This window comes from Pseudomonas taiwanensis DSM 21245 (assembly GCF_000425785.1).
GTDB lineage: Bacteria > Pseudomonadota > Gammaproteobacteria > Pseudomonadales > Pseudomonadaceae > Aquipseudomonas > Aquipseudomonas taiwanensis.
This window is the reverse complement of record NZ_AUEC01000005.1, coordinates 283,082-332,583: the sequence shown is the minus strand read 5'-3', so window position 1 is coordinate 332,583 and position 49,502 is coordinate 283,082. Positions and strand designations below refer to the sequence as shown.

The 49,502-nt window shown below is 63.0% G+C and carries 39 protein-coding genes, 1 tRNA gene and 1 pseudogene (1 of these 41 cut by a window edge); 24 read left to right on the top strand and 17 right to left on the bottom strand.

Features of this window, described 5'->3' with window-relative positions; translation table 11 throughout:
* From H620_RS0101505 to norR, 10 genes and pseudogenes are all read right to left on the bottom strand, one after another.
* Window positions 1-220, bottom strand: a pseudogene (locus H620_RS0101505) (type VI secretion system tip protein VgrG); the annotation flags it as partial.
* 81 nt (window positions 221-301) lie between these two features.
* Window positions 302-820 (bottom strand): Hcp family type VI secretion system effector, encoded by a 519-nt coding sequence (locus H620_RS0101500; protein WP_027906618.1) that lies wholly within the window; start codon window positions 818-820, stop codon window positions 302-304.
* A 479-nt stretch (window positions 821-1,299) separates the two neighbouring features.
* Window positions 1,300-2,034: a YkgJ family cysteine cluster protein gene (locus H620_RS0101495; RefSeq protein ID WP_027906617.1), complete on the bottom strand. Its 735-nt coding sequence runs from the start codon at window positions 2,032-2,034 to the stop codon at window positions 1,300-1,302.
* A complete protein-coding gene (locus H620_RS0101490; protein ID WP_023382268.1) occupies window positions 2,031-2,342 on the bottom strand; it encodes a hypothetical protein in 312 nt (103 codons plus the stop codon). The genes H620_RS0101495 and H620_RS0101490 overlap by 4 nt, the downstream gene beginning before the upstream one ends.
* An 87-nt stretch (window positions 2,343-2,429) precedes the next feature.
* Window positions 2,430-3,329: a chemotaxis protein gene (locus H620_RS0101485; RefSeq protein ID WP_023382267.1), complete on the bottom strand. Its 900-nt coding sequence runs from the start codon at window positions 3,327-3,329 to the stop codon at window positions 2,430-2,432.
* 163 nt (window positions 3,330-3,492) lie between these two features.
* Window positions 3,493-4,677 carry an HlyD family type I secretion periplasmic adaptor subunit gene (locus tag H620_RS0101480; protein WP_023382266.1) on the bottom strand — a complete coding sequence of 395 codons (1,185 nt, stop codon included), beginning with the start codon at window positions 4,675-4,677 and terminating at the stop codon, window positions 3,493-3,495.
* Window positions 4,674-6,830: a type I secretion system permease/ATPase gene (locus tag H620_RS0101475; protein ID WP_023382265.1), complete on the bottom strand. Its 2,157-nt coding sequence runs from the start codon at window positions 6,828-6,830 to the stop codon at window positions 4,674-4,676. Before H620_RS0101475 ends, H620_RS0101480 begins: the two co-directional genes overlap by 4 nt.
* The gene (locus H620_RS0101470) at window positions 6,827-8,260 is read right to left on the bottom strand and encodes a TolC family outer membrane protein (protein ID WP_023382264.1); all 1,434 of its coding nucleotides are present in this window, start codon (window positions 8,258-8,260) and stop codon (window positions 6,827-6,829) included. The genes H620_RS0101475 and H620_RS0101470 overlap by 4 nt, the downstream gene beginning before the upstream one ends.
* A 62-nt stretch (window positions 8,261-8,322) precedes the next feature.
* Complete coding sequence (locus H620_RS0101465; protein WP_027906616.1) at window positions 8,323-19,053, bottom strand: BapA/Bap/LapF family large adhesin; 10,731 nt, start codon at window positions 19,051-19,053, stop codon at window positions 8,323-8,325.
* A 183-nt stretch (window positions 19,054-19,236) separates the two neighbouring features.
* The gene (gene norR, locus H620_RS0101460; protein WP_023382263.1) at window positions 19,237-20,787 is read right to left on the bottom strand and encodes a nitric oxide reductase transcriptional regulator NorR; all 1,551 of its coding nucleotides are present in this window, start codon (window positions 20,785-20,787) and stop codon (window positions 19,237-19,239) included.
* Window positions 20,788-20,941: 154 nt separating this feature from the next.
* On the opposite strand from norR, the gene hmpA reads away from it, so the two are divergent.
* The 12 genes from hmpA (at window position 20,942) to H620_RS0101400 (ending at window position 32,557) form a co-directional block, all read left to right on the top strand.
* Window positions 20,942-22,120 (top strand): NO-inducible flavohemoprotein, encoded by a 1,179-nt coding sequence (gene hmpA, locus H620_RS0101455; protein ID WP_023382262.1) that lies wholly within the window; start codon window positions 20,942-20,944, stop codon window positions 22,118-22,120.
* Between the two features lie 381 nt (window positions 22,121-22,501).
* Complete coding sequence (locus tag H620_RS0101450) at window positions 22,502-23,008, top strand: disulfide bond formation protein B (protein WP_023382261.1); 507 nt, start codon at window positions 22,502-22,504, stop codon at window positions 23,006-23,008.
* Between the two features lie 560 nt (window positions 23,009-23,568).
* Window positions 23,569-24,513, top strand: a complete 945-nt coding sequence (cyoA, locus tag H620_RS0101445; RefSeq protein WP_023382260.1) for a ubiquinol oxidase subunit II — start codon at window positions 23,569-23,571, stop codon at window positions 24,511-24,513.
* A gap of 3 nt (window positions 24,514-24,516) precedes the next feature.
* The gene (gene cyoB, locus H620_RS0101440) at window positions 24,517-26,535 is read left to right on the top strand and encodes a cytochrome o ubiquinol oxidase subunit I (protein ID WP_023382259.1); all 2,019 of its coding nucleotides are present in this window, start codon (window positions 24,517-24,519) and stop codon (window positions 26,533-26,535) included.
* A gap of 3 nt (window positions 26,536-26,538) precedes the next feature.
* Window positions 26,539-27,162 (top strand): cytochrome o ubiquinol oxidase subunit III, encoded by a 624-nt coding sequence (gene cyoC, locus H620_RS0101435; protein WP_027906615.1) that lies wholly within the window; start codon window positions 26,539-26,541, stop codon window positions 27,160-27,162.
* Window positions 27,162-27,494, top strand: coding sequence for a cytochrome o ubiquinol oxidase subunit IV (gene cyoD / locus H620_RS0101430; protein ID WP_023382257.1), 333 nt, complete (start codon window positions 27,162-27,164; stop codon window positions 27,492-27,494). The genes cyoC and cyoD overlap by 1 nt, the downstream gene beginning before the upstream one ends.
* Window positions 27,495-27,505: 11 nt before the next feature.
* Window positions 27,506-28,393 (top strand): heme o synthase, encoded by an 888-nt coding sequence (gene cyoE, locus H620_RS0101425; RefSeq protein ID WP_023382256.1) that lies wholly within the window; start codon window positions 27,506-27,508, stop codon window positions 28,391-28,393.
* 313 nt (window positions 28,394-28,706) lie between these two features.
* Window positions 28,707-29,915 carry an alanine transaminase gene (alaC, locus tag H620_RS0101420; RefSeq protein WP_023382255.1) on the top strand — a complete coding sequence of 403 codons (1,209 nt, stop codon included), beginning with the start codon at window positions 28,707-28,709 and terminating at the stop codon, window positions 29,913-29,915.
* Window positions 29,916-30,065: 150 nt separating this feature from the next.
* Window positions 30,066-30,449 carry a YkgJ family cysteine cluster protein gene (locus tag H620_RS0101415; RefSeq protein WP_023382254.1) on the top strand — a complete coding sequence of 128 codons (384 nt, stop codon included), beginning with the start codon at window positions 30,066-30,068 and terminating at the stop codon, window positions 30,447-30,449.
* A gap of 543 nt (window positions 30,450-30,992) precedes the next feature.
* A complete protein-coding gene (locus H620_RS0101410; RefSeq protein ID WP_027906614.1) occupies window positions 30,993-31,556 on the top strand; it encodes a GNAT family N-acetyltransferase in 564 nt (187 codons plus the stop codon).
* Between the two features lie 53 nt (window positions 31,557-31,609).
* Complete coding sequence (locus H620_RS0101405; protein ID WP_023382252.1) at window positions 31,610-32,149, top strand: hypothetical protein; 540 nt, start codon at window positions 31,610-31,612, stop codon at window positions 32,147-32,149.
* Between the two features lie 21 nt (window positions 32,150-32,170).
* Window positions 32,171-32,557 (top strand): lysozyme inhibitor LprI family protein, encoded by a 387-nt coding sequence (locus H620_RS0101400; RefSeq protein ID WP_023382251.1) that lies wholly within the window; start codon window positions 32,171-32,173, stop codon window positions 32,555-32,557.
* Window positions 32,558-32,662: 105 nt separating this feature from the next.
* Here the strand turns inward: H620_RS0101400 and mnmH are convergent, their stop codons facing one another.
* A complete protein-coding gene (gene mnmH / locus H620_RS0101395) occupies window positions 32,663-33,760 on the bottom strand; it encodes a tRNA 2-selenouridine(34) synthase MnmH (protein WP_027906613.1) in 1,098 nt (365 codons plus the stop codon).
* Complete coding sequence (selD, locus tag H620_RS0101390) at window positions 33,760-34,794, bottom strand: selenide, water dikinase SelD (protein ID WP_023382249.1); 1,035 nt, start codon at window positions 34,792-34,794, stop codon at window positions 33,760-33,762. The genes mnmH and selD overlap by 1 nt, the downstream gene beginning before the upstream one ends.
* 128 nt (window positions 34,795-34,922) lie before the next feature.
* Here selD and H620_RS0101385 point away from each other — a divergent pair, with 128 nt between their 5' ends.
* The 4 genes from H620_RS0101385 to phnE are packed head-to-tail and all read left to right on the top strand — an operon-like array spanning window position 34,923 to window position 38,153.
* Window positions 34,923-35,777, top strand: coding sequence for a putative selenate ABC transporter substrate-binding protein (locus H620_RS0101385; RefSeq protein ID WP_027906612.1), 855 nt, complete (start codon window positions 34,923-34,925; stop codon window positions 35,775-35,777).
* Window positions 35,774-36,568, top strand: coding sequence for a phosphonate ABC transporter ATP-binding protein (locus tag H620_RS0101380; protein WP_023382247.1), 795 nt, complete (start codon window positions 35,774-35,776; stop codon window positions 36,566-36,568). Before H620_RS0101385 ends, H620_RS0101380 begins: the two co-directional genes overlap by 4 nt.
* On the top strand, window positions 36,562-37,389 hold the full coding sequence (locus tag H620_RS0101375) for a PhnE/PtxC family ABC transporter permease (RefSeq protein ID WP_027906611.1): 828 nt from the start codon (window positions 36,562-36,564) through the stop codon (window positions 37,387-37,389). The genes H620_RS0101380 and H620_RS0101375 overlap by 7 nt, the downstream gene beginning before the upstream one ends.
* Window positions 37,386-38,153: a phosphonate ABC transporter, permease protein PhnE gene (gene phnE / locus H620_RS0101370; protein WP_023382245.1), complete on the top strand. Its 768-nt coding sequence runs from the start codon at window positions 37,386-37,388 to the stop codon at window positions 38,151-38,153. The genes H620_RS0101375 and phnE overlap by 4 nt, the downstream gene beginning before the upstream one ends.
* A gap of 46 nt (window positions 38,154-38,199) precedes the next feature.
* On the opposite strand, the gene H620_RS0101365 is transcribed toward phnE, so the two are convergent.
* From H620_RS0101365 to H620_RS0101350, 4 genes are all read right to left on the bottom strand, one after another.
* Entirely contained in the window at window positions 38,200-39,087 is an 888-nt protein-coding gene (locus H620_RS0101365; RefSeq protein WP_027906610.1) for a bestrophin family protein, read from the bottom strand.
* Window positions 39,088-39,270: 183 nt separating this feature from the next.
* Entirely contained in the window at window positions 39,271-39,750 is a 480-nt protein-coding gene (locus tag H620_RS0101360; RefSeq protein WP_023382242.1) for a GNAT family N-acetyltransferase, read from the bottom strand.
* An 84-nt stretch (window positions 39,751-39,834) separates the two neighbouring features.
* Window positions 39,835-40,488, bottom strand: a complete 654-nt coding sequence (locus tag H620_RS0101355; protein WP_027906609.1) for a trypsin-like peptidase domain-containing protein — start codon at window positions 40,486-40,488, stop codon at window positions 39,835-39,837.
* 306 nt (window positions 40,489-40,794) lie between these two features.
* Window positions 40,795-40,879: transfer RNA gene (locus H620_RS0101350), tRNA-Leu, on the bottom strand.
* A gap of 107 nt (window positions 40,880-40,986) precedes the next feature.
* Between H620_RS0101350 and queA the strand changes: the two genes are divergently transcribed.
* From queA to H620_RS0101320, 6 genes are all read left to right on the top strand, one after another.
* The gene (gene queA, locus H620_RS0101345; protein WP_023382224.1) at window positions 40,987-42,036 is read left to right on the top strand and encodes a tRNA preQ1(34) S-adenosylmethionine ribosyltransferase-isomerase QueA; all 1,050 of its coding nucleotides are present in this window, start codon (window positions 40,987-40,989) and stop codon (window positions 42,034-42,036) included.
* Between the two features lie 14 nt (window positions 42,037-42,050).
* Window positions 42,051-43,166 (top strand): tRNA guanosine(34) transglycosylase Tgt, encoded by a 1,116-nt coding sequence (gene tgt / locus H620_RS0101340; RefSeq protein ID WP_162144435.1) that lies wholly within the window; start codon window positions 42,051-42,053, stop codon window positions 43,164-43,166.
* Window positions 43,167-43,208: 42 nt separating this feature from the next.
* A complete protein-coding gene (gene yajC, locus H620_RS0101335) occupies window positions 43,209-43,544 on the top strand; it encodes a preprotein translocase subunit YajC (RefSeq protein ID WP_023382222.1) in 336 nt (111 codons plus the stop codon).
* A gap of 63 nt (window positions 43,545-43,607) precedes the next feature.
* Complete coding sequence (gene secD, locus H620_RS0101330; RefSeq protein ID WP_027906608.1) at window positions 43,608-45,470, top strand: protein translocase subunit SecD; 1,863 nt, start codon at window positions 43,608-43,610, stop codon at window positions 45,468-45,470.
* Window positions 45,471-45,480: 10 nt separating this feature from the next.
* Window positions 45,481-46,389, top strand: a complete 909-nt coding sequence (secF, locus tag H620_RS0101325) for a protein translocase subunit SecF (RefSeq protein WP_023382220.1) — start codon at window positions 45,481-45,483, stop codon at window positions 46,387-46,389.
* A 119-nt stretch (window positions 46,390-46,508) separates the two neighbouring features.
* Window positions 46,509-47,051, top strand: a complete 543-nt coding sequence (locus H620_RS0101320) for a glycine zipper 2TM domain-containing protein (RefSeq protein WP_023382219.1) — start codon at window positions 46,509-46,511, stop codon at window positions 47,049-47,051.
* A gap of 98 nt (window positions 47,052-47,149) precedes the next feature.
* Here H620_RS0101320 and suhB read toward each other — a convergent pair whose 3' ends face one another.
* Window positions 47,150-47,968, bottom strand: a complete 819-nt coding sequence (gene suhB, locus H620_RS0101315; protein ID WP_023382218.1) for a type III secretion system regulator SuhB — start codon at window positions 47,966-47,968, stop codon at window positions 47,150-47,152.
* 151 nt (window positions 47,969-48,119) lie between these two features.
* Here suhB and trmJ point away from each other — a divergent pair, with 151 nt between their 5' ends.
* Both trmJ and cysE read left to right on the top strand, forming a co-directional pair.
* Complete coding sequence (trmJ, locus tag H620_RS0101310; protein ID WP_023382217.1) at window positions 48,120-48,890, top strand: tRNA (cytosine(32)/uridine(32)-2'-O)-methyltransferase TrmJ; 771 nt, start codon at window positions 48,120-48,122, stop codon at window positions 48,888-48,890.
* Between the two features lie 3 nt (window positions 48,891-48,893).
* Window positions 48,894-49,502, top strand: partial view of a serine O-acetyltransferase gene (cysE, locus tag H620_RS0101305; RefSeq protein WP_023382216.1) — the 5' portion only. It continues 177 nt past the right edge of the window; 609 of the gene's 786 nt are visible here — the first part of the coding sequence; the start codon lies at window positions 48,894-48,896; its stop codon lies beyond the right edge, outside the window.

The window sequence follows — 49,502 nt, the reverse complement described above, 5'->3', positions numbered from 1 at the left end:
TCAGGCCGTGCAGGCCACGGCCGGCATCGCCGAGCTGGAGGAAGGCGGGTTTGTGCAGCAGGCGTTCCAGGTCCAGCGAAGGGCGTTCGCTGACCAGCTCGAGGTCAATGGCATAGGCGTGGCTGATGGCTTCCGTGCCGTTGAAGGCGAGGACCTGGAAATCGTGCTCCAGGCCGTCGATGTGCAAGCTGAAATGGGTCTGGTTCGCGGCGGCAAACATCCCTGTCCTCCTTTAGGAAAACGTAGTGAAAACGACCGCAGCCCGCCGCGCGAACGCGGCAGGCAGCGGTGTGATCCAGGTTTAGCCTGTGACCGGGGCGCGCCAGTCGTCGGAGCCAGAAGTTCCGGAGATCAGGTGGGTCCAGCTGATCTTGCGGTAGGTAAAGGACACGTCTTCCAGGTGGGTGAAGTGGGCGTTGGCCGGGTCCTGGCAGTTGTGCATGTAGTCCTTCATGTCGACGATGATCGCGTCTTCCAGGACGGTGGTGTAGTAATGCTCCTGGGTACCGGCCGCCGAGGTGCGGTACCACTTGATCTCGACCTTGGTCATGCGCTCGCCGGAGGCCAGGGCCGCCAGCAGCTGCGGCGAAGTCTTGTCGAAGACCTTGGTGATCTTCACCGGTTTGTGCACGCGCTGGCCGGTCGGTTGGCCGGACTGCGGGTCACGGGGGATGATCACCTGGTGGTCGAAGGCCTGGACCATCACCTCGTCCTCGTGGCCTTCCTGGTAGGTGTTGCCCACCGACTCGACGGTGAACGCGCGCTCGGTGATCAGGCCTTGTTTTTCGCCGGTGACGGACATGTACGCGGGTGTTGCCATGGTGCTGCTCTCCTTGCTGTGGATAAGTCGATATCGACTGGGAAATTTCCGCTTTCCCATGTCTGGTTAATACAGAAAACGTGCCAATTCCAGGCGAGTCCTTATATATCGCGGGCTCTAAAGGTTAAGTCGTTTCAATGAGGGGCTTTTGTGCAACGAAATACCAGCAAAGTGCGCAACTTCTTGCGCAGTGGTGTGCAAAAAGTTGCGCAGTTGCCTGTACGCCATATTTCTTAAGGCCTACAGGAATGTATGCACAGGTTTATTCACATTTGAGTGCGCAACTTCTTGCGCAGTTGACTGCTAAGTCGAGTTGGCCGTGTCGGGCGCAATATCTGAAGCCGTTGTGATGGATTAAAACGTTACGGGAAAACGCTTCCTGGGTATGTAGGACGCAGGGCGACACGAGGTGTAGGAAGGGGATGACATCGGGCGGGGTGGGTAAACGGATTGTTTACCCATGCAGGGCAAGCGCTGAATCAGAATCCGATGTAGGCGTAATAGTCCGATGTTTCAGCGGTGGTTTGCAGACCCAGGTCGCCTAGGGCGACCGCCAGTTCGGCATCAGGTACATGGAGGGTCCAGGCGGTCTGCACAGCAGGAAATTCCTGTCGAAGGGCTGTGGCGAAGGCGTCCATGTTCGGCAAGTAAGCCGTGAAACCACGGCCCTTGAGTGCACTGGTGGTGATGCCCAGCGCCTGGCACAGGGCAACCTTGGCGGCGATGTCGTCGCGGTCGGCCTGGCGTGAAGCCTCCACCAGTGCCACCAGTTGCGGGTCGACCGGTAGCGTGCCATGAATCAGCGTGGGCCCCTGTTCCCATGCTTCGGGCGGACAGTCCTTGCTTTCGGGGCGCAGGGGGATGTGCGGGTTGATCTCCACCGGGTAAATGCGGCACACCAGCGGGCGTGACTCATAAATGGTACACAGGTCGTTATCGTCCAGATTCCGGCAACGGCCTGGGTTGAACGCCGCGAAGGTCACCGATACCCGTGCCTCGCCGCTGCCGCAGGGCACCGCCAGGGAGCGGCGCATTACGTGCTCGCGCTGCTCGATGGGCATGCCAGGGCCGTCGGCCACGAAGCCTTCGATCAAGATGATGACCTGGCCGCCGGACGCTGCCCACTGGCGGGTTTCATCCAGTGTCAGGGGGACATGGTGGCCGGTGCAGCACTTGCCACAGCCAGTACAGGCAAAACGTAGACGGTCGTTCACTGAGCTCCCGGGCTCCATTCGCTGACGAAGGCTCGTTGATGCTGGCGGTCGTACAGGCACAACTCGGTGCCTGTGCGTTGCTGCATGTGTTTCTGCGGATAGACACCTTCGATCAGCAGGGCGCTGAAACCGACCTGATCATCGAACTCCGCAGGCTTGCCGCGGGCGTGGGCATCCTTGAACTGGCTGGCGGCCAGACAAGCCTTGAGCATCTGCTGGCGCTGTTCGTTCCAGGCCTGGCTGCTGGAGGCCTGGGCTGCACCGCTGAACAGGGTGCAGGAGATAAGGAGCGAGCTGAAAAACTTCATACGCAATACCGGCAAGAAACATCCGAGGGGCGTGATTATGCCTTACACGTCCCCGGCGGCAAGCCGGGGAGATTGTCGCTGAATATATCAGTGCTCGGTGTGCGCCACCGCCCGCGCCGCCACCACCAGACAATCGGTAAGCTCTGGCGAGGAGAACTTGGTGAGGATGGCATTGGCTCCGGCCAGCCTGGCCTTTTCACTGCTCATGGCACTGTCCAGCGAGGTGTGCAGGAGGATGTACAGGTGCTGGAAGTCCGGGGTTTCGCGCAGGGTCCGGGTAAAGGCGTAGCCGTCCATCTCGGACATCTCGATGTCGGAGACGATGATGTTGATTTCCTGGGCGGTGCCTTGCAGTTCCAGCAGGACATTGATGGCGTCCTTGGCGCTGCGGGCCGTGTGGCACTCGATGCCGAGGTTGCGCAGGGTATGCACCGATTGCTGCAGCGCTACCTGGCTGTCGTCCACCACTAGGATATTGGCCGCGGCCAGCAGACTGGCATCTTGCTCGCTCACCTCGCCCGGGTGTGCCTCAGGTTCGGGCGGGGCGATGCCGTGGATGACTTTCTCGATGTCCAACACCTGTACCAACGTGTTGTCGACCCGGGTCACGCCGGTGATGAACGAGCGATTGCCCGAGCCATAGGGCGGCGGCTTGATATCGGTGCTCAGGCAATGAACGATGCGGCTGACCGCCTGTACATGAAGGCCCTGGCGCGAGCGGCTGATCTCGGTGACGATCAGGCAGCCGCCGTCCGGGTCGGCCAACGGCCGCTCGCCGATGGCACGGGACAGGTCGATCACCGACAGCGAGTTGCCGCGCAGGGTGGCCACACCTTTGACGTGGGGGTGCGATTCAGGCAACCGAGTCAGGGGCGGGCAGGGGATGATTTCGCTGACCTTGAGCAGGTTGATTGCCATCAGCTTGCCGCTGCGCAGGGTGAACAGCAGCAGGGACAACGCGTCCGCGCGGGCGTTTTGCGTGGCCATGGTGACCTTCGTTCAGAGAGGGGATGCCGGGTTATCGGCGTGTTATCGCCTGGCTTTAGGTTGGGGGAGGGTGGGGGTGTACGATTCTGGATTTTCTGCGGTGAATCGAGCGCGGATCGCGCGGCGCTCGATCTCACACCTTCCAAAAAAACATCGACAGACCTTAACGCTCCCGCAACGCCTCACGCGCCCTGTTCAGTGGCTTGATCAGGTAATCGAGGATGGTCTTCTCGCCCGTACGGATATCCACCGTGGCGATCATCCCCGGTACGATCGCGAAGCGCTTGCCGGCCTTGTTCTGCAGGCTGTCCTGTTCGGTGCGGATGAACACTCGGTAGTAGTAGATCTCCGGTTTCACTTCATCCTGCAAGGTGTCGGGCGAAATCCCCACCACCTTGCCGTCCAGGCCGCCATACACCGAGTAATCGTAGGCACTGATCTTGACCTTGGCGGCCTGCTCGGGGTGGATGAATGCGATGTCCCTGGGGGCGATGCGGGTTTCGATCAGCAGCCGCTCGTCCATCGGCACGATCTTCATCACTTGGCCGCCCGGCTGTACCACGCCACCCAAGGTGTTGACTTCGATGTCCTTGACGATGCCCCGCACTGGGGAACGCAGGGTCAGGCGCGTCAGCGAGTCGCTGCGCCCACGGATCACCTCGGCCAGGCTGTCGGCCTCGGCGCTGGCCTTGGCCAGCTCCTCACGGGCGCGTACCAGGTAGTCGGAGCGTGCTTCGTTGGCCTTGAGTTCCAGTTCCGAGCGTTGACGGTTCAGGCGGATCACTTCGACCCGGCTCGAAGCACCCATCTTCGCCAGGTTCTCGGTGATCTGCAGTTCGCTGCGTACCAGCCGCAAAGAGTCCTCGATGCCGGCCAGGGTCTGCTCCAGGCCCTGGCGGCGGGTTTGGTACAGCGCGGTCTCGGCGTCGATCAGGTCGGGGGACGCTCGCAGGCTGTCGGGAAAGGCTAGCGGCTTGCCGGTCACCTCGGCTCGCAACCGGGCGACGCTGGCGGTGGCCGCGCGGTACTTGGCCTCGCTTTCGCCCACGCTGGAGGCGGTCTTGGTCGGGTCCAACTGGGCAAGCACCTGGCCGCGCTCGACCAGGTCGCCCTCGGCCACATTCATGGTGGTGACGATGCCCCCTTCGAAGGACTGGATCACCTGCTCCCGTGAGCTGGGAATCACCTTGCCAGTGCCGGTGGACACTTCCACCACCTCGAACCACGCCGCCCACCCCAGAAAGCCCGCCAGCATCAGCGCGCACAGGGTGATCAGGCGACCGGCGCGCAGCACGGCGCGGTCGTCCTCGCCATCCAGGTAGGACGAGGGAAGTTCATGGCTGCTCATGCCTGGCCTCCTTTGAGCTTGGCCAGGGCGGCGTCGCGTTTGTCGTCGATGACGATGCGACCGCCGTCGAGCACGATGATCCGATCGACCCGCTGCAGCACGTTCAGGCGGTGGGTGGCGATCACCAGGGTACGGCCCTGGCAGAAGCGGTCGAGGCTATCGAGCAGGTGGCGTTCGCTGATGTCGTCCAGCGAGGCGGTGGGTTCGTCGAGCAGCAGCACCTGTGGCTGGCGTACCAGCAGACGAGACAGCACCAGGGCCTGGCGCTGGCCACCGGACAGCCCTTGGCCGCCCTCAAGGATCAAATGGTCCATGCCCTTGGGCAGTCGGCGGACGAAGTCCAGCGCGCCGGTGGCGGACAGCGCGGCCACCAGTTCCTGGTCACTGGCTTGTCCCGCGCCCAGGGTGAGGTTTTCCCGCAGGGTGCCATGAAATAGCCGCGAGTACTGGGGCAGCAAGCCTACGTCGCGGCGCAGGTCGGCTGGGTCCAGGTGGGCCAGAGCAATACCGTCGAGGTTGAGCTCGCCTTGCATCAGGTCCATGGCGCCGCCCAAGGCCTGGAGCAAGGTGGATTTCCCTGAACCGTTGCGCCCCAGCAGGGCGATGCGTTCGCCGGGCTGGATGTCCAGCTGGCCGATGGTCAGCGCCGGTGCCGCCTCGGGGCTGTAGCGGAAGATCGCCTGGCGCACCCGGTATTCCCCACGCAGGGCCGGCAGGTGGACGCGCGCCTCGCCTTCGGCATGGTCCACCGGCGACTGCATGAGATTGTCCAGGCCCTTGAGGGCCACCTTGGCCTGCTGCCAGCGGGTCAATACATGGGTCAACTGGGCCAGTGGCGCCATCATGCGCGATGACAGCATCGAAGCCGCCACCAGGCTACCAGTAGTAAGGTCGCCCGCGATCACCATGGGGGCGCCGATGACGATGACCACGGCGAACACTGCACCCTGGACATTCTGGGTCCAGGTCACCAGGCCGTTGGTCAAGGTGCGCAGGCGCAGGTTGCTGTGGGCACAAGCGGTGTTGTACTGGTTCCACTGGCGTTCGAAGCGCGCCTCTGCCTGCAGGGCCTTGATCTCGTCCAGGCCCTGGATGCTTTCCACCAGCATGGCGTTGCGCAGCGCCGACTCGCGCATCGAGGCATTGGCCAATGCGGCCAGGCGCCGCTGCGCCAGCAGGCCAGGCAGCAGCATGGCCAGCAGCGCGACGAGGGGAATCAGCACCAGGACCCCGCCGATCAGCCAGAACACCAACAGGAACAGCAGGAAGAAGGGCAGGTCGGCCAGCACCGAGGCGGTGCTGGAGGTGATCAGGTCGCGAATCTGCTCAAGCTCGCGCAACTGCGAGATGAACGAGCCGGTGGACTTGGGCCGCGCCGAGTTGCGCAGGCGCAGGGCATGGCCATAAACCAGGTCGCTGACCCGCAGGTCGGCGCGCTTGCCCAGCAGGTCGGTCACCTTGAGCCTGAGCAAGCGCATGCTCAGGTCGAACACCAGCGCCAGCACCACCCCCGCGAACAGCACGTACAGCGTCGGCAATGACTCGGCAGGGATCACCCGGTCGTACACCTGCATGGAAAACAATACGCCAGCCAAGGCCAGCACGTTGGCTACCAATGAGGCGACCATGACCTGGCCATAGGGGCGCAGGTCGCGCAGCACGATGCGGGCGAACCAGTGGCGGTCGTAAGGCGCGGTGTAGTCGTCGGTGCGAACGTCGCGCAGGGGGCGAGCGGGGCGGAGCAATGCGACACGGGATATCCGCCCGTCCAGCGTGCCCTGCGATACCCGCGAGGCCAGGCCCTGGTCGCCGGCGAAGACCACCGCCAGTTCGTCGTCCTGGGTCACCGACTCGACCACGGCCAGCTGGCCGTCGTCCAGCTCCAGCACCAAGGGCGTGCGCCATTGCCGTAGGCCTTTGCCATCGAAATGGGTGAAGCGCAGGGTAAGCCCCGCCTGGCGGGCCATGTGACGTAGGATTTCGTCCAGCGGCCGGGCATCTTCCACAGCGGCCAGGTGTATGCGCTGGGGTGAGACATCAAGACGGTAGTGGTGCGCCACCTGCAGCATGGCTTCGAGCCACGGCCCCAGGTCCGGATGCCCGGTCTGGACGGTGGCCTGCGCGGGCTGGGCAAGGTTGATGGTTTCATTCATGGCTCGATCTGCACCCCTTGCAGGTTGCGCCCTTCCAGCCCGAAGGCTGTGCGCAGGGCGCCACTGTTGTACAGGCAATCAACATCCAGGCGCAGCAGGTCGGCGCGTGTGCCAGCGAGGTCGAAGCGTGACTGGTAGATCTCCTGCTCGGCATTGAGCAGGTCGAGCAAGGGCCGTGTACCCAGGTCCAGGTACTGGCGACCGTACAGCTCGCGGGCTTCCTGAATGCTGGTCTGGCGTGCTTCGAGCGAGCTGAGTCGCCGCCCCAATCCAGAGGTCTGCGCCTTGGCTTCGGCCAGCCCGCGACGGGCCTGCAGGCGGGCAGCATCTTCCGCCGAATCGGCCGCAGTCAGGGCATGGCCGGCAGCTCGGGTGCGGGCGCTGATGGCCCCGCCCTGGTAGATCGGCACCTCAAGGTTCAGGTAGATCCCGGCCTGCGTGCGGTCGAGGCGGGAGTTGTCGCGGTCGTACTCGTTGTCCAGGTAATGGTTGACCTGCGGTTGCAGCGACAGGGTCGGATAGGCCTCGGCCTTGGCTTGCGCCAGCTCGGCCTGGGACTGCGCGCGCAGGGCTAGCGCCATGAGCACGGCGGGCAGGCGGTCGTCGCCCTGCTCTGGCCGTTTGCAGGCCTGGTTCAGTTCGGCCGGAGGCGCTTCGGCAAGCGCCGGCGGGGACATGCGCCCGAGCAGCGCGGCAAGTGTCGAGCGCCAGCGTTGGTATTGCGACTGGTACTCCTCCAAGGTCGCGCGTGCTCCTTCTTCCCGGGACTCGGCCTGGACCACGTCGGACCGGGTGCTCGCGCCCATGTCGCTGCGTTGGCGTGCCAGGCCGACAATGGCGCCGATGCCACGGATCTGATCGCGGGCAATGGCCATCAACTGCTCGTAGCGACGGGTTTCGATCCAGGCGTAGGCGGTGTCGCGGGCCAGTTCGTCCACCACCAGCAAGATATTGGCTTGTGCCCGTGCTGCCGCGGCTTTTGCCGCGTTCACTGCACTGTCGACCTTGCCGAAGTCGTAGAGCATCTGTTTCAGCGACAGGTTCAGCGCCTGGCTGCCCCGGTCGTTGCCATACCCGGTGTCATACCCTGCGCGTATACCCCCGGTGACCTGCGGGTAGTAACCGGCGCGGGCCACGTTGATGCCTTCGCCTTGCTTGTACAGGTTACCGACGGCCTCGGCGATGCTCGGGTGCCACTGCGCCGCGAGCAGCACGGCTTCGGCCATGCCCAGGCGGTCGCCGTCGGCTTCGGCCTGCCCGGAAGGCGGGCGAGCAGGTATGGCTTCGGGGGCGTCGCGCAGACGCGACGGCCCGATGCTGCGCAGCTGCGGGTCGATATCGTCGGCCGACCAGGCTGCTGGAGTGATACACAGGGCCAGGAGCCCAAAGGCGCCTGTTAACAGCGGTGACAGCGTACTGCTTCGCTTCACATCATTCCCTTACTGCTGGTCATCCTTGGCGCCGGGCGGTAACCCGGCGGTTTGCTGCAGGCTCAGACGACGTGGATGCCGCTTTGCACCCACAGGTGGTGGCTGGGATCCTCCTGGGCCGTATATTGGTTATAGTCGATGCCATCGGCGGTCTGGGTACCAGCAAGCGTCCAGGTGTCCGTCAGGTGCACCGTGTCCTTGTCATCACCCTTGATCACCAAGGTGTCTTTGCCGGTCTCCGTGACGGCCACGACGTCCGCCAGGTTGAGGGTGAGGGTGACGGCGCTGGTGTCATTGAGGTCGATGACCTCGATGTCGTGTACGCGCTCGGCCAGGTTGCCCAGGTCGATGCTGGCATCGCCCCCGGCCCACAGCAGGGTGTCGGTGCCGGCCCCACCCTCTACGCTGGTGAAGTCCTGGTCGACGATCACCAGGGTGTCGTCGCCGGCTCCCCCCTGCAGGCTGATGGCCCCGCCCTGACTGCCATCGAGGTGGTCGTTGCCGTCGGTACCGGCGATCACGTCGCTGGATGCGGCTGCAACGCTGGCCAGCGCAACGCCATCGTCGCTGGTGTCGGCCAGCAGCGCGCTCGTGGCACTGAAACTGGCGGCGCTGTCCAGGTTGATGGTCAAGGTGGCGGTATCGGTGGTGCCGTTGGGGTGGGTCAATTCATAGGTGAAGGTGTCGTGCTGGCCAATGATGGCCGAGGTCAAGCCCGCCTTGAGGGTGTAGGTGTAACTGCCGTCGGCCTGCACCAGCAAGGTGCCATAGGTGCCTGTCACGCTGACGCCGTTGTAGCCCGGGATCGCATAGGTGTTGGCGGCCACCAGGACGCTGAGCACGGTCAGGGACGAGCCGAGGTTATCGGCTCCACCCCCTGCGGTGTCGGTAAGCAGGTTACCGGTGACCGAGGTATAGCCGCTGACCACGAATTCGGTGAGATGGGTCGTCGTGGTGTTGAGCGTGGTGGTGAGGGAGCTGGCCAGGCCGATGCCGCTGGCGGTCACGCGTATCTGGTAAGAGCCTGCGGTCTGGTCCTGGAAGGTGTAGGCGGAGCCGCCCCCCAGCAGGCTGACCAGCGAACTGCCGTTCACCGACTGAACCACTGCGTAAAGGCCCGTTGCTGGGTTGAGCTTGAGTAGGTCGATGGTCGTGCCGTTGAGCAGCCCCAGCAGGTTGGTCGAGTTGAGCACGACCTGAAGGTCGGCCGTGGTATCGGTGGCTACGGTGGTGCTGTAGGTTGCCTGCCGTGTGCCGATCACCGGCAGGCTCAGCGGTGTGAAGGTGGTGGAACTGGTGGATTCGCGATTCACCAGACTGATGCCGGTGCTGTCGATGTCATTGACCGCATCCACAACCGTGGCGGGAGCGCCGTAGTTGGTGTTGCTCCAAATCTCGGTGGCCTGCGGGCTGTCGATGCGCACGTAGAGCGTGGCGCCATCCACCAGGCCATTGGCGTGAACCAGCTGGTAGCTGAAGATATCGACCTTGCCGACGCTGGATGGGCTGCCGTTTGGGGTGTAGGTGTAGCTGCCATCGGCACGGATCACCAGGGTGCCGTACAGGCCCTGCACCTCGGTGGCGCTGCCAGCCGCGACATAGCTGCCGTTCTTCAGCACTTGCAGGACTGCACCGCTGTCCGGCCCGAGCAGGTCGGTGGCGCCATCGGTGCCCGGGTCACTGATGACGTTGCCGGAGGTAGGCGTTCCGGTTCCGGTGAACTGGGTCTGGCTGGTGGTTTCGATGTCCAGTTGTGTGGTAACCGTGGTCAGCAGGCCGATGCCGCCACTGCTCACCGTCAGCCGGTATTCACCGGCCAGCAAGTCGCCGATGTCGACCCGAACACCCTGACCCAGCGGCAGCAGGATCAGGTCGAGCAAACCTTGGGTGTTGCCGGTGGCTAGCGTCACCCAGGCGCCACTGGCGTTTTTCACTTGCAAGGTGAAGGTGGCGTTGTCCAGCAAGGCGAGGGCGCTACTGGTGTTGAGGGTCAGGGTAGGATCCACCGTGGTGCCGGCAGCGACCGTCCAGGTATAGGTCTTGGAGAAGCCCGCCAGCAGGGTCGAGAAACTGTCCTGATAGGTTTGCGTGGACACCACCGGTGCCAGGTTGACGGTGGCGGTCGCCAGGTTGTCACTGGCCACCACCGGGGCGTTGGCGTCCACGTCCGGTGCCGTGATGTTGGTATTGCCCGAGACGTTGTTGCGCGGGTCGGTTAGCGTCACCGACAGCACCTGGCCGTTGTCCTGTGCAGGGCTCAGGGTGACGGTGAAGCTGCCATTGGGCTGCACGGTGGCGGTCTGCAGCACGGTGCCGCTGGCGTTGCGCACCGTGACCGTGGCGCCGGGTTCGCCATTACCGGTCAGCACGCTGCCGTCGGCGCTGATGACCAGGTTGCTGGCCGCCGCTGGCGGTGTGAGGTCCGGTGCGGTCAGCGCGGTACCCTGGGAGGTGTTGCCCGCCGCGTCAGTGAGGGTGACGGTCAACGCCTGGTTGTCCACCTGTGCTGCGGCCAGGCTGACCACGAACAGGCCGTTGGTGCCGACGGTCGCGGTGCCGAGAATCGTCCCGGCGCTGTTGCGCACGGTAACTGTGGTACCGGCCTGTCCAGTGCCTGAAACCACCGTACCGTTGCTGTTGATGCTGGCGACCGGGGCAGTGGGCGGCGTGGTGTCGGGCGCGTTGATGCTGGCGCTGCTGGAGGTGTTGCCTGCCGCGTCGGCCTGGCGCACGGTCAGTTGCTGTCCGTCGTTCTGCGCCGTGGTGAGGGTGATACTGAACTGGCCGTTGCTGCCGACCGTGGCATTGCCCAGTGCGACACCGCCGGGGCCTTGCACGGTGACAGTCGCCCCGGGTTCGCCGGTACCGGTAAGCACGGTGCCGCCGGCATTGATCGCCAGGTTGCTCACAGGCGCTGGTGCCTGTGAATCAGGTGCTGTGAAGCTGGTGCTGCCGGATGGATTCAGCGCCGCGTCGGTTTGAGTCACCCCCAGCACCTGGCCGTTGAGCTGTGGGCTCGACAAGGTGATGGAGAAGGCCCCTCCGGCATTCACCTGGCCGGTACCGATGATGGCCCCTCCTGCATCGCGGACCGTCACGGTTGCGCCTGCTTCACCCGTACCGCTGAGCACCAGGCCATTGGTTGAAAGTGCGGTGACGATGGGGTTGGCCGGGGCCGTGCTGTCCTCCGCTTGCACGATGGCGGGTATCGAGCTTCCCCCCAATGCGGACACAGCGGTGACCGACAGCGTTTCGCCATTGAGCTGGGCGCTGTCCAACGTCAGGGTGAAGGTGCCACCAGCGCCTGTCAGGCCAGTGCCTATGAGTGTCCCTGACGCGTCACGCACCTCGATGGTGGTGCCGATCTCGGCGTTGCCGCTCAAGATCAGGCCATCTGCGGCCAGATCCACGTTGGTGGGGGCGGCAGGTGCCGGCACCAGCGGCGTATCGTAGCTGGCTTCGCCCGATGTGTTCTGGGCTGCGTCACGCTGGGTGATTCGCAGTTCCTCGTCCGGGCCTGGCGCCGGTTGCAAGGTGACTTGGAAAGTACCGTTGGCGGCCACCACTGCGCTGCCGAGAGGGTTGCCGTTCAGCGTGACGGTCACGGTTGCGCCGGGCTCACCGCGTCCGCTGAGCACATCGTAACCGGGGCTGATGCTCAAGTTGGTGACAAGGTCTGGCGCCGTGGTGTCGGCAGCTTGGTAGGAGGCAGTCGGCGAGGTGTTGCCGGCGTCATCGGTGGCCACCACCGACAGCAGTTGGCCGTTGGTCTGAGCGGGTGAAAGCGTTACGGTGAACACGCCATTGACGGGAACTTCGATTTCACCCAGCACCGTGTTGTCCGGCCCGCGCACAGTGATGGTGCTGCCCGGTTCGGCGCTGCCGCTGAGCTGCAAGCCATTGGCGGTCAGGCTCAGGCCGGTCGGTTGTGCGGGCGGTGTCAGGTCCGGTGCGGTGACCTGGAATGGCGACGACGGGTTGCCGGTGGCGTCCTGGGCGATGATGGTCAGCACCTGGCCGTCGATCTGAGGGGTGCTCAGATCCAGCACGAAGGTGCCGTCGGCATCGATCACTCCTTGGCCGACGACATCGCCCTGGTCGTTGACCACGGTGATGTTGGCGCCGGCTTCTCCTGTGCCGGTCAGCTGGGTGCCGCTGCCGTTGAGTGTCGCCAGGACACTGGCGGGCGGGGTGACATCGGCCACGGTGAGGGTGCCGATCGGCGAAACGTTGCCGCTGGTATCTTCCAGGGTGACCTGCAATTGCTGGCCATTGAGCTGTGCGGGCGTCAGGTCGACCACGAAGGTGCCGTCGGCGTCCACCGTGGCCTCGCCGATCAGGGTGTTGCCTTGATACACCCGCACTGTGGTGCCAGCTTCGCCATTGCCGCTGAGCTGGTCACCCGCAGCGTTCAGGCGTAGTGCGTCAGGCGTCGCGGGTGGTGTCAGGTCGGGGGCGGTGACGACCACTGGGACGCTGATGTTGCCGGGCGGGTCGGCCTGCTGCACCGACAGCGCCTGTTGGTTGATCTGCGCCGGTGTCAGTGCGACCTGGAAGCTGCCATCGGCAAGTACGACGGTGGTGCCGAGCACCTCCCCGGCGGCATTGGTCACGGTGACAGTTGCACCTGCTTCGCCACGGCCGCTGACCAGGCTGCCATCGGCATTGATGACCACCTGGGTAAGGGCGTCAGGTGGAGTGAAGTCCGGCGTTTGCAGCGAGGTTGCAGGCGAGGCGTTACCGGCGGCGTCGCTCTGGCTGACGCTGAGCAGCTCGGCATTGCCCAGCGGCGGGTTGAGGGTGATGGTGAAGGCGCCGCTGGCATCGACCACGGCGCTGCCGATCTCGTTGCCGTTGGCATCTTTCACCGACACCCGTGCACCCGCTTCACCACGGCCGGTGAGGGTGGCGCCGTCGCTGGCGATGGCGAGTTCGCTTGGCGCCGCGGGGGGCGTTGTGTCCGCCGCGGTAAGGGACGTGGCATCGGATTGGTTGCCGGCGGCATCGGTGAGTATCACCTGCACGGTCTGGCCATTGGCCTGGGCGGGTGTCAGGTTGACCTGGAAGGTGCCGTCGCCACGAACCACCGCAGTGCCCAGCACACTGCCGTCGGCAGCCAGCACCTTGACGCTGGTGCCGGCCTCGCCAGTACCGTTGAGCAGGGTGCCGCCACCGGCGAAGGCCAGTTGTTGCGGCGCGGCGGGGGCGACCAGGTCGGGGGCGGTGAGGCTGACGCTGTTGGACTCGTTGCCCGCCGCATCGGTCTGGCTGGCACTGAGGTGCTGGCCGTTGAGCTGCGCAGGGCTGAGGTTAATGCTGAACTGGCCCGAGGCATCGACCACACCCTGGCCGAGCTCGACCCCACCGTCGCCCAGTACTTTGACGGTGGCGCCAGGCTCGCCACGCCCGCTCAGCACCAGCCCGTTGCTGGAAATGGCCAGGTTGGTCAGCGGTTGCGGCGCGGTGGTGTCGGGTGCCACCAGGGTGGCAGGCAAGGATGTGTTGCCATCGCTACCCACGGCAACCACTTGCAGCACTTCGCCGTTGGCCTGAGCACTGCTGAGGCCGACGGTGAAAGTGCCGTCGACAGCCACCAGGCCGGAGCCCAGCAGCACGCCATGGGGACCATAGACGTTCACGGCGCTACCGGGCGTGCCGGTGCCGGTTACCGTCAGGCCATTGGCCGATAGCACCAGGTCATCGGGAATGTCCGGGGCAAGATTGCCCGGAGCGGTGACGGTCTGTGCGGGCGAGGCGTTCTGTGCGGCATCGGTCTGCACCACGCCAAGGTCCTGGCCAGCGACAGCGGCGGGCGACAGCGTCACGCTGAACCGACCATCGACACCCACAGTGGTCGTACCCAGAATCGACCCATCTGGTGCGCGAACGGTCACCGAGGCATTGGCCTCGCCGATCCCCGTCAGGGTGCTGCCATCGGCAGACACCGCCAGTTGCGACACTGGCGCTGGCGGGGTGGTGTCCGCGGCGGTATAGGGAGTGGTGGGCGACACATTGCCTGCGGCATCGGTTGCACTCACCTGCAATGTCTGGCCATTGGTCTGTGGGCTGTCGAGGGTGACCTGGAAGGTTCCGTTGCTGTTGGCGATGGCCGTGCCTAGGACATTGCCTGAGGCATCGCGTACCGTGACCGTACTGCCTGCCTCGGCAATGCCGCTCAACTGCAGCCCGCTGGAGGCCAGCGACAGACCGCTGGGGGCGGCGGGTGAGGTGTGGTCGGGCGCGATCACCGTAACGACGGCGGATGTGTTGTTGCCTGCGTCGGTCTGGGTCACGCTCAGATGCTGGGCATTGAGCTGCGCGCTATCGAGCGTCAGGGTAAAGCTGCCATTTGCGGCCACCAGGCCGGTACCGATGACGGTGCCATCCGGACCGCGAACGGTGACCGTGGCGCCCGCTTCCCCAAGACCGGTCAGGGTCAGTCCGTTGTTGTTCAAGATTACATTGGTCAGTGCGGCAGGCGGCGTGAGGTCCGGGGTGTTGACGCTCACTGCCGGGGAGGTATTGCCGGCGCTGTCTGCCTGGGTCACGCCAAGGGTGCTGCCATCGGCCTGAGGTGTGCTGAAGGCCACCGTGAAGCGTCCATCGGCGCCTACGGTAGCGGTGCCTAGCACGGTACCCGCGGCATTGCGCACCTGGACAATGGCTCCGATCTCGCCACTGCCCGTCAGGTGCCGACCGTCGGCACTGAGTACGACGTCGGCGACGGCATTCGGTGGCGTGCGGTCCGGCGTTGCCAGGCTGGCGGGGGCGGACACGTTGCCGGCGGCATCGGTAAGGGTGACCTGCAGGGCACTGCCGGTGGTCTGCGCACTGGGCAGGGTGACCTGGAACACGCCGCTCTGGTTGACCGTGCCGGTGGCGAGGACAGTGCCATTGGCGTCGCGCACGGTGACAGTCGCGCCGGCTTCGCCCTGGCCGCTGACCACGGTGGCGGCGCTGTTGAGGCTGAGTTGGTTGGCGGCCAGTGGTGCTTGCAGGTCGGGCGCCTGGAGCGTCGCGGGCAGTGAAGTGTTGCCGCCGGTATCCGTCTGGGTGATGGTCAGCTGTTGGGCATTGGTCTGCGCAGGCACCAAGGTGACGCTGAACAGACCGTTGCTCGCAACGACTGCGCTGCCTACTTGCGTGCCTTGAGCATCGAACACTTTGACGGTGGCACCGACCTCGCCACGACCCGTGAGAACGGTCCCGGCCGGGTTCAGGTCGACCTGGGTCGGCGCATCCGGTGCAGTGCTGTCGGCCGCCACGATCACGGCGGGTACCGACGCCGTGCCGCCCACCGTCGCCTGGGCGTAGGCCTGCAGGGTTTGTCCGTTGAGTTGGGCGGCGTTGAGGAACACATGGAAGGTGCCATCGCTGCCGACGGTGGCGGTGCCCAGTACATTGCCGTTGGAGGTCACCGTGATCAGGGTGCCGACGGTGCCTTGGCCGGTGAGGACGAAGCCATCGGCGCTGAGCGCCAGGTTGGTGGGGCTGGCGACTTCACTGCCGTCGGGTCCGTTCAAGAGGCTGCTCGCTTCCTGTCCGGCGCCGTCGCGCACCACCAGGTCGACCACTTCACCGTTGGTGAGCGGGCGATCGAGCACGACCTGGAAGGTACCGTCAGGGCCCGCGGTCGCGCTGCCCAAGGGCGTACTGCCGTCCCGGACAATGACAACGGTGCCTGGCTCGGCATTGCCGGCAACGAGGGTGCCATCCGGGCTCAGGGAGACGTTGGTCGCTGCGCTGGGGGGCGTGGTGTCCGGGGCGGTCACCGCTGCCGGGGCGGCGCTGTTGCCTGCGGCATCGGCCACGATGACGGTGAGGGTTTCGCCGTTCTGCTGTGCAGTCGACAGGGGCACGCTGAAGCTGCCGTCGGACTGGACTGTCCCGCTGGCAAGGAGGTTGCCGTTGGGGTCCAGTACCGTGATCGAGGTCGCACCTGGGGCGTTACCCGTGAGCGCCGTGCCGTTCAGGACAACTGCGAGGTCGCTGGGGGCGGCCGGTGGCGTGAGGTCGGGGGCGGTGACCGGTGTGGCCATGGAGGTGTTACCACTGCCGTCGGTCAAGGTCACGTTGAGTGACTGCCCGTCGAGCTGTGCCGGTGAAAGCGCAACCGTGAAGGCGCCGCCTGGCGGAACCACCACGCTGCCCAGCAACACGTTTTGAGCGTTGCGCACCTCCACCGTCGCACCTACCTCGCCAGTGCCCTGCAGGTAGGTGCCGCCCGGGCCGACCAGCAGCCCTGTCGGTGACGTTGGCGCACTGCTGTCGTCGGCGGTGTAGCTGGCTGACGGAGAGCTGTGGTTCGCGGTGTCGATCAGCACCACCGACACCGTTTCACCATTGGTTTGTGGCGGGCTGAGGGTGACGGTGAAGCTGCCGTTGGCATTGACCTGGTCACTACCCAGTATTTGGCCGTTGGCATTGCGCACCACCACCGTGGTGCCAGGCTCGCCTTGCCCGGTGAGCAAGGTACCACTGGCATCCAGTGCCAGGTTTTGGGCAGGCGTGGGCGCTTCAAGGTCGTTGGCTACGAACGGGGTGTCTGTCGAGCCGTTGCCGGCGGCATCGGCCTGACTCACTGACAACGTCTGGCCATTGAGCTGCGGCGGGTCGAGGATGACTTGGAAGCTGCCGTCGGCCTGTACCACTGCCGTGCCCAAGACCCCGCCAGACCCATCTTTGACCGTGACCTGCGCGCCAGGCTCGCCCGTGCCGGACAGGGTGCTGCCATCGCCGGACAAAGACAGGTCTGCCGGTGGGGGGGGGGCCTGGTTGTCAGGAGCGGTGAGGTCGGTCGAGGTCGACACATTGCCGGTAGGGTCACGCTGCTCGACGGAGAGCGCCTGGCCGTTGGTCTGCGGTGTGTTGAGGGTGACCGTGAAGCTGCCATTGCTGGCGACCTGGCCGGTGCCGAGCACGCTGCCATCGGGGGCGCGAACGGTCACGGTGGCCCCAGGTTCCCCGCTGCCTGTGACGGTTGTACCGGTGCTGTCGATGCTGGGGGTGGTGATCGGCAATGGAGGTGAGGTGTCCGGTGCGGTGAAGTTGACGGCACCGGCACTGTTGCCGAGGCTGTCGGTGGCGTCCACGGTCAGGCTTTCACCGTTGCGCTGCGGTGTCGAGAGGGTGACCTCGAAGCGCCCGTCGGTGCCGACCGTGGTAGTGCCTAGCACGGTGCCATTGGCCGCGCGCACGGTGATGATCGAGCCGGGTTGCCCTTGCCCGGTGAGGTGGGTGCCGGCGACATCGAGTGCCAGCCCGGAGGGTTGTGCCGGGCCGTCCAGGTCCGGAGCGGTGAGCGGGGTGGTCGTCGTGTTGCCTGTGGCATCGCGCAGCGTCACGTCCAGTATCTGGCCGTCGGTCTGCGCAGGGGTCAAAGTCACCGTGAACTGGCCATTAGGCCCAACCACGGCAGAACCGAGCAGCACGCCCTGGGCATTGCGAACCTGTACCGTGGTGCCGATTTCGCCGCGCCCGGTGAGGGTAACCCCATCGGCGCTCAGTGCCAGGTTGGTGGCAGGACTGGGTGGGGTGGTGTCCGGTGCGGTGATCGGGCTGGGCGACGATGTGTTGCCGGCGTTGTCGATGAGCACGACGTTCAGTGCTTCACCGTTGGCCTGGGCTGGAGAGAGAGGAATGGTGAAATTGCCGTCATTGCCCACCACACCACTGCCGATCAAGGTGCCGTCGGCATTGCGCACCTCGACCCTGGTTCCCGCTTCACCGCGACCGCTCAGTTGTTGGCCACCCGCTGCGATCACCAGGTTGAACGGGGCGTCGGGCGGGGTGGTGTCCGGGGGCGTGCCGACGTCGTCCGGCGCGGTGATGCTTGCCGCGGGCGAGGTATTGCCAGCAGCGTCCTGGGCGGTGACAGTCAGGGCCTGGCCGTCGGTTTGAGGGGGTTGCAGGGTGATGCTGAACTGACCGTCGGCACCTGCCACGACGCTGCCCAGCAGCGTGCCGCCAGGGCCGCGTACCTGAACCGTGGCGCCCGGCTCGGCACGGCCGCTGAGGGTGGTGCCTTGTTCGTCGATCGCCAGGTTGGTCGGCGCCAGCGGAGCGGTCGCGTCCGGCGCGACGACGGTGCCTGCCGGGGAGGCGTTGCCTGCGGCGTCGGTTAGGATGACTTGAAGGTTTTCGCTGTTGATCTGCGGCGGGTCGAGGCTGATTTCGAAGCGTCCATCGGCCCCCACTGTGCCGCTGCCGATCAGATTACCGGCCGCATCGCGGACGTTGACCGTTGTGCCGGCTTCGCCCCGGCCGGTCAGGCGCAGGCCATCCGGGGAAACCAGCAGGTCGATGGGGGTAGCCGGAGGCGTTGTGTCGGACGGTGCCGATCCGCCGCCACCGCCGCCACTGCTCCCGTTGTCGACTGCCGCGGCTGCGCCTCCGACGCCCAGCAGACTCAGGCCCGCGATCGCCCAGGTTGGCGTCGCACTGCCGGCGACGCCGATACCCGCCACCACCTGGTCGAGCGAACTCACCTCTTCGAACGTGAAGCCTGTGAACGCTTCGGCATCGTAGTTGGCGTACCACAGGGTGCCATCTTCGCCGACGAAGACCATGTCGCTGGCAACGCCCGCCTGGTCGACGGCGAAGAAATTACCGATCGTTATTTTTTCGCCGGACTTGAGCGTAACGATCAGGTCCTGCCCGCGCTGGGTGACGGTGGCCACCTGGTTGGGCGAAATCGGCATTTGCACGACCGCGGGGCTTTTCAGGCTGATATTGCCCCAGGCATTCTGGGTAGCGACTGAAGTTTGCTTATCGGCAACGACAATACTGTCCATGAGTGCTCCCTGCAGTTGTACGGCGACATGGTCGACGTCCATTGGCCCAGGGCCGAGCGGGCGCGGCATGCCTTCAACAGTACTGGCCACTCAAAGGCCGAGGTACCGATTCCTTATGCAGTTAAGCAGCCAACTGGCAATCGGCTAGATAGCTTTACCGACTAATGCTTTGGTGTACGGGCCTCAGCGAAGCCCTAGCCGGCGCGCCAGTCGGTTGAGGTTGGCGCGGTCCAGGCCCAGTTCACGGGAAGCGGCAGCCCAGTTGTGGTCATGACGTTGGAGGCAGGCTTCAATCACCTGGCGTTGATAGGCGTCCACCGCGTCACGCAGGCCGCCTTCAGGTAAGGGCGCTTCCTGCTGTGGCAGGGCGGATTGAGCCTCATTGGAAGACGCGACCGCGCGCAGGTCCAGGTCGCGGGCTTCCAGGGTCAGAATCCGTGGTCTGTCGGCGTGTTGGCCCAGTGCCTTGAGCGCCGAGCGGCCGATCAGGTGTTCCAGTTCGCGGACATTGCCAGGCCAGTCGTAACCCAGCAGTGCGGCCTGCGCGTCGCTGGACAGGCGCAAACTATTGAGGCCAAGGCGTGAGCGGTTCTGTTCGAGGAAGTAGCCGGCCAGCAACAGCACGTCGCGGCCTCGCTGGCGCAGCGGTGGCACCTGCAGGGGGTAGACGCTCAAGCGGTGATAGAAGTCGGCGCGGAAGTTGCCGTTGCGCACTTCCGCGGCCAGGTCGCGGTTGGTCGCGGCGATCAGGCGCACATCGACCTGATGTTCACGGTCCGACCCCAAGCGTTGCAACTGACCGCTTTGCAGCACCCGAAGTAGCTTGGCCTGCACGGTCAATGGCAGCTCGCCGACTTCATCGAGGAACAGCGTGCCGCCGTTGGCCAGTTCGAACTTGCCGCGTCGTTCGCCATGGGCGCCAGTAAAGGCGCCGCGCACATGGCCAAACAGCTCGCTTTCCACCAGGGTGTCTGGCAAGGCTGCGCAGTTGAGGCTGATCATTGGCTGGTCGGCGCGTTTGCTGGCCTGGTGCAGGGCCTGGGCCACCAACTCCTTGCCCACCCCGGTCTCACCGGTGATCAGCACGGTCAGGTCGCTGCCGCCGACCAGGCGGATCTCCTCCACCAAGCGTTTGTGTGCCTTGCTCTGGCCTATCAGTTCCTGATGCTGGCCGCTGGCCTGACGGTAGATTTCGGCACGGTGGTGTTCATCCTCGGCGCGCAGGGCCAGGTGTTCGATGCGCTCGGCCACGGTCACGGTAGCCGCTGCCAGGCTGGCGAAGGCCTGCAGGGCTTCCAGTTCAAGACTTTGGAACTGGCCGGGGGTCAGCGCGTCGAGGGTGACCAGGCCCCAGGGACGTTCATCGACCATCAGCGGGCAGCCCATGCAGTCATGGACTTCAAGGTTGGCGTCCGGGGCATGCACCAGGCCGTCATAAGGGTCGGGCAACGCGGAGTCGCTGGCGAAGCGCGTAGGCTCGGGGCGGCTCAACAGGATCTGGAAGCGTGGATGCTCACTGACCTTGAAACGCCGGCCAAGGGTATCTGGCGACAGTCCGTCCACTGCCAGTGGCACCAGCCATTCTCCATCCAGGCGGAGCAGGGCGGCGGCGTCACACGGCAGCAGGCCGCGCATGGCCTGTAACAGGCGGCGGTAACGCTCCTGGTCGGGCAGGTCGCGGGACAGGTCGCTGACCAGCGGGAGGAGGGCGGTGAGCAGAGGCTTTGCAGTCATATTGACTCCTATTGGTCGTAATGACTATACGCTGGGGTGGGTCGTTTTGACATGATCGGTGTCAAGGCATTGATTTCATGGGCCTTTCGAGTTGGCACGAATGCTGAAATAGCCAGTGCAACCATTCGAAGCCACAGGCTTAGGAGTCGTCGCAATGCTCAATGCTGAACAACGTGCAATCATCAAGGCCACTGTCCCGCTGCTCGAAAGCGGTGGTGAAGCGCTGACCACTCATTTCTACAAGATGATGCTCAGCGAATACCCCGAAGTGCGTCCCCTGTTCAACCAGGCTCACCAGGCCAGCGGTGACCAGCCTCGCGCGCTGGCCAACGGTGTGCTGATGTATGCCCGCCATATCGACCAGCTTGAACAGCTGGGCGGCCTGGTTGGCCAGATCATCAACAAGCACGTCGCCCTGCAGATTCTCCCGGAGCATTACCCGATCGTCGGCAGCTGCCTGCTGCGGGCCATCGAGGAAGTGTTGGGCAAGGAAATCGCCACCCCCGAAGTGATCGCGGCCTGGGGCGCTGCCTACGGCCAGCTGGCCGATATCCTGATCGGCGCGGAAGAGCACTTGTACAAACAGAAGGAAGAGGCCGCCGGTGGATGGCGTGGCGCCCGTGAGTTCCGCCTGGTCCGCCGCGCGCAAGAGAGCAGCGAAATCGTTTCGTTCTACTTTGCTCCGCTGGATGGCAAGCCGGTGCTCAAGGCCGAGCCGGGCCAATACATTGGCCTGCAGCTGTTCATCGACGGGGTCGAGCAGCGCCGCAACTATTCGCTGTCGGCGCTGTGCGACGGCAAGGAGTACCGGATCAGCGTCAAGCGCGAGGCCGGTGGCAAGGTATCCAACTACCTTCACGACCAGCTTGTCGTCGGCGATACCCTGCAGCTGTTCCCACCATCGGGCGACTTCACGCTGACCGCCAGCGACAAGCCCTTGGTATTGATCAGTGGAGGTGTGGGTATCACCCCGACCCTGGCGATGCTGGAGGCGGCGCTTGAGACCAAGCGTCCAGTGCATTTCATTCACTGTGCGCGCAATGGCGCTGTGCATGCCTTCCGCGACTGGATCAGCGCGTTGGCCGAACGTCACCCTCAGTTGCAGCACTTCTATTGCTATGCCGAAGCGGATGGCAGCAACGACGCCCATGCGGTTGGCCTGCTGAGCGAGGATCTGCTGGCCGAATGGATGCCGGTCGAGCGTGACGTGGATGCCTACTTCCTCGGGCCCAAGGGCTTCATGGCGGCGGTCAAAGGCTACCTGAAGGGGCTGGGCGTTCCGGAGCAGCAGAGCCGCTACGAGTTCTTCGGGCCGGCGGCCGCGCTGCAGTGATGTGCTGACCCTGCAGGCCTGATCACAGAGGTACCACGGTGACCCGGTGGGAGCGGCCTCGCGACGCAGAGTCGCTCCCTCAGGTGGTTGCCTATATAGAAGGAATGATGAATCAGCATTGACCATCTTTCACCTTTAATCCTCCTTTAATCACTGTATCCTTCACTCCCGGGTGTCGAGGGGCTTGTCCCTGCGCGGCACCTGGGTAGCTTTTTTGCTGGCCGACGTTGAACCGACGCCGCAGCAACAGGTCTCAGCCATCTCTGGATAGTGCAGCGCTGCCATGCCTCGTCCTCGACATGCTCAAAGGTCAAACCGGCGTGTAGACTTGCGCAAGGCAGGCGAATCACACGCTGCCACTCTCCATCGAAGGAATCGGCAATGAACGAACAAACATCGCGCCTTAATCGGGAACGGCGCTTTCTGGTGCTGCTGGGGGTGATCTGCCTCTCCCTGATTGGCGGCGCGCTCTACATGCAAGTGGTGCTCGGTGAGGCGCCTTGCCCGTTGTGCATCCTGCAGCGCTACGCATTGCTGTTGATTGCCGTGTTCGCGTTCATCGCCGCAGCCATGCCGGGACGTCGCAGCCTGACCTTCTTCGAGGCATTGGTGGTGCTCAGCGCGATTGGCGGAATCGTTGCGGCGGGCAACCATGTGTATATACTCGCCAACCCGATGGTCAGTTGCGGCATCGATACCCTGCAGCCGATCGTCGATGACCTGCCGTTGGCCAAGCTGTGGCCGCTGGCGTTTCAGGTCGACGGCTTCTGTAGCACGCCGTACCCGCCGATCCTCGGTTTGTCGCTGGCGCAATGGGCGCTGGTTGCATTCGTCCTTACCACCGTTCTGGTACCGCTGGGGATCTACCGCAACCGACGTGGGGCTTAGACAAAAGTCCCGATTTCCACGTGGTCTTTTACGCCGCGTGAGAAGAGCGAAAAGTCACCTCCCGCTTGATCCAGGTCAATCTCAAAGCCTTGCAGAATGCGGCTTCCAGGGCTATCAAGCGGGGTGCGACAAACTGTCGCGAAGTTGATTTTTTCAGGGTCATTGTTGCGGATTCTGTAAAAGACTGTTGCTCAATAAGTCATAGTCAAGGGTAAGCGACCTATCTACAATCGCCCCCAATTTCCGTTCGGCACTGCTTGCGAGTCGCAGGATTGAAGGAAGCCGCAGCGCTCCTTTTTGCTGACTTCGTCAAGTTTCGCCCAACGGCGATACCGGGCGGACCCCCCTCCGCGTTTTCCCGCACCAAACGGACTTGGTCTGAAGTACAGGCCTGTTGCCTACGAAACCATAAGCACCGCTAACCCGCTTGACGCCAAGGTTCCTGCAGTCGGACCCCGGGCAGGAGCGAGTACGGGCGCGAAATGCCGCACTTGGCAGGACGAAGTGTTGGCTACCAAAACACAAATTGCATTGAAGCAAGCTGATCTAGAGGTCGTGAGATGAGTAAAAAGCGTTACCCCAGACTGTTTGGCATATTGCCCTTTTTAGGCATGCTTTTACTCAGTGGGTGCAACTGGACCCTGCTCGACCCGAAAGGTCAGGTCGGCATTGAGCAAAAGAACCTCATCCTTATCGCTACCGGCCTGATGCTGCTGGTGGTGATTCCGGTCATCATCATGACCGTGGTTTTCGCCTGGAAGTACCGCGCTTCCAACAAGGCCGCCACCTACACCCCTGACTGGTCGCACTCGACCAAGATCGAGGCCGCGGTGTGGATCATCCCGATCCTGATCATCATCGCCCTGGGCTGGTTCACCTACCACTCCACCCACAAGCTGGACCCGTACCGTCCACTGGATTCCGATGTGAAGCCGGTGCAGATCGACGTGGTCGCGCTGGACTGGAAATGGCTGTTCATCTACCCGGAGCAAGGTATCGCCACGGTCAACAAGATCGTCTTCCCGGCTAACACCCCGGTCAACTTCCGCGTCACCTCCGACGCCGTGATGAACTCGTTCTTCATCCCGGGCCTGGGCGGCCAGATCTACGCCATGGCCGGCATGACCACCAAGCTGCACCTGATCGCCAACGAAAACGGCGAGTTCGACGGTATCAGCGCCAACTACAGCGGCGCTGGCTTCACCGGCATGAAATTCAAGGCCACTGCAACCTCCCAGGAAGACTTCGACAAGTGGGTCGCCGAGGTCAAGCAGTCGCCGAAGAAGCTGGACAAGGCCGAATACGAAGCCTTGGCCAAACCAAGCGAAAACAACCCAGTCGCGCTGTACAGCGAGGCCTCGCCTGACCAGTTCCAGATCATCGTCGACAAGTACGAAGGCATGAACCGCGGTCGTCCGAGCCACGAAGAAGCAGGCAGCAAAGATCTGGCCACTACCAAGGGTGTGGAATCGAGTATGCAACCAGCTGCCGGTGCAGAGGAGTAAGAGATGTTCGGTAAATTAAGCCTGGAGGCGATACCCTATCACGAGCCGATAGTCATGGTGACACTCGCCATTATCGCGCTCGGTGGTATCGCTTTGGTCGGTGCTATCACCTACTTCCGCAAGTGGACCTACTTGTGGACTGAGTGGCTGACCACGGTCGACCACAAGAAAATCGGGGTGATGTACATCATCGTCGCGATGGTCATGCTGCTGCGCGGCTTCGCCGACGCCATCATGATGCGTACCCAGCTGGCCGCCGCCACCGGTGGCTCCGAAGGCTACCTGCCGCCTGAACACTATGACCAGATCTTCACCGCTCACGGTGTGATCATGATCATCTTCATGGCGATGCCGTTCTTCACCGGCCTGATGAACCTTGCCGTTCCTCTGCAAATCGGTGCACGTGACGTTGCCTTCCCGTTCCTGAACTCCCTGAGCTTCTACCTGCTGCTGGCAGGCGTGCTGTTGGTCAACATTTCGCTGGGCGTTGGTGAATTCGCCAAGACCGGCTGGGTTGCCTATCCGCCGCTCGCGGGCATTCAGTACAGCCCTGGGGTGGGTGTCGACTACTACATCTGGGCGCTACAGCTCTCAGGCTTGGGTACGACACTGACAGGCGTGAACTTCCTCGTCACCGTGATGAAGATGCGCGCCCCTGGCATGAAGCTGATGGACATGCCGATCTTCACCTGGACCTGCACCTGGGCCAACGTGCTGATCGTGGCTTCGTTCCCGATCCTGACCGCTGCACTCGCGCTGCTGACTGTTGACCGTTATCTGGACTTCCACATCTTCACCAACGAGCTTGGTGGGAACCCGATGATGTACGTCAACCTGTTCTGGGCGTGGGGTCACCCTGAGGTTTACATCCTGATCCTGCCGGCCTTCGGTGTGTTCTCGGAAGTGACCTCGACCTTCGCTGGCAAGCGTCTGTTCGGCCACCACTCGATGATCTACGCATCGGGCGCAATCGCCGTTCTGGGCTTCGCTGTATGGCTGCACCACTTCTTCACCATGGGTGCAGGCGCCAGCGTCAACACCTTCTTCGGTCTGGCGACGATGCTGATCTCCATTCCGACCGGTGTGAAACTGTTCAACTGGCTGTTCACCATCTACCAGGGCCGTCTGCGCTTCACCGCGCCGATCATGTGGACCCTGGGCTTCATGATCACCTTCTCCATCGGTGGCATGACTGGCGTTCTGCTGGCTGTTCCGGGTGCTGACTTCGTGCTGCACAACAGCCTGTTCGTAATCGCTCACTTCCACAACGTGATCATCGGTGGTGCGGTATTCGGCTATATCGCCGGCTTCGCCTACTGGTTCCCGAAAGCCTTCGGTTTCACCCTGAACGAGAAGTGGGGCAAAGCTGCCTTCTGGTTCTGGATCTCGGGCTTCTACGTAGCGTTCATGCCTCTGTATGCCTTGGGCTTCATGGGTATGACCCGTCGTCTGAACCACTCCGACAACCCACTGTGGGAACCCTACCTGTACGTTGCCGTCGTCGGCGCCGTGCTGATCCTGTTCGGTATCGCTTGCCAGCTGATCCAACTCTACGTTTCGGTCCGCGACCGCAACCAGAACCTGGACGTGACCGGCGACCCGTGGGGCGGTCGTACCCTGGAATGGTCGACTTCGTCGCCACCTCCGTTCTACAACTTCGCCCACATGCCTGAGAAGGTTGGCCTGGATGCCTGGCACGAAGCCAAGGAAGCCGGTGTCGCCTACAAGGCTCCGGCCAAGTACGAAGCGATCCACATGCCGAGCAACACCTCTACCGGTTTGTTCATGGGCCTGTTCCTGACCGTCTTCGGCTTCGCCTTCATCTGGCACATCTGGTGGCTGGTTGGCGCGAGCCTGGTTGCAACCATCGCTGTCTTCGTTCGCCACGCTGCGCGTGACGACCAGGGCTACATGGTTCCGGCCGAAGAAGTGGCGCGCATCGAAGGCGAGCGCATGAAAGCGCTGGCCAAAGCAGGTGCTCTGCCTGCCGGCGCACGTGTCGAATCGTTTGAGCGGGTGTAATCAATGTCCAGTCAAGTAATGCACGGTGCTGCTCATGGTCACGACCATGGGCATGACGACCACCACCACGACTCGGGCCAGATGACCGTCCTCGGTTTCTGGCTGTACCTGATGACCGACTGCATCCTGTTTGCGTCGCTCTTCGCCACCTACGCGGTGCTGTCCGGCAGTTTTGCCGGCGGCCCGTCGGGTCATGACATCTTCCAGCTCGATTTCGTAGCTGTTGAAACCGCCTTCCTGCTGCTGTCGTCGATCACCTTCGGCTTCGCCATGCTGCAGATGTTCAAAGGCAACAAGGGCGGCGTGCTGGGCTGGTTGGCCATCACCTTCCTGTTCGGTGCTGGCTTCATCGCGATGGAAATCTATGAGTTCCATCACCTGATCAACGAAGGCTACGGCCCGAACCGCAGCGGTTTCCTGTCGGCGTTCTTCGCGCTGGTAGGTACCCACGGTCTGCACGTAACCGCCGGCCTGATCTGGATGGCTGTTCTGATGTATCAGATCAGCACCAAGGGCATCACGCCGACCGCCAAGACCCGCATGAGCTGCCTGAGCCTGTTCTGGCACTTCCTGGACGTGGTCTGGATCTGCGTATTCACCGTCGTCTACCTGCTGGGGGTTCTGTAATGGCTAACGCACACGACACTCATCACGAAGGTAACCACGGTAGCGTCAAGTCCTACATGATCGGCTTCGTGCTGTCGATCATCCTGACTGCGATTCCGTTCGGCCTGGTGATGTTCCCAAGCCTGCCGAAGAACCTGACCGTTCTGGTTGTTGTGGCCATGGCCGTCATCCAGGTAGTAGTGCACCTCGTGTACTTCCTGCACATGGACCGCTCGAAAGAGCAGCGTTCCAACGTGTCGACGTTCCTGTTCACCACTCTGGTTATTGCACTGCTGGTCGGCCTGTCGCTGTGGATCATGTTCAACATCCACATCGAAATGATGGCCAAGTGAGGTAAGACTGCATGTCCGTGAAGCACTTTATCCAAATCACCAAACCGGGGATCATTTTCGGTAACGTGCTTTCCGTGGCAGGCGGTTTCTTCCTTGCCGCGAAGGGCCATGTGGATTTCGCCCTGTTCCTGGCGGTGGTGGTAGGGACTTCTCTGGTGGTGGCGTCCGGTTGCGTGTTCAACAACTGCATCGACCGCGACATCGACCAGAAGATGGAACGCACCAAGAACCGTGTCATGGTTCAGGGCGGCATGCCGCTGCCCCTCGCGCTGGCCTATGCCACCCTGCTTGGGGTGGCTGGCTTCAGCTTGCTGTATGTACAGGCCAACCCGCTGTCGGCGTTCTGTGCGCTGATCGGTTTCATCGTCTACGTCGGTTTCTACAGCCTGTGGCTGAAGCGCAAATCGGTGCACGGCACCTTGGTCGGCAGCCTTTCGGGTGCCATGCCTCCGGTGATCGGCTACTGCGCCGTGAGCAACAACTTCGACCTGGCTGCAGTGACCCTGCTGGTGATGTTCAGCCTGTGGCAGATGCCACACAGCTTCGCGATCGCCATCTTCCGCTTCAAGGACTACAGCGCTGCCAACATTCCGGTCTTGCCGGTGGCTCGCGGTATCCTGGCGGCGAAGAAGCAGATCGTGCTGTACGTGCTGGCCTTCGTGCTCGCAACCCTGATGCTTACCCTCGGCGGTTACGCCGGCCTCGGCTACCTGGCCGTGGCAGCAGCCATGGGCCTGTACTGGCTCTATATGGCATGGGGTGGCTACAAGGCCGAGGACGACAACAAGTGGGCTCGCAAGGTATTCGGTTTCTCCATCCTCACCGTCACTGCGCTTAGCGTGATGATGTCGGTGGACAGCCAGACCGCTGCGGACGTACTGATGACCTACGCACGCTGATTCAGACGCCTGTTTCACGAAGACCCCGGCCATGTGCCGGGGTTTTTCATGGGCGTCTTCCTGTGCAGCCCCGTTCGCCGGTGAGCTCGTTCCGAGGCATGTGGTTGATCCTGTAGGAGCGGGTTGGTCGGCGAAAGGGCTGCTCGTCAAACCATGAACTTGAAATATTCAATAAAATCGTCTGAAAAGGTCTAACAAAACAGGAAATTATCATTTACAGATAACCTGTATCGGCATTATCTTCTGATTCAGGCCGCCGCAGCGGCCAGCGTCGCTCGGACGGTTCCGGGCGCTTACGTTCTCAGAGGAAACCATGGCCAATCCAGGTTCGCCGCGCCGCTTCGCGCGCATCGATCGTCTCCCCCCTTACGTCTTCAACATCACTGCCGAGCTCAAGATGGCGGCCCGTCGCCGTGGCGAGGACATCATCGACCTGAGCATGGGCAACCCCGACGGGGCCACGCCGCCGCACATCGTCGAGAAGCTGGTTCAGGTCGCACAGCGAGAAGACACCCATGGCTATTCCACCTCGCGCGGTATTCCGCGCCTGCGTCGTGCGATCTCCAACTGGTACAAGGATCGCTACGAGGTCGACATCGACCCGGAAAGCGAAGCCATCGTCACCATCGGTTCGAAAGAAGGCCTGGCGCACCTGATGCTTGGCACCCTCGACCATGGCGACACGGTGCTGGTGCCCAACCCGAGCTACCCGATTCACATCTATGGCGCGGTCATCGCCGGCGCGCAGGTGCGTTCTGTGCCGCTGGTGCCGGGTGTGGACTTTTTCAACGAGCTCGAGCGAGCGATTCGCGAGTCGATTCCCAAACCGAAGATGATGATCCTTGGGTTTCCCTCCAACCCTACCGCGCAATGCGTGGAGCTGGACTTCTTCGAACGCGTGGTGGCGTTGGCCAAGCAGTACGACGTGCTGGTAGTGCACGATCTGGCCTACGCCGACATCGTCTACGATGGCTGGAAAGCGCCGTCGATCATGCAGGTTCCGGGGGCCAAGGACATTGCGGTGGAGTTCTTCACCCTGTCCAAGAGCTACAACATGGCCGGCTGGCGTATCGGTTTCATGGTCGGCAACCCGGAGCTGGTCAGCGCCCTGGCGCGGATCAAGAGCTACCACGACTACGGTACCTTCACCCCGCTGCAGGTGGCCGCGATTGCTGCACTTGAGGGCGACCAGCAATGCGTGCGTGATATCGCCGAGCAGTACCGCCAGCGGCGCAACCTGCTGGTCAAGGGGCTGCACGAGCTGGGCTGGATGGTCGAGAACCCCAAGGCGTCGATGTATGTCTGGGCGAAGATCCCGGAGCAGTACGCACACCTGGGTTCGCTGGAGTTTTCCAAGAAGCTGCTGGCCGAGGCCAAGGTTTGTGTGTCGCCGGGGATTGGCTTCGGGGACTATGGCGATGACCATGTGCGCTTTGCCCTGATCGAGAACCAGGACCGGATTCGCCAGGCGATTCGCGGCATTCGCCAGATGTTCCGAGCTGACGGCCTGGCCCGTAAATAGCACACGGGCAGGGGCTGTGAAGCGGCCCCTGCCATTGCCGGATCAACGGCAAACTATTTTTGCATTACCCCTCTTCTCAGCCGACCTGGCTTCGATTACAAATGGCGCGCGGGCCAACCCCGATAACAACAACCTTCCCTCCGTGCCATCATGTCCGAATACAACCCTTGCCTTGACTGCGGCGCCTGCTGCGGGTATTTCCGTGTGTCCTTTTTCTGGGGCGAATGCCAGTCTGCCGGCGGCCTTGTGCCGGATGACCTGGTGGTGCAAATCAACCCGACGCGTGTTGCCATGATCGGCACCGACGCCAAGCCTTGCCGCTGCGTGAGCCTGCAGGGCGAGATTGGCAAGGAAGTCGCGTGCACCATCTACGCCAACCGTTCCAGCCCATGCCGCGAGTTCGAGGCGTCTTGGGAGGGTGGGGTGCATAATCCAAGTTGCGACGATGCGCGGGCGTTCTATGGCCTGCCTCCGTTGACGCCACCAGAGGCCAACGAGCCGCATTGGCCGGATGATGGGGCCGAGGTGGCCTGAAGCGTCAGCTGTAAGAAGGTTCTGAATCTGAAACCGAATGCTTCAGTAGGGCAGGGGGCGGTGCGCGTGCAGACTTCGGTCTGGCCGTGTCGCGACCTGTACGTCATCCAGCCCGGCATCCGGCTCGACCACGCCTTCGATGAGCTGCCGGTGGTGCTGGGCTTGAGGCGTGTTCGCCGATAGAGCTGCAGCGTTCTTGAGATCGAGCGCCGCCCGCGCGGCGCATCGCGAGCAAGGCTCGCTCCTACGTCTGTTTCGGGCCAATGAGTCCTGCGGGATTTGCACGCGAACGCCTGGCTGCATAGCGCGATACCGTGCCGTACAAACAAGGCGGTCGCGCGCGCCTGTCACTGGCGTTACTGGCCCGAAACAGACGTAGGAGCGAGCCTTGCTCGCGATGCGCCGCGCGGGCGGCGCTCGGTTTCAGCACCACCGCAAACGCCAGACATGCACCCGCCGCCCACTCCAAACCCAAGCCATACCCCCACCCACCCCACATGACGTTAAACTGTCATCTCCCCAGCCATGGACAGGAGATCCGGCGTGACCCCACCCCGCAGTTTCCCCAGTGACCTCTGCCTCGACAGCCCGCGCCTGCAGTTGCGCCCGATGCGCCACGCCGACGCTGCACAATGGCTGAAGATCATGGCCGACCCCGAGGTCATGCGTTACTGGCACCACGCACCCTGGCAAGACCTTGCCGAAGCCCAGAGCGCACTGGCCGCCGACCGCGAAGCGTACGCCAATGGCGACCAGCTCAAGCTGGGCATGTATCGCCGTGACAACGGCGCACTGATCGGCATGGTGCAGCTGTTCAATATCGATGACGTCTCCCGTCGTGGCGAAATCGGCTATTGCCTGGCCAGCGCCGTGCAGGGCAGGGGCTACATGGATGAAGCGCTGACCTGCTTCATCGATTACCTCGCCCACACCTTGCACATGCGCCGCCTTGAAGCGGAAATCGACCCGCGCAACAGCGGTTCGGCCCGTACCCTGGAACGCCAGGGATTCGTATTGGAAGGCACGCTGCGAGCACGCTGGTGCGTGGCGGGCGAGCTGTCCGACTCGGGGATATACGGTCTGTTACTTGAGCCGCCTGTCGTCTGACCGCCCGGTGCTGTATGGTCGGCAATCTCGACGATTGAGCACGGAGCCGCCGTTTGCCAGCTTTCTACCTCACCTTGAGTCTCGCCTTGTACCTGCTCTGCCTGGCGTTCGATGGCGCCCTGATGGGCGCTGATCGGCACATGCCAGCACTGCAGATGCTGCTTTACGGGCCCTGGGGCGTGCCCTTCGGGTTGTTCCAGTGGTTCGCCAATCCGCTGCTGGCATTGGCATTCCTGAGCCATCGGCGCTTCCGACGGCTGGCCCTGGGGCTGGGTTTGGGGGCGCTGTACCTCGCCGCCAGCAGCTTCGGCATTGAACGCCTGCCCGATAACATCAGCTATGAGTTCCATGAGCGAACCGGCTTTGGTGCGGGCTTCTACCTGTGGCTGGCGGCAATCGTCGTGTTCTGTGCCGGCCAGGCCTGGCAGTGTTGGAAGGCCCGCAGCCGTGACGATGTGCCAGGTTGGAACTGGCTGGATGTGGCATTGATTGCGGCGCTTGGGGTGACCTTTTATGCCGCCACGCAGATGCCATCGTTGCGCTTCGAGCCTGGCAAGGTGCTGATGCCGCCGGAGCAGCCGCGGGCATTCTGATGCTCGCCAGGAGGGACGATGATGATCAGACATTTTTTGATAGGCCTTGCAGTGGCCGGTTTGCTGCCGCAGGCATGGGCCGAGGAAAACTCGCAGGGCTATGGCCAGTGCATGGACAAGGCGGCCAGTACGGCGGCAATGAGTGCATGCATTCAACAGGAGACCGCGCTGCAGGACCAGCGGTTGAACCGGGTCTACAAGCGGCTGATGGCCAAGCTCGATGCCGGTCAGCAGAAGCGTCTGCGGGAGGTGCAGCGCCAGTGGATCGCTTATCGCGACGGCAACTGCCAGTTCCATGTGCAGGCCAGTGGCGGGACCATGGCTCTGCTTGAAGGTGGAATGTGCATGCTGGACATGACTCGGGAGCGGGCGGGGGAGCTGGATCGGGTGCTCAGCCCTGGGCAGTGATGTGGGGGCTCCGTCACGCTCGCCGGCAAGCCGATTCCTGGCGCAGTCCTCGCCGGAGCCGGCTTGCCGGCGATGGTGTCAGTGCGCAAGTCGCGCAGCCATCCTTTATCGCTTCCGCGCCTTCAGGTACTCACGCACCTCGCGTGCATCGCCGGCAAACTCGATGCGTTCGGCCTTGGCCTCGCGCTGGTAGGCGTACATCGGGTCGTAGTACTCGTTGAGCAAGCCCTCGATCCAACCCCGGTGCAGGTCCACCGCGCCGCAGCGCTGCTGTTCGTCCAGCGCCTGGCGCATGATCTCGGACAAGCGCTGGAAACGCTCGCCGCCCAGGCGTTTGTGGATATTGCTCATGCTTTGCAGCATGCGCTCGGCGAACAGTCGTTGACCAAGATCCTCGCCGTGCAGTGCGATGAATTCGGCGCTCAGGTTGACCACGTAATCGCGCAAGATGCGCTCCACGCGGTTCTCGAAGCTGTCCTCCAACCACACCATCGGATATTGCTGCATGCCCTGGTACAACTCCAGCGGCACCGAGCAACTGCCGACAATACGGCCTTCATCCTCGAGCACGAACTGGTCGATGCCGCGAGCGCGCTTCTTCAGTACGTCGATGGCCAGGCGGTTCTCGAAGTCGATCTGCGAAGGCTGTGCGGTGGCACGCTTGCCGAAACTGGATCCGCGATGGTTGGCATGGCCTTCCAGGTCGAGCACGTTGCTCAGCTGGTGCAAGACATCGGTCTTGCCGGTGCCGGTCAGGCCGCCCACCAGCACGAAATCGCATTGCGCCACCGCCTGCAGGGTGGTTTCCAGCAGGAACGTGCGCATGGCTTTGTAGCCACCCTTGATGCGTGGGTAGTCAATGCCGGCCTCGTCACGCAGCCACTGCTGGACGATCAGCGAGCGTAGGCCGCCGCGGGCGCAGTACAGGTATCCGTCGGGGTGGGCCTTGGCAAAGCTGGCCCAGGCATGCAGGCGCTCGCGCTTGGTAGTGCCGCTGACCAGTTGGTGGCCCAGGGTGATGGCGGCGGCCTGGCCTTGTTGCTTGTAGCAGGTGCCAACCTTCTGCCGTTCCTGATCGGTCATCAGCGGCAGGTTGACGGAGCCCGGGAAGGCCCCCTTGGCAAACTCGATGGGCGCGCGCATGTCCATCATGGGCGCGTCGTCGAGGAACAGCTGGCGAAAATCGGTGCAGTCGGGGCGCATCAGATCACCTCGACCGCGTGGCTCTGTCGCTCGACCAGCGCGCCGATCGGCGCGAGCTTCAGGCCAAGCGCTGCAGCTACGTCGAGAAACTCCGCTTCACCCTCTGGAGTAACGGCTACCAACAGGCCGCCGCTGGTCTGCGGGTCGCACAGCAGGTGCTTCTGCTCGTCGCTCAAGGCGCCGATCTTGTGGCCATAGCTGTCGAAGTTACGCAGGGTGCCTCCTGGGATGCAGCCCTCGGCCAGGTAGTGGTCGACACTGGGTAGACGCGGTACGGCTGTGTAGTTCAGGTGCGCGGTCAGGCCACTGCCTTCGGCCAGTTCCACCAAATGGCCGAGCAGGCCGAAACCGGTCACGTCGGTCATGGCCTTGACGCCGTCAAGCTTGCCAAAGCGGCTGCCGGGGGTGTTGAGGGTGCACATCCAGTCACGGGCCAGGCCGTGGTCCTGTTCGCGCAGCTTGGCTTTCTTCTCGGCGGTGGTGAGGATGCCGATGCCCAAGGGTTTGGTCAGGTACAGACGGCAGCCCACGGTAGCGGTGTCGTTGCGCTTGAGGTGATGCTTGCTGACCACGCCGGTGACGGCCAGGCCGAAGATCGGTTCCGGGGCGTCGATGGAGTGGCCACCTGCCAATGGAATGCCTGCTTCGGCGCACACGGCGCGCCCGCCACGGATCACCTCGCGAGCCACTTCCGGTGGCAGTACGTTGACCGGCCAGCCAAGAATGGCGATGGCCATCAAGGGGTCGCCGCCCATGGCGTAGATGTCGCTGATCGCATTGGTGGCGGCGATGCGGCCGAAATCGTACGGGTCATCGACGATGGGCATGAAGAAGTCGGTGGTCGAGACCACGCCACGTTCATCGTCCAGTGCGTAGACGGCGGCATCGTCGCGGGAGGCATTGCCCACCCAGAGCTTCGGGTCGAGGGCCTGTGCACCGCTTTCGGCGAGGATCACGTCCAGCACCTTGGGAGAGATCTTGCAGCCACAGCCGGCACCGTGGCTGTATTGGGTCAGGCGAATCGGCTCGCTCATATGCACCTCGTGCGCTCAATGATGTTGCGCGATTGTAGCAAAGCTGGTCTTTGCGCCATGGACTCTTATACTTGCCACGGTCGGCGCGGATGCCGGCCCTTTCCCCGCTATTGAACCGGAGAACCCCAATGCTCAAACGCCCTCTGGCCATTGCAGCCGGACTTGCGCTGTCTTGCTGCGCCGTCATCGCCCAGGCTGCCGATACCCTGCGAGTCAGTGCCATCCCAGACGAAGCGCCAACCGAACTGCTGCGCAAGTTCAAGCCGCTGGGAGAATATCTGTCCAAGCAGCTGGGCATGGACGTGAAGTTCGTGCCGGTGGCCGATTACCCGGCAGTGGTCGAATCGCTGGCGTCCGACCGCTTGGACCTGGCCTGGCTGGGAGGCTTCACCTTCGTCCAGGTGCACCTGAAGGACCCCAAAGCTACGCCATTGGTACAACGTGAACAGGACGCGCAATTCACCTCCAAGTTCATCACTGCCAATCCGGACGTCAAGAGCCTGGCCGACCTGAAGGGCAAGTCCTTCGCCTTCGGTTCGATCTCGTCCACTTCCGGTAGCTTGATGCCGCGTTACTTCATGCTCAAGGAAGACAACATCAAGCCGGAGAGCTACTTCAGCCGCGTGGCCTACTCCGGTGCGCACGACGCGACGGTTGCCTGGGTTCAGGCCGGCAAGGTCGATGGTGGCGTGCTCAATGCCAGCGTATGGCAGAAGCTGGTCGATGCCGGCAAGGTCGACACCAGCAAGGTCAAGGTGTTTGCCACTACCCCGGCCTATTACGACTACAACTGGACCGTGCGCGGCAACATGGATCCGCAGCTGAAGGAAAAGATCAAGAAGGCCTTCCTCGACCTCGACCCGGCCAACCCGGAGCACAAGGCGATCCTCGACCTGCAGGCCGCCAGCCGCTTCATCGAGACCCAGCCTGAGAACTATGCAGGCACCGAGCAAGCGGCACGTGAGGCCGGCCTGCTCAAGTGACTATCCATCTTCACAACGTCGACCTGCGGCACGGCCAGGTTCGTGCCTTGAATGCCGTCAACCTGCGGATCGAGCAGGGTGAACGGGTTGCGATCATCGGTCCTTCAGGGGCTGGCAAATCCAGCCTGTTGCACCTGATGGCGACGGCCATCGAGCCCAGTGCCGGCCGCCTGGAGGTGTTTGGCGAACAACCCTGGAGCCTGTCCGCAGGGGCTCGTCAGCGTTTGCGCACGAGGGTGGGGCTGGTGCATCAGGCACCGCCCTTGCCGCCGCGCCAGCGAGTGGTAACGGCGGTGCTGGCCGGCCGACTCGGACGGTGGGGCACCCTGCGTGGCTTGCTCAACCTGCTTTACCCAAGCGACGTGCCGGGGGCGCGTCAGGCGCTGGCCGAGCTGGGGCTGGCCGATAAACTGTTCGTGCAGTGCGGGCAGTTGTCTGGCGGCCAGTTGCAGCGGGTCGGCATCGCCCGGGCGCTTTACCAGCAGCCTGAACTGTTGCTGACCGACGAGCCGGTGTCGGCCATGGACCCCGTGTTGGCCGATCACAGCCTGGCCTTGCTCAACCGCCACGCCATGACCAATGGCGTGACCCTGGTGGCGAGCCTGCATGCCGTGGACCTGGCTCTGGCGCATTTCCCTCGGGTGGTAGGCATCCGTGATGGCCAGGTGGCGTTCGATTGCCCCGCGGCGGCGGTCAGCGAAGCACGCCTGGATGCGCTGTATGCCAACGAGCAACTGGCGTCGCCCCCCACGACCAGCCCGACGTTGACGGTACAGATTCCACGATGCTGAAATCCGATGTCCGCGACCCGGCGCTGCTGCCGCGCTTATTGCTGAGCCTGATTGCCGTGGCCCTGTTGTGGCCCGGTTTGCAGTTGAGCGAGCTCGATCCTGGTGTGTTGCTGCAGGCAGAGAACCGGCAGCAGATCGCCAGTTTCACCCGCGCGTTCTGGCCGCCAGCCCATGACCACGAGTTCCTGGCGCTGTTGTATCAGTCGACGTTGCAGACCCTGGCCGTGGCCACTGCCGGTATGGCCCTGGCGCTGCTGCTGGCGGTGCCGGCCAGCCTGATGGCCAGCCGCGCCCTGTCGTTGCGCGCAGCCTCCAGGGGCGGTAGGGCAGGGCTGTGGTCGCGGTTGTTGCGCATGCCCGTGCGCGGCCTGCTGATCTTCCTGCGCAGTGTGCCGGAGATCGTCTGGGCGCTGCTGTTCGTGCGCGCCGTGGGGCTGGGGCCGACAGCCGGGGTACTGGCCATCGCCATTACCTACAGCGGTATGCTCGGCAAGGTCTACGCAGAGATCTTCGAGTCGGTCGACCAGCGCCCGGCCCATGCGTTGCTGCAGGCCGGCAGTGGCCGACTGACCGCATTCTTCTACGGCATTCTGCCCACGGCTGGAGCCGAGGTCGTGTCCTACACCGTATACCGCTGGGAGTGCGCGGTGCGCGCTTCGGTGGTGATGGGCTTCGTCGGCGCCGGTGGGCTTGGCCAGCAGATAGACCTCTCGATGCGCATGTTCGCCGGTGCTGAAGTGGCAAGCATGCTGCTGGCGTTTCTGGTGCTGGTATTTCTGGCCGACCAACTCAGCCGCTTCCTGCGGGGGAGGTTGGCATGAACCGGGTGATCAACCTGCTGGTGGTCGCTGTCATCATCGCGGCGGTGGTGGCGTCTTTCGCATACCTTGAGCTGGATCTTCATGCGGTGGTCGGCAACGGTGGCCTGGGGCAGATGGGTGAGTATGCCGGGCGGTTCCTGCGGCCTGACCTGACTGGCGAGCACCTGCGCGCAGTGGGGCGTGGTGCCCTGGAAACCCTGGCCATGTCCGGGATGGGCACCCTGCTTGCAATGGGCTTGGGGATGCTGCTGGCATTGCCTGCGGCAGGGCGTTTCGGCTGGCTGCTACAGGCTGCCGCGCGCCTGCTGCTGAACGCCCTGCGGGCCATACCTGAACTGGTATGGGCTGCGTTGACGGTGCTGGCTGCCGGGCTTGGGCCGAATGCCGGTACCCTGGCGCTGGCACTGCATACCGCCGGGGTATTGGGGCGTCTGTTCGCCGAAGCGTTGGAGAATGCGTCACCGGAACCGGCGGCGGCCATTCGTTTGCAAGGTGGTAGCCAGCTGGCTGCGTTCTGTTTCGGGACGTTGCCCAACCTCTGGCCTCAGCTGCTGGCCTACAGTTTGTACCGCTGGGAAAACAACATCCGCATGGCCAGCGTGCTGGGTTTCGTCGGCGCGGGGGGATTGGGGCAGATGCTTTACACCACCTTGAGCCTGTTCCAGGAAGCGCAGGCCAGTACGGTGATCATTGCCATGCTGGTGCTGGTGCTGCTGGTCGATGCGTTGAGTGATCTGTTGCGCCAGCGGTTCGTGCGCGCCTGATAGAGGGACCGGCCGCTTTGCGGCCCCCCCGCTGGCAAGCCGGCGCCTACACCCGTTCCCCGCGCTGCGCCTCGCGCTGCATCGATTCCAGGTTCCGCTCGATCGTTTCGCAGATGGTGTCCATCTGGATTTGGTGCTCGCTGAACTTGAACGGGCTCTGCAAGTCGGTGCCGATACGCTCGATGGCCAGCAACATGAACCCCACTACCGTCGACGCCAGGGGCGTGAACCACCCCAGCGATTCCACCAGCCCGATTGGCACGATCAGGCAGAACAAGGTGATGAACAGCCGTGGGAAATACACATAGGGGTAGGGCAGGGGCGTGTTGGCGATTCGTTCCATGCCGCCCTGGGCATTGGAGAGGTCCACCAGGGTGGACTCCAGCCGCGCCAGACGGATGCTGTCCAGGCGGCCAGCCTGGTATTCCCTGGCCAACAGGGTTGCCGAACCGCTGAGAATATCGTTGGCGAAATTGTTGGAACGGTTGCGCCGCTCGAACTCGTCCAAGGGGATGAACGCCATCAGTTCATCCGGGCAGGCCGCGCCCTTCAAGTGTGCCGCCAGGCAGTTGACGTAGGCGATGTGCCTGCGCAGCAGGGTTGCCTTGGCCGGGTTCAGGCCCTCCGTGGGGTCGTCGATCAAAGTCAGCGTCTGCCGGGCAAAGCTGCGAGAGCTGTTCACCAACGCGCCCCAGAGTGTCCTGGCCTCCCACCAGCGGTTATAGGCACTGCTGTTGCGAAAACTCACCAGCACCACCAGCGCCGAACCCAGCAGGGTCAGCGGGATCAGTGGCAGGGTGAACTTGCTGTTGAAGAACAGCATGAAGTCGATGGTGACCAGCACATCCCAGATCAGCAGCCAGAACAGCGACCAACCGATGTAACCGAAAGTCTTCACCACCAGGCGGTACTGGCGGGCGATGAGGTTCTTCACACGCGCTACCTCGAAACGTGGGCGATGCAGGTTCGGACGTCGAGGAGAAGGGAAGGTTCGCTGTAACGGGACCAAGGGTTTTAGGCGCTGTATGAAAAGTCTTGCTACTCGGTGAGGCTGCGTTGAAAACAGCCTGACCTTCGTCTCAAGACTTTTCACGCAGAGCCTGGCAAAGGTGAAGGGTCAACCTATCACTTGCTTCATTTGCACCAGCGCCACCCGCTTGCCATCCGGGGTGTGCCGTTCTTCGATTGCGAAGGGCGCGAAACCAAGCGATGGATAAAGCAGCAGGCCCGCGGTGTTGTGGTTGAAGCACGACACCCACACCTCCCGCGCCGCGAATTGTTCGCGGGCCAGATCGACCATGCGTTGCACCAGATAGCGCGCCACCCCTCGGCCACGCGCCGCCGGCGCCACGACGACATTGCCCAATGCGCAAACCCCGCCCCTTTCTGCCTTGTAGAAGTTGGCGAAGCCCAGAACCACGCCCTCGCCCTCGACCACCGTCGAGCCACTGCGCTGGGCGATGGCGTCGCTCAACTGAGCAGGTGTCAGCGGGTAGCTGGCCTTGGGGAACATGTAGAACAGTTCGTCCGGACCTTGGGGGAAACAGCAGATGACGGGTATATCGGCGGTTTGCGCGGGGCGATGTGTCAGGAGCATGGGGCAGCGTTCCTTACTGATGATTGCTCATGGTCCGTCATCTTCCATCGGTGGCGCCGATCGGACAAGCTGCCCCTGAACGCTTTAGCCTCCTGGGTTGGCGGTTGCCACATAGCCCTTGATGGCTGGCGGCGTCGCGCGAGGATTGGCCTTGCGCGCCTGCAGGTACTGGAAACGTCGCCATTCCTTGGCAATTTCGCTGTAGGACATGAACACACTGACGCGCTCACGCCCGGCCAGGTCCGGCCGGCTCTGCGCGTCGATCTGCTTCGTGGGGATGAACGCGACGCTGATACCCACCACCTTGCCGTCTCCAGCAAACACCGGGCCGCCAGACATGCCCTTGACCATCGGCCCGTCGTGTACCGAATAAAACACACTGCCTGGCGTACCTTCCAGGCGTACCAGCGATGGCAGGGCATGACCGGTGCCCTGAACGGGGACCATGAAGCTGTTGAAACCTACCGCCGTGACCGACTCGCCCGGCACATACTGGCGCCAGGTGGGAACCTGCGCCGCCTTGTGCTTGAAGAACACCACGTCGCCGAGGCCTTCGTGGACCACGTTGCGCAGGAAGGGCGTGTGTTTGGCGGTTACCGCATAGTCTTCATTCCACTGAATGGCCGAGGCCATCAGCAGCATCGGCAGCGGAGCACCTGAGGTGACCACGAAAGCCTGGTCGTAGACGGGATCTGAGACGTAGGAGGTTGGCATTCCATTGCACCCACTGAGCAGCATCATTGCAGCCAGGCAGGGCGCGGTTTTTTTCATGGCACACACAGAGGTGGAAAAACGGGAGCGCAACTATGGCCAGATGACATCATTCGATCAATGCTTTCTGCGTATATCCGACGAATAACATCCTAAGTAGAGGCTTGGCTGCTGGCCAATAGAATCCAGGCATGGCTGCAGGCGGCACAGTCGTTGGCGTGGCGCCAATTAATGGCGTGTCATTGGCAGGTTCGGTGCGGTAGCAAGGGTACAGGGCAGGAGCCTGGTTACAGGCACAAAAAAACCGACCATAAGGTCGGTTTTCTTCGGATTTGGTGCCCCGAGGGAGACTCGAACTCCCACTCCTTTCGAAAACGGATTTTGAATCCGCCGCGTCTACCAATTCCGCCATCAGGGCGTGTGGCGCGCAGTATAGAGAGGTGTCTTGGGTCGGTCAATCGTGTTTCATAGTCAATTTTCACACATTGGGCTAAACTTTGCGGCCCTGTCGAACCGAACACCATCATGCGCGTCGCCGATTTTTCTTTCGAACTCCCCGATTCCCTGATCGCTCGTCATCCGCTGGCCGAGCGCCATGGTAGCCGTCTGCTGGTCCTCGATGGACCTAGCGGGGCGCTGGCGCACAAGCAGTTCCCCGATCTGCTCGACTACCTGCGCCCTGGCGACCTCATGGTATTCAACAATACCCGGGTGATCCCGGCGCGGCTGTTTGGCCAGAAGGCTTCCGGCGGCAAGCTGGAGGTGCTGGTAGAACGGGTGCTCGACAGCCACCGGGTTCTGGCCCATGTGCGCTCCAGCAAGGCGCCAAAGGCCGGCTCGCTGATCCTCATCGACGGTGGTGGCGAGGCCGAGATGGTCGCGCGCCACGAAACGCTGTTCGAACTGCGCTTCACCGAAGAGGTGCTGCCGTTGCTTGAGCGGGTAGGGCACATGCCGTTGCCGCCCTACATCGACCGCCCGGACGAAGGCGCCGACCGTGAACGCTACCAGACTGTGTATGCCGAGCGTGCGGGCGCGGTAGCGGCACCCACTGCCGGGCTGCACTTCGACGAAGCGTTGTTGGAAAAAATCGCCGCCAAAGGCGTGGAACGGGCCTTCGTCACCCTGCACGTGGGGGCGGGCACCTTCCAGCCAGTGCGGGTCGACAAGATCGAAGACCACCACATGCACAAAGAGTGGCTTGAGGTGAGCCAGGAGGTGGTCGATGCCATCGATGCCTGCCGTGCGCGCGGTGGCCGAGTGGTGGCGGTCGGTACTACCAGCGTACGTTCGCTGGAAAGCGCGGCCCGCGATGGTGTGCTCAAGGCTTTCAGCGGCGACACCGATATCTTCATCTACCCAGGCCGTCCCTTCCATGTGGTCGACGCCCTGGTCACCAATTTCCACCTGCCGGAGTCCACGCTGCTGATGCTGGTCTCGGCCTTCGCCGGTTACCCCGAAACCATGGCCGCCTACGCGGCGGCGGTCGAGCAGGGGTACCGCTTCTTCAGTTACGGTGATGCCATGTTCATCACCCGCAATCCGGCGCCACGCGGCCCAGAGGATCAAGCATGAGTCGCACCTGTCGAATGTCCTTCGAACTGCTGGCCACCGACGGCAAGGCCCGTCGTGGCCGTCTGACCTTCCCACGTGGCACGGTGGAAACCCCGGCGTTCATGCCGGTGGGTACCTATGGCACGGTCAAGGGCATGCTGCCGCGTGACATCGAGGCCATCGGCGCCGAGATCATCCTCGGCAATACCTTCCACCTGTGGCTGCGTCCAGGTACCGAGGTGATCAAGAAGCACAACGGCTTGCACGATTTCATGCAGTGGAAAGGCCCTATCCTCACCGACTCCGGTGGTTTCCAGGTATTCAGCCTGGGTGCCATGCGCAAGATCAAGGAAGAGGGCGTGACCTTCGCCTCGCCGGTGGACGGCTCCAAGGTGTTCATGGGCCCTGAAGAGTCCATGCAGGTCCAGCGCGACCTGGGTTCGGACATCGTCATGATCTTCGACGAGTGCACGCCGTATCCGGCCGAGCACGACGTGGCGCGCACCTCCATGGAGCTGTCGCTGCGCTGGGCCCAGCGATCAAAGAACGCCCATGGTGACAACACAGCGGCACTGTTCGGCATCGTCCAAGGTGGCATGTACCAGGACCTGCGCATGCGCTCGCTGGAAGCGTTGGTCAACATCGACTTCGACGGCCTTGCCATTGGCGGCCTGTCGGTGGGCGAACCGAAGCACGAAATGATCAAGGTGCTGGATTACCTGCCGGCGCAGATGCCTGCTGACAAACCTCGTTACCTTATGGGGGTAGGCAAACCGGAAGATCTCGTTGAGGGTGTGCGCCGCGGCGTCGACATGTTCGACTGCGTGATGCCGACGCGCAACGCGCGTAACGGCCATCTGTTCGTCGATACAGGGGTGATCAAGATCCGCAATGCGTTCCATCGCCACGATGATTCGCCGCTGGACCCGACCTGTGATTGCTACACCTGCACCAACTTCTCCCGTGCCTATCTCCATCACTTGGACAAGTGCGGCGAAATGTTGAGCAGCATGCTGAATACCATCCACAACTTGCGCCATTACCAGCGCTTGATGGCCGGTTTACGCGAGGCTATTCAACAGGGTAAATTGGCCGCCTTTGTCGACGCCTTTTATGCCAAACGCGGGCTGCCTGTGCCGCCTTTGGACTGACTGTTCGCTCTTATTATTAAAACTTAGCAACTGGAGTGCCCAATGAGCTTCTTGATTCCCGCCGCTTACGCGGATGCTGCTGCACCTGCCGCCGGCCCCGCCGGTACTGGCTTCGAGTGGATTTTCCTGGTTGGCTTCCTGGTCATCTTCTACCTGATGATCTGGCGTCCTCAGGCCAAGCGTGCCAAGGAGCAGAAGAACCTGCTGAGCAACTTGCAGAAAGGTGACGAAGTTGTCACCAACGGCGGTATCGCTGGCAAGATCGTCAAGGTTTCCGATGATTTCGTGGTTCTGGAAGTTTCCGACAACGTCGAGCTGAAGTTCCAGAAGGGCGCCGTGGCTGCGACCCTGCCAAAAGGTACGCTCAAGGCTATCTGAGTTACCGTTTTTTCTTACCAGTCGGGGCGCGCAACGCGCCCCGCGTCTTGAACGGGCGGCGTGATGCTGAACAAATACCCTCTGTGGAAATACGCACTGATCGTGCTGGTACTGGCGATCGGCTTTATTTATTCCGCTCCCAACCTCTACCCGGATGATCCGGCGGTGCAGATCAGCGGCGCCAGTTCCGCGCTGCACGTGAGCCAGGCCGACCTGGACCGCGCTACCAAGGCGCTGGTCGATGCCGGCATCGCCGTCAAGGGCGCGAGCCTGGGCGAAAAGGGCAGTGGTCTGGTGCGTCTGACCAACCAGGAAGACCAGCTTCCAGCCAAGGATGTGGTACGCAAGGTACTGGGCGATGAGTACGTCGTGGCCCTGAACCTGGCGCAAACCACCCCGCAGTGGCTGCGCAACCTGGGTGCAAGCCCCATGAAGCTCGGCCTGGACCTGTCCGGTGGTGTGCACTTCCTGCTGGAAGTGGACATGGACAAGGCCATGACGGCCCGCATGAAGGTCTACGAAGGCGAGGTGAAGACCTTGCTGCGCAAAGAGCGCATCCGCTACCGCAGCCTGCCGCAGCAGGATGGCGGGATCATGCTGGGCTTCGCTGACGATGCTACCCGCGAGCAGGCACGTGTCCTGATCCGCAAGAATTTCAATGATTTCGACCTGACCACCACCGAGCGCAACGATGTCGCGGTGCTGCGTCTGGCGCTGACCCAGGCGAAAGTCGCTGAGATCCGCGAATACTCGATCAAGCAGAACCTCACCACCGTGCGCAACCGCGTCAACGAGCTGGGCGTGGCCGAGCCGCTGGTACAGCGTCAGGGCGCCAACCGTATCGTGGTCGAGCTGCCAGGCGTGCAGGACACTGCCGAGGCCAAGCGTATCCTGGGTAAAACCGCCAACCTCGAGTTCCGCTTCGGTGCCGAACCCGGTGCCTCCAAGGCCACTACCGAGGTCTTCGAGTTCCGCGAAGGCGGTCGTTCCGCTGCAGTCGAGCGGGGTCTGATCATCACCGGTGACCAGGTGACCGATGCCCAGGCCAGCTTCGACGAGCATGGCCGTCCACAGGTGAACATTCGCCTTGATGGCCATGGTGGTGAACTGATGAGCCGTGCCACGCGCTCCAATGTCGGGCGCAGCATGGCGGTGATCTTCATCGAGCAGAAGCCGGTCACTCGCTACGAGAAGCAGATGGTCGACGGCGTTGAGAAGGACGTCGCGGTCCAGACCTTCAAGGAAGAGAAGAAGATCATCAGCCTGGCGACCATCCAGTCGCCTCTGGGCAGCCAGTTCCGCATCACCGGCCTCAATGGCCAGGGCGAATCTTCCGAGCTGGCGCTGCTGCTGCGTGCCGGTGGTCTGGCCGCGCCGATGTACTTCGCTGAAGAACGTACCATTGGCCCGAGCCTGGGTGCCGACAACATCACCAAGGGTATCGATGCGTCCCTGTGGGGCATGCTGTTCGTCTCGCTGTTCATCATCGCCATCTATCGCGCTTTCGGTGTGATCGCCACCATCGCCCTGGCGGGCAACATGGTGCTGCTGTTGGCCCTGATGTCGCTGCTGGGCGCGACCCTGACCCTGCCTGGTATCGCCGGTATCGTGTTGACCATGGGTATGGCGGTGGACGCCAACGTGCTGATCTTCTCGCGTATTCGTGAGGAGCTGAATGCCGGCATGTCGGTGCAGCGTGCCATTCACGAAGGTTTCAACCGCGCCTATACCGCGATCATCGACGCCAACCTGACCAGCCTGCTGGTGGGTGGCATCCTGTTCGCCATGGGCACTGGCCCGGTCAAGGGCTTCGCGGTCACCATGTCCCTCGGGATTTTCACCTCGATGTTCACCGCCGTCATGGTGACCCGCGCCATGGTCAACCTGACCTGCGGCGGGCGTGACATCAAGAAGCTGTGGGTTTGAGGGAGCTGCGATGAAAACCATCAACTTCATGGGCGTGCGCAATGTCGCGTTCGCCATCACTGTGCTCCTCACCGTACTGGCACTGTTCAGCTGGTGGCAGAAGGGTCTCAACTTCGGCCTGGACTTCACTGGCGGTACGCTGATCGAGCTGACCTACGAGCGCCCCGCCGACCTCAAGGCCGTCCGGGCAGAGCTTGTCGATTCGGGCTTCCACGAAGCCGTGGTGCAGAGCTTCGGCGCCACCACCGATCTTTTGGTGCGTATGCCGGGCGATGACCCGCAGCTGGGCAACAAGGTGGCTGCCGCCTTGCAGAAGGCTGGCGGCGACAACCCGGCGACCGTCAAGCGCGTCGAGTTCGTCGGCCCGCAGGTGGGTGAAGAGCTGCGCGACCAGGGCGGCCTGGGCATGCTGCTGGCCTTGGGCGGCATCCTGATCTACCTGGCCTTCCGCTTCCAATGGAAGTTCGCGGTCGGTGCCATCGTTTCGCTTATCCACGACGTCGTGGTGACCCTGGGCATCCTGTCGTTCTTCCAGATCACCTTCGACCTGACGGTGCTGGCGGCCGTGCTGGCGATCATTGGTTACTCGCTGAACGACACCATCGTCGTGTTCGACCGGGTGCGTGAGAACTTCCGGGTGATGCGCAAGGCCTCGCTGATCGAGAACATCAACGTCTCGACCACCCAGACCCTGTTGCGCACCATCGCCACGTCGGTATCGACCTTGCTGGCGATCGCGGCCCTGCTGTTCTTCGGTGGCGACAACCTCTTTGGCTTCTCGCTGGCGTTGTTCATCGGTGTCATGGCCGGTACCTATTCGTCGATCTACATCGCCAACGTGGTGCTGATCTGGCTGAATCTGAGCAGTGAAGACCTGATTCCGCCTGCCAAGACCGAGGGTGTGGACGACCGTCCTTAACGATCGATCCTTCGCCATCCGGCACCTCAAAAGGCGCGAGTGTTGAACTCGCGCCTTTTTTTTCGTTCCAAGGCAGGGAGAAGGCGGGTGAGTCCCGCGGGTACGATCAGGAGGTTCACGTGAACAAATCAATGCTGGTGGGTGCGGTTCTGGGTGCTGTCGGTGTTACCGCCGGAGGTGCTGTGGCGACCTACAGCTTGGTGAACAAAGGCCCCGAGTATGCTCAAGTCACCGACGTTCAGCCGATCAAGCAGCAGGTGAAAACGCCGCGAGAGGTCTGCAAGGACGTGGCGGTAACCCGTCAGGCTCCGGTCAAGGACCAGCATCAGATCGCCGGTACCGTAGTCGGTGCCATTGCCGGTGGCCTGCTGGGTAACCAGATCGGGGGTGGTACCGGCAAGAAGATCGCCACCGTGGCCGGTGCGGTCGGTGGTGGCTATGCCGGTAACAAGGTGCAAGAAGGTATGCAGGAGCGCGACACCTACACCACCACCCAGACGCGCTGCAGCACGGTGCATGACGTCAGTGAGAAGGTGGTCGGGTACAACGTGACCTATTCCATCGGTGACAAAGTGGGTCGGGTGAAAATGGATCACGAACCTGGCTCGACCATTCCGGTGGACAAGAATGGCCAGCTGATCCTGAGCGACGCCCAGCAGTAAGAGGGGCTCAGGTCGGCGCGGTTCACCTAGTCAGCGCCGCTGCTACAGGCACAAAAAAAGCACCCCTCGGGGTGCTTTTTCGTGCGTGCAATGCGCGCTTAACGCTTCATGTGCTCTGGCAGGTGCGGCTGGATGGCTGTCAGTACCGCCTTGAAGCACTTGATGTTGCCGGCAACGATGTGGCCTTTGTCGAGGAAGTCGTGGCCACCGTTGAAGTCGCTTACCAGGCCGCCTGCTTCCTGGATCAGCAGTACGCCTGCTGCCATGTCCCACTCGGACAGGCCCGACTCCCAGAAGGCGTCGAAGCGGCCGGCGGCTACATAGGCGAGGTCCAGGCTGGCGGAGCCAGCGCGGCGGATGCCGGCGGTCTGGCCGGTCAGCGCGCGGAACATCCCCAGGTAGTTGTCCATGTCGGCCATCTGGTTGTCACGGAACGGGAAGCCGGTACCCAGCAGGGCGCCTTCCAGGCTGGTGCGCGAGCTGACGCGCAGGCGGCGGCCATTGAGTTGGGCGCCACGGCCACGGCTGGCGGTGAATTCTTCCTGGCGCACAGGGTCGACGATTACGGCATGCTCCAGGCGACCACGGTATTTGCAGGCAATGCTCACGGCGAAGTGAGGGATGCCGCGCAGGAAGTTGGTGGTGCCGTCCAGTGGATCGATGATCCACAGGTAGTCCTTGCCTTCTTCGCCGGTACCCGCGTGCAAGCCGGTCTCTTCACCCTGGATGGAGTGGTTCGGGTAGGCCTTGCGCAGGGCATTGACGATGGTTTGCTCGGCGGCGCGATCGACCTCGGAGACGTAGTCCTTGGCCTCTTTCTCATCGACTTTGATGCTGTCCAGGCGTTCGATGGAGCGGAAAATCAGTTCACTGGCGCTGCGAGCGGCGCGCAGGGCGATATTCAGCATAGGCTGCATGGGAGGGTCACCTGGAGATGTTAAAGAAGAAAGCCGATCATTCTAGCAGAAAACTTTGGCGGCAGAAGTGTCACATTTGCTTTCATGGCGTTACGCTGGTCGGTTCTGTAAGATCGTTACCCCCCAAACCTGCATCTGAGAGCACAACACCTTGCTGCAAAATATTCGTGTTGTTCTGGTCAATACCAGCCACCCCGGCAACATCGGCGGCGCTGCGCGTGCCATGAAAAACATGGGCTTGTCGCGTCTGGTGCTGGTGCAGCCAAAAGAGTTCCCGGCGGTCGATGCCACCGCCCGCGCCTCCGGCGCCGACGATGTGCTGGACAATGCCCAGGTGGTCGACAGCCTCGAGCAGGCGTTGGTCGGCTGCAGCCTGGTCATGGGCACCAGTGCCCGTGAGCGCAGCATCCCGTGGCCGTTGATCGATCCCCGCGAGTGCGGGGCCAAGGCGGTGGAGCATGCCCGCGGTGGCGAAGAGATCGCCCTGGTGTTCGGGCGCGAGCACGCCGGCCTGACCAACGAAGAACTGCAGCGATGTCACTTCCACGTGCACATTCCGTCGAACCCCGACTTCAGCTCGCTGAACCTTGCTGCCGCCGTCCAGGTGCTCTCCTATGAAGTGCGCATGGCCTGGCTGGCGGCAGAGGGTGCGCCCTCGAAAGTCGAGAAGTTCGAAGCCAACTCGCTGCGCAGCAACGAGCTGGCGACCATGGACGAGATGGAGCTGTTCTATGAACACCTGGAGAAAACCCTGGTGGACATCGGCTTCCTTGACCCTGAGAAGCCCAAGCACCTGATGCCACGCTTGCGTCGGCTGTATGGGCGCAGCGCGGTCAATCGTTCGGAAATGAGCATTTTGCGCGGCATCCTCACCGAGACCCAGAAGGTCGCACGGGGCGAGCCGCATAAGCGGAAGGACTGACAGATGTTCGAGCGTCTGCGTGAAGATATCCAAAGCGTTTTCCACCGTGACCCTGCGGCGCGCAATGCCTTCGAGGTGCTCACCTGCTACCCGGGCATGCACGCCATCTGGCTGCATCGGCTCGGGCATGCCCTTTGGAAGCGCGATTTCAAGTGGCTGGCTCGCCTGGTTTCGAATTTCGGCCGCTGGATGACCGGGATCGAGATCCACCCGGGGGCGACCATCGGTCGGCGCTTTTTCATCGACCATGGCATGGGTATCGTGATCGGCGAAACCGCCGAGATCGGGGATGATGTGACGCTGTACCAGGGCGTGACGCTGGGTGGCACCAGCTGGAACAAAGGCAAGCGCCACCCGACGCTGGAGAACGGTGTCGTGGTGGGGGCTGGCGCCAAGGTGTTGGGACCGTTCACTGTCGGGGCAGGGGCCAAGATCGGCTCCAATGCGGTGGTGACCAAGGCGGTGCCGGCCGGTGCGACCGCCGTGGGTATTCCGGGGCGTATCATCGTCAAGTCCGACGACAACGAAGTCGAGGCCAAGCGCAAGGCCATGGCCGAAAAGATCGGCTTCGATGCCTATGGCGTCAGTGGCGACATGCCGGACCCGGTGGCC

Excerpts from the sequence above, each read along its gene's own strand:
- H620_RS0101500 (WP_027906618.1), bottom strand. The coding sequence starts at position 820 with ATGGCAACACCCGCGTACATGTCCGTCACCGGCGAAAAACAAGGCCTG.
- H620_RS0101490 (WP_023382268.1), bottom strand. The coding sequence starts at position 2,342 with ATGAAGTTTTTCAGCTCGCTCCTTATCTCCTGCACCCTGTTCAGCGGT.
- H620_RS0101485 (WP_023382267.1), bottom strand. The coding sequence starts at position 3,329 with ATGGCCACGCAAAACGCCCGCGCGGACGCGTTGTCCCTGCTGCTGTTC.
- H620_RS0101480 (WP_023382266.1), bottom strand. The coding sequence starts at position 4,677 with ATGAGCAGCCATGAACTTCCCTCGTCCTACCTGGATGGCGAGGACGAC.
- H620_RS0101475 (WP_023382265.1), bottom strand. The coding sequence starts at position 6,830 with ATGAATGAAACCATCAACCTTGCCCAGCCCGCGCAGGCCACCGTCCAG.
- H620_RS0101465 (WP_027906616.1), bottom strand. The coding sequence starts at position 19,053 with ATGGACAGTATTGTCGTTGCCGATAAGCAAACTTCAGTCGCTACCCAG.
- norR (WP_023382263.1), bottom strand. The coding sequence starts at position 20,787 with ATGACTGCAAAGCCTCTGCTCACCGCCCTCCTCCCGCTGGTCAGCGAC.
- hmpA (WP_023382262.1), top strand. The coding sequence starts at position 20,942 with ATGCTCAATGCTGAACAACGTGCAATCATCAAGGCCACTGTCCCGCTG.
- H620_RS0101450 (WP_023382261.1), top strand. The coding sequence starts at position 22,502 with ATGAACGAACAAACATCGCGCCTTAATCGGGAACGGCGCTTTCTGGTG.
- cyoA (WP_023382260.1), top strand. The coding sequence starts at position 23,569 with ATGAGTAAAAAGCGTTACCCCAGACTGTTTGGCATATTGCCCTTTTTA.
- cyoB (WP_023382259.1), top strand. The coding sequence starts at position 24,517 with ATGTTCGGTAAATTAAGCCTGGAGGCGATACCCTATCACGAGCCGATA.
- cyoC (WP_027906615.1), top strand. The coding sequence starts at position 26,539 with ATGTCCAGTCAAGTAATGCACGGTGCTGCTCATGGTCACGACCATGGG.
- cyoD (WP_023382257.1), top strand. The coding sequence starts at position 27,162 with ATGGCTAACGCACACGACACTCATCACGAAGGTAACCACGGTAGCGTC.
- cyoE (WP_023382256.1), top strand. The coding sequence starts at position 27,506 with ATGTCCGTGAAGCACTTTATCCAAATCACCAAACCGGGGATCATTTTC.
- alaC (WP_023382255.1), top strand. The coding sequence starts at position 28,707 with ATGGCCAATCCAGGTTCGCCGCGCCGCTTCGCGCGCATCGATCGTCTC.
- H620_RS0101415 (WP_023382254.1), top strand. The coding sequence starts at position 30,066 with ATGTCCGAATACAACCCTTGCCTTGACTGCGGCGCCTGCTGCGGGTAT.
- H620_RS0101400 (WP_023382251.1), top strand. The coding sequence starts at position 32,171 with ATGATCAGACATTTTTTGATAGGCCTTGCAGTGGCCGGTTTGCTGCCG.
- mnmH (WP_027906613.1), bottom strand. The coding sequence starts at position 33,760 with ATGCGCCCCGACTGCACCGATTTTCGCCAGCTGTTCCTCGACGACGCG.
- selD (WP_023382249.1), bottom strand. The coding sequence starts at position 34,794 with ATGAGCGAGCCGATTCGCCTGACCCAATACAGCCACGGTGCCGGCTGT.
- H620_RS0101385 (WP_027906612.1), top strand. The coding sequence starts at position 34,923 with ATGCTCAAACGCCCTCTGGCCATTGCAGCCGGACTTGCGCTGTCTTGC.
- H620_RS0101375 (WP_027906611.1), top strand. The coding sequence starts at position 36,562 with ATGCTGAAATCCGATGTCCGCGACCCGGCGCTGCTGCCGCGCTTATTG.
- phnE (WP_023382245.1), top strand. The coding sequence starts at position 37,386 with ATGAACCGGGTGATCAACCTGCTGGTGGTCGCTGTCATCATCGCGGCG.
- H620_RS0101360 (WP_023382242.1), bottom strand. The coding sequence starts at position 39,750 with ATGCTCCTGACACATCGCCCCGCGCAAACCGCCGATATACCCGTCATC.
- H620_RS0101355 (WP_027906609.1), bottom strand. The coding sequence starts at position 40,488 with ATGCTGCTCAGTGGGTGCAATGGAATGCCAACCTCCTACGTCTCAGAT.
- queA (WP_023382224.1), top strand. The coding sequence starts at position 40,987 with ATGCGCGTCGCCGATTTTTCTTTCGAACTCCCCGATTCCCTGATCGCT.
- tgt (WP_162144435.1), top strand. The coding sequence starts at position 42,051 with ATGTCCTTCGAACTGCTGGCCACCGACGGCAAGGCCCGTCGTGGCCGT.
- yajC (WP_023382222.1), top strand. The coding sequence starts at position 43,209 with ATGAGCTTCTTGATTCCCGCCGCTTACGCGGATGCTGCTGCACCTGCC.
- secD (WP_027906608.1), top strand. The coding sequence starts at position 43,608 with ATGCTGAACAAATACCCTCTGTGGAAATACGCACTGATCGTGCTGGTA.
- secF (WP_023382220.1), top strand. The coding sequence starts at position 45,481 with ATGAAAACCATCAACTTCATGGGCGTGCGCAATGTCGCGTTCGCCATC.
- suhB (WP_023382218.1), bottom strand. The coding sequence starts at position 47,968 with ATGCAGCCTATGCTGAATATCGCCCTGCGCGCCGCTCGCAGCGCCAGT.